50 protein-coding genes and 3 pseudogenes are annotated in these 41,761 nt (G+C 66.7%); 49 read left to right on the top strand and 4 right to left on the bottom strand.

The window, feature by feature from the left end; genetic code table 11:
* The 11 genes and pseudogenes from fusA to B2869_RS04415 form a co-directional block, all read left to right on the top strand.
* Positions 1 to 692: pseudogene (gene fusA / locus B2869_RS04365) on the top strand (elongation factor G); the annotation flags it as partial.
* A 150-nt stretch (positions 693 to 842) separates the two neighbouring features.
* Positions 843 to 1,735: pseudogene (locus B2869_RS04370) on the top strand (GTP-binding protein).
* A 253-nt stretch (positions 1,736 to 1,988) separates the two neighbouring features.
* Positions 1,989 to 2,576 (top strand): YveK family protein, encoded by a 588-nt coding sequence (locus tag B2869_RS04375; protein ID WP_292763208.1) that lies wholly within the window; start codon positions 1,989 to 1,991, stop codon positions 2,574 to 2,576.
* Positions 2,573 to 4,381 carry a nucleoside-diphosphate sugar epimerase/dehydratase gene (locus tag B2869_RS04380; protein WP_292763210.1) on the top strand — a complete coding sequence of 603 codons (1,809 nt, stop codon included), beginning with the start codon at positions 2,573 to 2,575 and terminating at the stop codon, positions 4,379 to 4,381. The genes B2869_RS04375 and B2869_RS04380 overlap by 4 nt, the downstream gene beginning before the upstream one ends.
* Positions 4,378 to 5,514: a DegT/DnrJ/EryC1/StrS family aminotransferase gene (locus B2869_RS04385; RefSeq protein ID WP_292763212.1), complete on the top strand. Its 1,137-nt coding sequence runs from the start codon at positions 4,378 to 4,380 to the stop codon at positions 5,512 to 5,514. Before B2869_RS04380 ends, B2869_RS04385 begins: the two co-directional genes overlap by 4 nt.
* Positions 5,511 to 6,134 carry a sugar transferase gene (locus B2869_RS04390; protein WP_292763214.1) on the top strand — a complete coding sequence of 208 codons (624 nt, stop codon included), beginning with the start codon at positions 5,511 to 5,513 and terminating at the stop codon, positions 6,132 to 6,134. Before B2869_RS04385 ends, B2869_RS04390 begins: the two co-directional genes overlap by 4 nt.
* Positions 6,127 to 6,789, top strand: coding sequence for an acetyltransferase (locus B2869_RS04395; protein WP_292763216.1), 663 nt, complete (start codon positions 6,127 to 6,129; stop codon positions 6,787 to 6,789). Before B2869_RS04390 ends, B2869_RS04395 begins: the two co-directional genes overlap by 8 nt.
* Entirely contained in the window at positions 6,786 to 7,718 is a 933-nt protein-coding gene (locus B2869_RS04400) for an NAD-dependent epimerase/dehydratase family protein (protein WP_292763218.1), read from the top strand. The genes B2869_RS04395 and B2869_RS04400 overlap by 4 nt, the downstream gene beginning before the upstream one ends.
* Positions 7,694 to 8,851 carry a glycosyltransferase family 4 protein gene (locus B2869_RS04405; RefSeq protein WP_292763220.1) on the top strand — a complete coding sequence of 386 codons (1,158 nt, stop codon included), beginning with the start codon at positions 7,694 to 7,696 and terminating at the stop codon, positions 8,849 to 8,851. The genes B2869_RS04400 and B2869_RS04405 overlap by 25 nt, the downstream gene beginning before the upstream one ends.
* Positions 8,848 to 10,176, top strand: coding sequence for an O-antigen polymerase (locus tag B2869_RS04410; protein ID WP_292763222.1), 1,329 nt, complete (start codon positions 8,848 to 8,850; stop codon positions 10,174 to 10,176). The genes B2869_RS04405 and B2869_RS04410 overlap by 4 nt, the downstream gene beginning before the upstream one ends.
* Complete coding sequence (locus B2869_RS04415; protein WP_292763224.1) at positions 10,173 to 11,195, top strand: hypothetical protein; 1,023 nt, start codon at positions 10,173 to 10,175, stop codon at positions 11,193 to 11,195. Before B2869_RS04410 ends, B2869_RS04415 begins: the two co-directional genes overlap by 4 nt.
* Here the strand turns inward: B2869_RS04415 and B2869_RS04420 are convergent.
* The gene (locus B2869_RS04420; protein WP_292763226.1) at positions 11,174 to 12,328 is read right to left on the bottom strand and encodes a hypothetical protein; all 1,155 of its coding nucleotides are present in this window, start codon (positions 12,326 to 12,328) and stop codon (positions 11,174 to 11,176) included. The two genes, B2869_RS04415 and B2869_RS04420, sit on opposite strands and share 22 nt — an antisense overlap.
* The gene (locus B2869_RS04425) at positions 12,325 to 13,578 is read right to left on the bottom strand and encodes a nucleotide sugar dehydrogenase (protein ID WP_292763228.1); all 1,254 of its coding nucleotides are present in this window, start codon (positions 13,576 to 13,578) and stop codon (positions 12,325 to 12,327) included. Before B2869_RS04425 ends, B2869_RS04420 begins: the two co-directional genes overlap by 4 nt.
* Positions 13,579 to 13,752: 174 nt before the next feature.
* On the opposite strand from B2869_RS04425, the gene B2869_RS04430 reads away from it, so the two are divergent.
* From B2869_RS04430 to rplQ, 33 genes are all read left to right on the top strand, one after another.
* Positions 13,753 to 15,480, top strand: coding sequence for a DUF4012 domain-containing protein (locus tag B2869_RS04430; RefSeq protein ID WP_292763230.1), 1,728 nt, complete (start codon positions 13,753 to 13,755; stop codon positions 15,478 to 15,480).
* Positions 15,477 to 16,802, top strand: coding sequence for a hypothetical protein (locus B2869_RS04435; RefSeq protein ID WP_292763232.1), 1,326 nt, complete (start codon positions 15,477 to 15,479; stop codon positions 16,800 to 16,802). The genes B2869_RS04430 and B2869_RS04435 overlap by 4 nt, the downstream gene beginning before the upstream one ends.
* A gap of 33 nt (positions 16,803 to 16,835) precedes the next feature.
* On the top strand, positions 16,836 to 17,048 hold the full coding sequence (locus tag B2869_RS04440) for a hypothetical protein (RefSeq protein WP_045264638.1): 213 nt from the start codon (positions 16,836 to 16,838) through the stop codon (positions 17,046 to 17,048).
* Between the two features lie 841 nt (positions 17,049 to 17,889).
* Positions 17,890 to 18,198 carry a 30S ribosomal protein S10 gene (rpsJ, locus tag B2869_RS04445; protein WP_017201594.1) on the top strand — a complete coding sequence of 103 codons (309 nt, stop codon included), beginning with the start codon at positions 17,890 to 17,892 and terminating at the stop codon, positions 18,196 to 18,198.
* Between the two features lie 8 nt (positions 18,199 to 18,206).
* Complete coding sequence (rplC, locus tag B2869_RS04450) at positions 18,207 to 18,866, top strand: 50S ribosomal protein L3 (RefSeq protein ID WP_021201123.1); 660 nt, start codon at positions 18,207 to 18,209, stop codon at positions 18,864 to 18,866.
* Positions 18,867 to 18,868: 2 nt separating this feature from the next.
* Complete coding sequence (gene rplD / locus B2869_RS04455) at positions 18,869 to 19,531, top strand: 50S ribosomal protein L4 (protein ID WP_021201122.1); 663 nt, start codon at positions 18,869 to 18,871, stop codon at positions 19,529 to 19,531.
* Entirely contained in the window at positions 19,528 to 19,851 is a 324-nt protein-coding gene (gene rplW, locus B2869_RS04460) for a 50S ribosomal protein L23 (RefSeq protein WP_017829206.1), read from the top strand. The genes rplD and rplW overlap by 4 nt, the downstream gene beginning before the upstream one ends.
* Before the next feature lie 20 nt (positions 19,852 to 19,871).
* The gene (gene rplB / locus B2869_RS04465; RefSeq protein WP_017201590.1) at positions 19,872 to 20,711 is read left to right on the top strand and encodes a 50S ribosomal protein L2; all 840 of its coding nucleotides are present in this window, start codon (positions 19,872 to 19,874) and stop codon (positions 20,709 to 20,711) included.
* A 12-nt stretch (positions 20,712 to 20,723) separates the two neighbouring features.
* On the top strand, positions 20,724 to 21,005 hold the full coding sequence (rpsS, locus tag B2869_RS04470) for a 30S ribosomal protein S19 (RefSeq protein WP_017829205.1): 282 nt from the start codon (positions 20,724 to 20,726) through the stop codon (positions 21,003 to 21,005).
* On the top strand, positions 21,005 to 21,403 hold the full coding sequence (rplV, locus tag B2869_RS04475) for a 50S ribosomal protein L22 (RefSeq protein ID WP_021201121.1): 399 nt from the start codon (positions 21,005 to 21,007) through the stop codon (positions 21,401 to 21,403). The genes rpsS and rplV overlap by 1 nt, the downstream gene beginning before the upstream one ends.
* On the top strand, positions 21,403 to 22,158 hold the full coding sequence (gene rpsC / locus B2869_RS04480; protein ID WP_017201587.1) for a 30S ribosomal protein S3: 756 nt from the start codon (positions 21,403 to 21,405) through the stop codon (positions 22,156 to 22,158). Before rplV ends, rpsC begins: the two co-directional genes overlap by 1 nt.
* Positions 22,158 to 22,577 carry a 50S ribosomal protein L16 gene (rplP, locus tag B2869_RS04485; RefSeq protein ID WP_017829203.1) on the top strand — a complete coding sequence of 140 codons (420 nt, stop codon included), beginning with the start codon at positions 22,158 to 22,160 and terminating at the stop codon, positions 22,575 to 22,577. Before rpsC ends, rplP begins: the two co-directional genes overlap by 1 nt.
* Complete coding sequence (gene rpmC, locus B2869_RS04490; protein WP_017829202.1) at positions 22,577 to 22,894, top strand: 50S ribosomal protein L29; 318 nt, start codon at positions 22,577 to 22,579, stop codon at positions 22,892 to 22,894. Before rplP ends, rpmC begins: the two co-directional genes overlap by 1 nt.
* On the top strand, positions 22,894 to 23,226 hold the full coding sequence (gene rpsQ, locus B2869_RS04495) for a 30S ribosomal protein S17 (RefSeq protein WP_021201120.1): 333 nt from the start codon (positions 22,894 to 22,896) through the stop codon (positions 23,224 to 23,226). Before rpmC ends, rpsQ begins: the two co-directional genes overlap by 1 nt.
* Positions 23,223 to 23,591, top strand: a complete 369-nt coding sequence (gene rplN, locus B2869_RS04500) for a 50S ribosomal protein L14 (RefSeq protein WP_017201583.1) — start codon at positions 23,223 to 23,225, stop codon at positions 23,589 to 23,591. The genes rpsQ and rplN overlap by 4 nt, the downstream gene beginning before the upstream one ends.
* 2 nt (positions 23,592 to 23,593) lie before the next feature.
* The gene (rplX, locus tag B2869_RS04505; protein ID WP_021201119.1) at positions 23,594 to 23,953 is read left to right on the top strand and encodes a 50S ribosomal protein L24; all 360 of its coding nucleotides are present in this window, start codon (positions 23,594 to 23,596) and stop codon (positions 23,951 to 23,953) included.
* Positions 23,953 to 24,543, top strand: a complete 591-nt coding sequence (gene rplE, locus B2869_RS04510) for a 50S ribosomal protein L5 (RefSeq protein WP_021201118.1) — start codon at positions 23,953 to 23,955, stop codon at positions 24,541 to 24,543. Before rplX ends, rplE begins: the two co-directional genes overlap by 1 nt.
* A gap of 132 nt (positions 24,544 to 24,675) precedes the next feature.
* Positions 24,676 to 25,074, top strand: coding sequence for a 30S ribosomal protein S8 (gene rpsH / locus B2869_RS04515; RefSeq protein ID WP_021201117.1), 399 nt, complete (start codon positions 24,676 to 24,678; stop codon positions 25,072 to 25,074).
* A gap of 6 nt (positions 25,075 to 25,080) precedes the next feature.
* The gene (rplF, locus tag B2869_RS04520) at positions 25,081 to 25,617 is read left to right on the top strand and encodes a 50S ribosomal protein L6 (RefSeq protein ID WP_017829197.1); all 537 of its coding nucleotides are present in this window, start codon (positions 25,081 to 25,083) and stop codon (positions 25,615 to 25,617) included.
* A 2-nt stretch (positions 25,618 to 25,619) separates the two neighbouring features.
* Positions 25,620 to 25,979 (top strand): 50S ribosomal protein L18, encoded by a 360-nt coding sequence (rplR, locus tag B2869_RS04525; protein WP_017201578.1) that lies wholly within the window; start codon positions 25,620 to 25,622, stop codon positions 25,977 to 25,979.
* Between the two features lie 20 nt (positions 25,980 to 25,999).
* Positions 26,000 to 26,677, top strand: a complete 678-nt coding sequence (gene rpsE, locus B2869_RS04530) for a 30S ribosomal protein S5 (protein ID WP_017829196.1) — start codon at positions 26,000 to 26,002, stop codon at positions 26,675 to 26,677.
* A complete protein-coding gene (rpmD, locus tag B2869_RS04535; protein WP_017201575.1) occupies positions 26,677 to 26,862 on the top strand; it encodes a 50S ribosomal protein L30 in 186 nt (61 codons plus the stop codon). The genes rpsE and rpmD overlap by 1 nt, the downstream gene beginning before the upstream one ends.
* Positions 26,862 to 27,497: a 50S ribosomal protein L15 gene (gene rplO, locus B2869_RS04540; RefSeq protein ID WP_021201116.1), complete on the top strand. Its 636-nt coding sequence runs from the start codon at positions 26,862 to 26,864 to the stop codon at positions 27,495 to 27,497. Before rpmD ends, rplO begins: the two co-directional genes overlap by 1 nt.
* Positions 27,498 to 27,680: 183 nt before the next feature.
* Positions 27,681 to 29,003 carry a preprotein translocase subunit SecY gene (secY, locus tag B2869_RS04545; protein WP_292763250.1) on the top strand — a complete coding sequence of 441 codons (1,323 nt, stop codon included), beginning with the start codon at positions 27,681 to 27,683 and terminating at the stop codon, positions 29,001 to 29,003.
* Positions 29,000 to 29,605 (top strand): adenylate kinase, encoded by a 606-nt coding sequence (locus tag B2869_RS04550; RefSeq protein ID WP_029267378.1) that lies wholly within the window; start codon positions 29,000 to 29,002, stop codon positions 29,603 to 29,605. Before secY ends, B2869_RS04550 begins: the two co-directional genes overlap by 4 nt.
* Position 29,606: 1 nt before the next feature.
* Entirely contained in the window at positions 29,607 to 30,458 is an 852-nt protein-coding gene (map, locus tag B2869_RS04555) for a type I methionyl aminopeptidase (RefSeq protein WP_292763252.1), read from the top strand.
* Positions 30,458 to 31,126 carry a DsbA family protein gene (locus B2869_RS04560; RefSeq protein WP_021201112.1) on the top strand — a complete coding sequence of 223 codons (669 nt, stop codon included), beginning with the start codon at positions 30,458 to 30,460 and terminating at the stop codon, positions 31,124 to 31,126. The genes map and B2869_RS04560 overlap by 1 nt, the downstream gene beginning before the upstream one ends.
* Positions 31,127 to 31,290: 164 nt before the next feature.
* Positions 31,291 to 31,512: a translation initiation factor IF-1 gene (gene infA / locus B2869_RS04565; protein WP_017201569.1), complete on the top strand. Its 222-nt coding sequence runs from the start codon at positions 31,291 to 31,293 to the stop codon at positions 31,510 to 31,512.
* 64 nt (positions 31,513 to 31,576) lie between these two features.
* On the top strand, positions 31,577 to 31,693 hold the full coding sequence (rpmJ, locus tag B2869_RS04570; RefSeq protein ID WP_005050492.1) for a 50S ribosomal protein L36: 117 nt from the start codon (positions 31,577 to 31,579) through the stop codon (positions 31,691 to 31,693).
* 178 nt (positions 31,694 to 31,871) lie between these two features.
* Positions 31,872 to 32,246 (top strand): 30S ribosomal protein S13, encoded by a 375-nt coding sequence (gene rpsM / locus B2869_RS04575; RefSeq protein WP_017201568.1) that lies wholly within the window; start codon positions 31,872 to 31,874, stop codon positions 32,244 to 32,246.
* A gap of 31 nt (positions 32,247 to 32,277) precedes the next feature.
* On the top strand, positions 32,278 to 32,676 hold the full coding sequence (gene rpsK / locus B2869_RS04580; RefSeq protein ID WP_017829189.1) for a 30S ribosomal protein S11: 399 nt from the start codon (positions 32,278 to 32,280) through the stop codon (positions 32,674 to 32,676).
* A gap of 134 nt (positions 32,677 to 32,810) precedes the next feature.
* The gene (locus B2869_RS04585; protein ID WP_021201111.1) at positions 32,811 to 33,800 is read left to right on the top strand and encodes a DNA-directed RNA polymerase subunit alpha; all 990 of its coding nucleotides are present in this window, start codon (positions 32,811 to 32,813) and stop codon (positions 33,798 to 33,800) included.
* A 33-nt stretch (positions 33,801 to 33,833) separates the two neighbouring features.
* Positions 33,834 to 34,391 (top strand): 50S ribosomal protein L17, encoded by a 558-nt coding sequence (gene rplQ / locus B2869_RS04590; RefSeq protein WP_292763257.1) that lies wholly within the window; start codon positions 33,834 to 33,836, stop codon positions 34,389 to 34,391.
* 71 nt (positions 34,392 to 34,462) lie between these two features.
* On the opposite strand, the gene B2869_RS04595 is transcribed toward rplQ, so the two are convergent.
* Positions 34,463 to 36,037: an AMP-binding protein gene (locus B2869_RS04595; RefSeq protein WP_292763259.1), complete on the bottom strand. Its 1,575-nt coding sequence runs from the start codon at positions 36,035 to 36,037 to the stop codon at positions 34,463 to 34,465.
* Between the two features lie 91 nt (positions 36,038 to 36,128).
* Complete coding sequence (locus B2869_RS04600; RefSeq protein ID WP_292763261.1) at positions 36,129 to 37,349, bottom strand: PAS domain-containing protein; 1,221 nt, start codon at positions 37,347 to 37,349, stop codon at positions 36,129 to 36,131.
* Positions 37,350 to 37,512: 163 nt separating this feature from the next.
* Between B2869_RS04600 and B2869_RS04605 the strand changes: the two genes are divergently transcribed.
* The 5 genes and pseudogenes from B2869_RS04605 to B2869_RS04625 all read left to right on the top strand — a co-directional run.
* The gene (locus tag B2869_RS04605) at positions 37,513 to 38,532 is read left to right on the top strand and encodes a Bug family tripartite tricarboxylate transporter substrate binding protein (protein ID WP_292763263.1); all 1,020 of its coding nucleotides are present in this window, start codon (positions 37,513 to 37,515) and stop codon (positions 38,530 to 38,532) included.
* A 1-nt stretch (position 38,533) separates the two neighbouring features.
* Positions 38,534 to 39,103, top strand: a complete 570-nt coding sequence (locus B2869_RS04610; protein WP_021201106.1) for a tripartite tricarboxylate transporter TctB family protein — start codon at positions 38,534 to 38,536, stop codon at positions 39,101 to 39,103.
* On the top strand, positions 39,103 to 40,650 hold the full coding sequence (locus B2869_RS04615) for a tripartite tricarboxylate transporter permease (RefSeq protein WP_292763266.1): 1,548 nt from the start codon (positions 39,103 to 39,105) through the stop codon (positions 40,648 to 40,650). The genes B2869_RS04610 and B2869_RS04615 overlap by 1 nt, the downstream gene beginning before the upstream one ends.
* Before the next feature lie 49 nt (positions 40,651 to 40,699).
* On the top strand, positions 40,700 to 41,497 hold the full coding sequence (locus tag B2869_RS04620; protein ID WP_017829181.1) for a sulfite exporter TauE/SafE family protein: 798 nt from the start codon (positions 40,700 to 40,702) through the stop codon (positions 41,495 to 41,497).
* 70 nt (positions 41,498 to 41,567) lie between these two features.
* Positions 41,568 to 41,761, top strand: a pseudogene (locus tag B2869_RS04625) (class F sortase); the annotation flags it as partial.

Below are 41,761 nucleotides of genomic sequence, written 5' to 3' on the forward strand. Positions count from 1 at the left end.
GCGAGTTCAACGTCGAGGCCAACGTCGGCAAGCCGCAGGTGGCGTACCGCGAGACGATCCGCAAGACCGTCGAGAAGCACGACTACACGCACAAGAAGCAGACCGGTGGTTCTGGACAGTTCGCAAAGATCCAGTTCACCATCGAGCCGCTCGACCTCGACTCCGAGAAGACCTACGAGTTCGTGAACGCCGTCACCGGTGGTCGCATCCCTCGTGAGTACATCGGCTCGATCGACGCCGGTTTCCAGGACGCGATGAACGTCGGCGTGCTCGCGGGCTACCCGATGGTCGGCGTCAAGGCGACCATCGTCGATGGTGCAGCGCACGACGTCGACTCCTCGGAGATGGCGTTCAAGATCGCGGGCTCCATGGGCTTCAAGGAGGCCGCTCGTCGTGCCAACCCCGTGCTGCTCGAGCCGCTGATGGCCGTCGAGGTCCGTACTCCCGAGGAGTACATGGGCGACGTCATCGGCGACCTGAACTCGCGTCGTGGCCAGATCCAGTCGATGGAAGACGCTGCAGGCGTCAAGGTCGTCCGCGCTCAGGTCCCGCTGTCCGAGATGTTCGGCTACATCGGCGACCTGCGTTCGAAGACCTCGGGCCGCGCCGTCTACTCGATGGAGTTCCACAGCTACGCTGAGGTTCCCCGCGCAGTGGCCGACGAGATCGTCCAGAAGACCAAGGGCGAGTAATCGTTCTTCTGGGAGCCGGGCCCCGGTCCGGCTCCCAGGACACCTACAACTTCACATTCCCTCTCTACTAAACTGAGAACCTAACCCGTAGAGAACCGGTCGCAAACCAGTGCCCGGTCACCTCTACAACGACGTCCTGAGGAGGACCCAGTGGCTAAGGCCAAGTTCGAGCGGACCAAGCCGCACGTCAACATCGGAACGATCGGTCACGTCGACCACGGCAAGACCACGCTCTCCGCAGCGATCTCGAAGGTGCTTGCTGACAAGTACCCGTCCGACACCAACGTGCAGCGTGACTTCGCTTCCATCGACTCGGCGCCGGAAGAGCGCCAGCGTGGTATCACCATCAACATCTCGCACATCGAGTACGAGACCCCGAAGCGCCACTACGCGCACGTTGACGCTCCCGGCCACGCCGACTACGTCAAGAACATGATCACCGGTGCGGCTCAGATGGACGGCGCGATCCTCGTGGTCGCCGCCACCGACGGCCCCATGNNGAGGACGTCTTCACGATCACCGGTCGTGGCACCGTCATCACCGGTCGTATCGAGCGCGGCATCGTCAAGACCGGCGAGACCGTCGACATCATCGGCATCCGCGAGGACAAGCAGAGCAGCACCGTCACCGGTGTTGAGATGTTCCGCAAGATCCTCGACGAAGGTCGCGCTGGCGAGAACGTCGGCCTGCTGCTCCGCGGCACCAAGAAGGAAGACGTCGAGCGTGGCATGTGTGTCATCAAGCCCGGCTCGACCACCCCTCACACCGATTTCGAGGGTTCCGTCTACGTGCTGACCAAGGAGGAGGGTGGCCGTCACAAGCCGTTCTTCTCGAACTACTCGCCCCAGTTCTACTTCCGTACCACGGACGTGACCGGCGTCGTCCAGCTGCCCGAGGGCACCGAGATGGTCATGCCCGGCGACACCACCGACATGACGGTCGAGCTGATCCAGCCGATCGCCATGGAGGAGGGCCTCGGCTTCGCCATCCGTGAGGGTGGACGCACCGTCGGCGCCGGTACGGTCACGAAGATCATCAAGTAAGCATCTGCTTCCTCGCAAAGGGGTCGGGCCTTCGGGTCCGGCCCCTTTGTCGTTGACGTCGGCAGCAGTGCGGACGACCTCGGTCCGTCGCGCGCTGGGGCACGGTATTTCATCCAATAGAATGACTAGACCGCGAGGAAGCGGCGGCGTCGCATCTCAGGTCAGAGGGCGTGGTTACACCGCCCAAGTCCGATGTATTGGGATGCTGGATTACAGAGTCGTTCCGTGCCCATGTGGTTCGAAGAGGAGAAGCATGTCGCCGGGGGAGTGGTTTGGCGCGATCAGACGCGCATGGTCGGGGATGCTGGCGGTCTTCGTGCTGAGCATGCTTGCTGCGGGGGCGGTACTTCTGTTCACGCCTCCGACGTATGAGGCGGAAGCCGAGATCGTCTTCAGTGCGGGGGACTCCACCGAGAACTTCGTCCCTCGGACCGTGGCGACGAACGCTGCCGCTCGTGCCCGCTCGGAGAGTGTCCTCGCGCCCATCGCGAGGGACTTCGGGATGTCTCGTGGTGAACTCGCCGACCGCGTCTCCGCGACGTGGCGTCCGGAGACCTCGATCACGGCTGTGACCGTCTCACACACGAACCCTCGAACAGCAGCGGACCTGGCGACCGCGATCGCCGAGACGGCGGGGGCCCAGACGGGATCCGATGCCAGAGCGAAGACGTTCGAGGCCGTGACGCCGGTATCGCCCGTCCAGCCGCTGCCGGGGACCGTTCTTCCGGTGGGAGCGCTGATCGGGTTGGCCTTGGCCGTGGCGTATGCCGGCCTCCGCTTCGTGACGAGGAGTCGTGCGACGACGGGGGCTGCGGAACAGATACGCGGAGGGAACGAATGAGTATCGGGGACAATACAGGCCATCGGACGGTCAGTCGACTCGTCCCGGACGCAGTGGCGTGGGGTCTCGCCGCGTTGCTCGTGGTGCTGTTGCGCTACGACTTCCTGGTGCCGCTCTCGGTGTGGCCGTTCGCGCTGATCGTGATCGCCGGCCTCATCGCTGCGCAGTTCGCGGCCGGGTTCGTCCTTCACCTGTACCGCGGGCGATACCTGTACGGCTCCATCGAGGAGGTTCGTGCCCTGGGACTCGCGGCGCTCCTCGTCGGTGTTCTCATGGGCGCCGTGCTGCTCGTGTGGATGCGCCAGCCCGCGGAGGCCCTCCGCACCGCTCTGTCGGTGACGGCTATCGCCCTGGTGCTGATGCTGGTCTTCCGGTATGTGCCTCTCGTGTTCAGCAGGCGTGGGGAAGAGGTGGCGGGAGGATCGCGAAAGGTTCTGGTGTTCGGTGCGGGGTGGGTCGGTCAGCAGCTGATCAGCCGCATGCTCAATGAGACGAAGGAACCGGTCTTCAGCCCCGTGGGACTGATCGACGACGACGTGAAGAAGCGCAACCTGCGGGTCAAGGGGGTCCCCGTGCTCGGGACGCTCGAGCAACTCAAGGCAGCCGTCGAGTTGAGTGGGGCGACGGAGCTCATCATCGCGGTCGGCCGGGCGGACGCCGCATTGCTGCGCCGTGTCACGGACGCGGGAAATGCCGCCGGACTCAACGTGCTGGTGCTCCCGGAGCTCGACAAGGTCCTGCAGGGAGCGAGCCGCATCCGCGATCTGCGCGACGTCAGCATCGAGGATCTCATCGGCCGTCAACCCGTCGACACCGACGTCAAGTCGATCGCGGGATATGTGACGGGGAAGCGTGTTCTCGTGACGGGCGCAGGAGGGTCGATCGGCGGCGAGCTCTGCCGCCAGCTCGCCCAGTTCGGCCCCGAGGTGCTCGTCATGCTCGACCGTGACGAAAGCGGTCTGCAGGGAAGTCAGCTCAGCATCTCGGGTCATGGCCTGCTCGACACCGATGACGTCGTTCTGGCCGACATCCGCGATGTCGAATCGCTGCGGGAGATCTTCCGTCGGCACCGCCCTGAGGTCGTCTTCCACGCCGCGGCGCTGAAGCATCTGCCGATGCTCGAGCAATATCCCGAAGAGGCATGGAAGACGAATGTGCTCGGGACCCGGAACGTGCTCGAGGCCGCCCTCGACGTCGATGTCGACACGTTCGTGAACATCTCCACCGACAAGGCGGCGAACCCCTCGAGCGTGCTCGGTCACTCCAAGCGCGTGGCGGAGAAGCTCACGGTGTGGGCCGCGAAGAGCTCGCGCCGTCGGTACCTGTCCGTGCGTTTCGGCAACGTCATCGGAAGCAGGGGCTCCATGCTCCCGATGTTCCGCACGCTCATCGAGGCGGGTGGCCCCGTGACGGTGACCCATCCGGAGGTCACCCGGTACTTCATGACGATCTCCGAAGCGTGTCAGCTGGTGATCCAGGCCGGTGGTATCGGGAGGCCCGGCGAGGTGCTCATCCTCGACATGGGCGAGCCCGTGAAGATCCTCGACATCGCCAAGCGCATGATCGCCATGTCCGGCGAGTTCGTCGAGATCGTCTACACCGGTCTGCGTCCCGGCGAGAAGCTGCACGAGGAGCTTGTCGGCGCGGACGAGGTCGTCGAGCGTCCTTTCCATCCGCAGATCCAGCACACGTCGATCGGGAGCATCAGCCCCGAAGGCCTCGATCTCGCAGGGTGGAAGCGGCGGCTGCTCGCCGCCGACGCCCCGGCGACCGCCTCCGATCACGAAGGAGACCTCGCGCGATGAACGACCGTATCTACATGTCGTCCCCCGACGTCGGTGAACGGGAGGAGAAGGCGATCGTCGCGGCCCTGCGCTCGGGATGGGTCGCCCCCCTCGGACCGGACGTCGATGCTTTCGAGCGCGAGATGTGCGACCGGATCGGTGTACGGCACGCCGTCGCGTTGAGCTCGGGAACGGCCGGGCTCCACCTCGGGCTTCTCGCTCTCGGAGTCGGTGCCGGCGACATCGTCCTGACATCGAGCTTCACCTTCGCCGCCACGGCGAACGCGATCGCCTACACCGGGGCGACGCCGTACTTCATCGATGCCGATCCGGTCACGGGGAACATGGACGTCGGCCTGCTGCGTGGTGTGATCGAGGAACTCGACGCGAAGGGCACGCCGGCCACGGCGATCGTCCCCGTCGATCTGCTCGGCAAAGTGGCCGACCTCGAGGCGATCGAGCGCATCGCCGACAAGCACGGCATCCCCGTGCTCGCCGACGCCGCCGAGTCACTCGGCGCCGGTCGCAACGGCCGACCCGCGGGAAGCTTCGGACGCGCATCGATCTTCTCCTTCAACGGCAACAAGATCATGACCACCTCCGGCGGCGGCATGCTGGTGACCGATGACGCCGAACTCGCGGATCGCGTCCGCTATCTCGCGACGCAGGCCCGGCAGCCGGTCGCGCACTACGAGCACACCGACATCGGATACAACTACCGGTTGAGCAATCTTCTCGCCGCACTCGGTCGCGCGCAGCTCTCCCGCCTCGACGACATGATCCGACGCCGCCACCGCTGGCGCGACGAGTATCGCGCTCTGTTCGCGGATGTCGACGGGGTGTCCGTCTTCGGCGGAGAAGACGATGCGGAGGACAACGCATGGCTCACTGCCGTGCTGATCGATGAGGGCGTCACAGGGTGGGGTGCGTCCGCACTCTCCGCACACCTGGGGTCGCACGACATCGAGTCCCGCCCCCTGTGGAAGCCGATGCATCTGCAGCCGGTGTTCGCCGATGCCCCCGCCGCCGTCACCGGAGTCTCCGAAGGCTTCTTCCGCTCAGGCATCACGCTGCCGTCGGGGTCGGCGCTGTCGGACGAGCAGATGGACCGCGTGCAGACCTTGATCCGCGGATTCCTGGCGGAGCGCGCATGAGCAGAGTCATCTTCGACGCGATGAAGCGGACGATGGACCTCGTCCTCGCAGCGGTCGTGCTGATCGTCACGCTCCCGCTGCAGATCGTCGTGGCCGGGCTGGTGCTGGTCAATCTCGGTCGCCCGGTGATCTTCCGGCAGCCTCGGCCGGGGCGTGACGGAAGGGTGTTCACGCTCTACAAGTTCCGCACGATGCGCCCCGTCGATCCCGCCGACGGAGGCGCTGACGACGAGGCGCGGTTGAACGGCTTCGGGCGCCTGCTCCGTGGCACCAGCCTCGATGAGCTTCCCACCTTCTGGAACGTGCTCTTCGGCGACATGAGCCTGGTGGGGCCTCGTCCGCTTCTCGTCTCCTACCTCGATCGGTACACGGCCGTGCAGGCCCGTCGGCACGAAGTCCGACCCGGCGTGACCGGCTTGGCGCAGGTGAGCGGGCGGAACTCCGTCGATTGGGGCGAGCGACTGCAGCTCGATGTGAAGTACGTCGACGCACGATCGATGAAGCTCGACCTCTGGATCCTCTGGCGCACCGTCGCGGTCGTGGTCCGACGCGACGGCGTGAGCGCCGACGGGCACGCGACGATGCCGGAGTTCCGCGGCCTCAGGGATGCCGATGCGTGAGCTGATCATCCTCGGTGCGGGAGGGTTCGCGCGCGAGACTCTGGACGTCGTGGAGGCGGTCAACGCCGTGTCGCCGACATTCGAGGTGCTCGGCTTCGCTGACGACGCCCCCAGCGCCCTCGCGCTGGAGCGCGTCGCCGACCGTGGTCATCGTCACCTGGGGGGCATCGATGCGGTGCTCGCCGCACACCCGAGCTCGTCCTTCATCATCGCCGTCGGGTCGCCCGAGCATCGTGCAGCGATCGCGGCCCGCGTGGGAAGCGATCGGGCGGCGACACTGGTGCACCCGAGCGCTTCGGTCGGCTCCCGCACGTCGATCGACAACGGCTCGGTCATCTGCGCCGGGGCGCTGGTCTCCACGAACGTCAGGCTCGGACGACACACGCACCTGAATCCCGGGGCCATCGTCGGCCACGACAGTGTCCTGGGGGACGCGGTGTCGCTGAACCCGGGTGCAGTGGTCTCGGGCGACGTGCGCATCGACGAGCGCGTGCTCATCGGCGCGAAGTCCGTGGTGCTGCAGGGGCTGCACATCGGCGCGGATGTGACCGTCGGTGCGGCGGCCTGCGTGACCAAGGACGCCCCTCCTCGGGTGACACTGGTGGGAGTGCCTGCTCGTGTCCGTACAACAACAGGAAAGAGCCATACCTCGTGAAGGTAGTCATCACCGGCGGCGCCGGGTTCATCGGATCCAACCTCGTGCGGCGGTTCAACGACGAGGCGCCGGAAGTCGAAGTGCATGTGCTCGATGACTTCAGCACGGGGCGCGATGCGAACCTGGAAGGTACGAAGGCCACACTTCACCGTGGTTCCGTCGCAGACGCCGAGGCGGTGGCCGCAGCCACGGTCGGCGCGGATGCCATCGTCCATCTCGGCGCTCTGGGCAGTGTGCCGCGGTCCATCGACAACCCCATGGCTTCGCACGTCGCCAATCTGACGGGGACGCTGACCGCGCTCGAAGCGGCCAGACGCGAGAACGCATACGTGGTGATGGCATCGTCGAGCTCGGTGTACGGGGCGAACCCGGCTCTGCCGAAGTCGGAGTTCGACTGGACGAGGCCGATGAGCCCGTATGCGGCGACCAAGCTCGGGGGAGAGGCGTACGTCCTGGCATACCAGTACTCGTACGGGCTGCCCACTCTGGCCTTCCGGTTCTTCAACGTCTACGGGCCCTACCAGCCGGCCGATCACGTGTATGCCGCCGTCATCCCCAGGTTCCTCGATGCGGCGCTCTCCGGACGGCCCCTCACCATCCACGGCGACGGTCTGCAGTCGCGAGACTTCACGAGCGTGGACACGGTGACGCACGCGTTGATGGTCGCCGTGCGCGACCGTGTGACCTCGGGGCATCCTGTGAACCTCGCGTTCGGTACCAACACCACGCTGCGCGAACTGGTGACGGTGATCGAGGAGCAGACCGGCGAGAAGGTGAGCATCGAGCACGTGGACCCGCGTCCCGGCGATGTGCGCGCCTCCCAGTCCGACGGCATCCGGCTGCGGGAGCTGTTCCCCGACGTCCAGCCGGTGCCGCTCGCGGACGGGATCGCGAAGACCGTCGCGTGGTTCCGGAGCAAGGACTCGTGAGTCCGGCCGACCCGGCGCGCATCCTGATCGGAGTCACGGCCGACGTCTCCGTCGGCCTGCTCTCCGGGCTGCCGCAGAGGCTGGCCGCCGACGGGTGGGAGGTGCACGTCGCGAGTTCGCCAGGCGAGAGACTCGAGACGCTCGGGGCGGAGCAGGGGGTCACGGTGCACTCGCTTCCCATGGCGCGGGAGATCGACATCGTCCGGGACGTACGCGGCCTGCGCGAGTGGATTCGTCTCATCCGCCGGCTGCGCCCGGATGTCGTCTTCGCCGGCACCCCGAAAGCCGGCCTGCTCGGCATCACCGCCGCGCGGCTGCTCGGCGTGCGCACACGCGTCTATCACCTCAGGGGACTGCGTCTGGAGACGGCCGCGGGAACGACCCGCCGCGTGCTGACGATCATGGAACGCCTCACGATCCGGCTGGCGACCACGACGCTGGCGGTGAGCCCGAGTCTTCGGAAGAGGGTCTTGTCGCTCGGGCTCGCTTCCGATCCCCGCGTCACCGTGCTGGGCCATGGCAGCTCCAACGGCGTCGACGTGGATCGCTTCCGGCCCGGCAACGCGGGGGCACGGGTCGAGGGCCTGATTCCCGACGTGCCCGTGATCGGCTTCGTCGGCAGGCTCAATCACGACAAAGGGCTGGATGTCCTCGCGGCGGCATGCCGCGTTCTGGACGACGAGCGGGTCGAGTATCAGCTGCTGATCGTCGGTGGTATCGACGGCGCGGAACTGGGCGCGTTCTCGTCGCTCCGGCGAGCCCCGGTCGTGCTCGGCGCGGTGGCGGACACGTCGATGTACTATCCCCTGATGCGAGCCCTCTGCCTTCCCACGCTTCGCGAGGGCTTTCCCAACGTCGTGTTGGAGGCGGGAGCGACCGGCATCGCCGTCGTCACGACGGACGCGACGGGCGCGGTCGATTCCGTCATTCCCGAGCGCACCGGGCTCATGGTGCCCGCTGGAGACGCGCGTCAGCTCGCCGGCGCGCTGCAGCGGGTGATCGAGGACCCGCGCCTCGCGGAGGGCCTCGGTGCGGCGGCGCGGGACTTCGTGGTGGAGAACTTCCGGCGTGACCTGGTCCACGCGTCGGTGTCCGACTTCCTCCGCCGGGAGATGGTGCGGGGCCGACGATGACCGACGTCTCCAACGGGATCGGCGCCTTCGTCCTCGTCGCCGTGCTCCTCGGACTGACCACGTTGACCTGGTTCATCGCCCGTCGCGCGTTCCTTCCCGTGGCCGTGCACAACGGCGTGTGGGCGGTCACGCTGGTTCTCGTCGGTTCGGGACTCATCGCCTACCACGGTGCATCGATCGCTGCCTGGGGTGTGCTGCTGGTCGGGCTCCTGTTCTTCTCCGTCGGGGCATGGGGCGGAGTGGCACTCGCCGCCCGCAAGGCCCGCAGCGCGGATCTGGCGCCGCGGGATCACGCGCTCGTGAGCCGTCGCGTGCTGCTCATCCTGGCCGGTGCGTACGCGCTGGGGTTCGGCGTCTACGTCTGGACGATCCTCCAGCGCTTCGGTTGGGAGACCTTCTGGTTCCATCCGGAAACGATCCGAGGGGCCGCCGAGTCGTATCTCGCCGGGGTCCCCCTCTGGGCGCGACTGCTCATGTACGTCGGCCCTCTGCTGCTCGCGATCCTCATCGTGCCGGGCTCGGTCCGCAACGGCCTGGCATGGTGGTGGCGCGCGCCGGCCGCGGTGCTGCTCGCCGTGTCGATGCTCGCCCTGTTGCAGCGGACAAACCTCTTCGCCGGCGTGCTGCTCGCGATCGGCGCGCTCCTCCTGCTCTACGGCAGAGCGCGGGGCGTCGACACCACGCGTGCGTGGTACCGCCGGCCGTGGGTGCCGGTGGCGGCGATCGGCGCGATCGGTGTGGGCGCCCTTCTCGCGTTCCAGGTGCTCGCCGGTGCGCTGGGCAAGACGGGCGATGTCGGCAGCAACGTCTCGCCCGCCCTGAGCGCGACGGGGCTGTCCAGCCCGTTCATCTATCTGACCGCCGGGGTGCCGGCGTTCCTGTCTCTGGTCGATTCCACCAACGGCGCCTGGCCTGCGGTGGGTGGGCCGCGCATCGTCTACGGCGACTACGACCCGCAGACCTTCGGCACCGCGTTCTTCGAGCCGGTGCTGAGCCTGATCCCGGGACTGCGCACCTGGAATCCCGTGGCACCGTTCGTCGACGTGGGGACTCTGACGAACGTGTACACGTGGCTGGAGCCCTTCTACCGGGACTGGCGGGTTGTCGGCGTCGCCCTCGGCGCGGCCGCGATCGGCGTGCTCGTCGCGTATCTCTATGCCACCCGGCGGGCCTCGCCGGCGCGCTGGTGGCTCTCGGCCCTGCTCGTGTCCACGCTGTTCCTGGTCACCTTCACGCAGAAGACCAACAACACGCTGTATCTGGTGACGGCGGCGATCATCGTGGTGCTCGGCTTCATCGGCTCCCGACGGCGGTCGACGTCATGAACGCGCTGCACACGTACACGAGCTACGGGCGCAGCGCGGGAAGCGCGAGAGTCCGGGTCTTCGACTGGCTCGATCGTGTGGACGTGCCCGCGGTCGCCCACACGTACCTCGACGGTGCGACCAACTCCGCGAGATCCCTTCTGAAGTCCCCTCCACGCCTGCTCGCGGCCGAGGGGAGACTGCGTCGCATGCCGTCGGGCGACGCGAGCGTCCTGATCTCACGCCAGGCGAGTCCGCTGAGCCGCGGCGGTGTCGAGAGGCGGTTGCTGCGCAACGCGCGGATCGGGGTGTACGACGTCGACGACGCGCTCCATCTCGACCGCCGCGGCCCGTTTCCCAAGGCTGCGATCTGGCGGGCGGCTGTGACCGCGGCCGATGTGGTCATCGCGGGAAACGCCGCGCTCGCCGAAGCAGCGGGCCGCTTCAACCACAATGTGACGGTGATCCCGAGCTGCGTCGACCCGGCGGACTACACGCGCAAGATGCGCTTCGAGATCGGCGAGACGCCTCGCGCGGTCTGGATCGGCTCGCCTGCGACGGAACGTTATCTGCGAGACATCGAATCCGCGCTCGTGCGTGCGCATGAGGAGACGGGAATGCGGCTCACCGTCATCAGCGCGGGGGACGCGGAGCTCGGCCCGCTGGATGCGATCGTGGATCGGGTGGCCTGGTCGCCGCAGACCTTCGGCGCCGCACTCGCCGATGCCGACCTCGGTCTGATGCCCACGCCGGACTCGGCGTGGGCGCGCGGCAAGTGTGGATACAAGCTGCTGCAGTACGGCGCAGCCGGGCTTCCCATGATGGGTGATCCGGTCGGCGTCAATGCCGAGATCCTGCGCAGGGGAGACGGTGTCGCGCCGCAGGGTGCGGCGGAGTGGGCGGATGCTCTGGTGGGCTTCTTCTCGGAAAGCGCGAATCGCCGCCGCGAACGAGGAGAGGCGGGAAACCGCACCGTGCGCGATCACTACAGCTTCGCGGCGTGGGAGACCGCCTGGCGTCAGGCCGTGACCGGCGCCTGACCGGACCGTCGCGCGACGAAGAGCCAGTAGAGCGACGACATCAGCGTAGAGAGGGCGTAGGCCCAGATCGCGCCGTCCAGCCCGGCGAACACCGCGCCCAGCAGCGGGCCGACGACGCCGAGGGCCGTCTGCACGAGACGAGCGCTGAGCAGATCGCGTCGTGATGCGCGCAGTCGGGACACGATGTAGAAGGTGTGCCCGACCATGTTCGCCATGACGAAGATCGCCGTCGGAGCCGCGAACGGCACGAGGTCGCGGAGAGTGCCGAGCGGCCATGAGGTCTCGCCCAGGAGCAGCAGCACCCCGGCGGCGAGACCGCCGAGGACGACACCACCTGCCAGGACGATGCCGATGGTCGCCGCAGACATCCGCAGTCTGGCGATGCGCGGGCGGATCGGGTTCAACAGCAGCCGTACAGGGGCGGCGACGTTCGACACGGCACGATAGACGCCGAACGGACCCACTCCCAGGATCGGCGCCAGCGCATACGGCGTGCCGATGGAGGAGGCATCCATGATCAGCGAGTCGCGCACGAGCGGGGCGATGGCGGCCCGCCGCTGACGGATCCATCGCACGAGCACCCCCGGGCGGCCCGGTGTCGGCCATCGCGAGAACACGGCGGCGACGACGCTCGACGCCGCCCAGGTGCCGAGGACCCACCCGAGCTCTCCGCTGTGGAGCAGGAGGGTGACGGCACACAGCGCGACCGCCACCACGGCCCCCAGGGCGTCGCCCAGGACGGACCCGCGCGTGTCACCGTTCTCGACCGCGTAGAACCGTGCGGTCGAGCGGTAGGCGCTCCCGCCGATGGCGAGCGCCACGAGCCACCAGTAGGGCGTCAACGGAGAGGCTGTCACCCCGACGACGAGCCCACCGGCAGCTGCGAACACGAGAGCGAACTCCGTCGATGCCCCGCTGAAGTCCGACCAGGGTGTGGGCTTGTCGCTGCGAGAACGGGTCGCCGCTTCGCAGATGAGCGAGAGGGCGAGCGACAGGGCGAAGGCGCCGGCCAGGTAGACGATCGAGAAGAGACCGAAATCGGTGGGAGCGAGCGTGATGAGTCCGAGGACCTGAACGGAGAGCGTCGCGACGGCGGCAGCCGAGGACGTGAGGATCAGGCGCAGCGAGCTCACAAACGAACGACCCTGGGTCCTGTGAGCCGGCCCTTGGTGTCGAGCACCGGTGTCGCGGAATCGCTGAGCAGTCCCAAGTCGAAGTCCGAGTGATCCGTGACCAGGATGACCAGGTCGGCGGCGTCGATCTCCGCAGCTGAAAGTTCCACGCGCTCGACCACGGCCGGCCAGCGGTGCGACTCGACGTGCTTGTCCGCACCGCGGATGGATGCTCCGAAGGAGGTGAGCAGCTCGATCAGGCGCAGGGAGGGCGACTCCCGGATGTCGGCGGTGTCGCGCTTGTACGCGAGTCCGACGAGCAGGATCGTGGATCCGTTCAATGACCGTCGGTCTTCGTTGAGCAGTTCCATGGAGCGCTGCGCGACGTAGTCCGGCATGTGGTCGTTGACATCGTTGGCGAGCTCGACGAAGCGGAAGCTGCGTCCGAGCTTGCGCCGCACCTGCCAGGAGAGGTAGCTCGGATCCACAGGAAGGCAGTGGCCGCCGACACCGGGACCCGGCGTGAACTTCATGTATCCGAACGGCTTGGTCGCTGCGGCGTCGATCGATTCCCAGATGTCGACGCCGAGCTCGTGCGCGAAGACGGCCAGCTCGTTCACGAGGGCGATGTTGACGTGGCGGAAGGTGTTCTCGAGAAGCTTGGTCAGCTCGGCTTCCTTGGGCGTGGTCACGCTGACCGTCCGCTCCACCAGGAGATCGTAGAAGGCCTTCACCTTGCCGAGCGATTGCTCGTCGATGCCCGAGACGACCTTCGGCGTGTTGACGAAGCCCCACGTGGGGTTGCCGGGGTCGATCCGCTCCGGGCTGTATCCGACGGCGAAGTCTCTTCCGGCCTGGAGCCCGGAGCCGGCCTCGAGGAGAGGGACGAGAATCTCCTCGGTCGTGCCGGGGTAGGTCGTCGATTCGAGCACGACTGTGGCGCCGCGGGTCAGACGAGTCGCCAGCGAGGCGCCGGCGGACTCGATGTAGGAGATGTCGGGGAGACCCTCGCGGAGGGGGGTCGGAACCGTGATCACCGCGACGTCGAACCCCGCGGTGTCGTCGTAGTCGGATGATGCGAGATACCGTCCGGTGGCGATCGCCTCGTTCAACTGTGCGGACGAGATGTCATCGACATAGGACTCGCCGCTGTGCAGAGCGGCGATGCGGACGGTGTCGACGTCGAGACCGACGACCGTCATGCCCACCTCGACGGCGCGCATGGCGACCGGGAGTCCGACATATCCCTGACCGACGACAACAGCTTTCACGTGCACTCCTCCATGGTGTGGTCGAACCCCGCCATGGGCGTGCGACGCGGTCTGCGACGCTGCTCAGGTCCACCTCGGTAGTATATTGCGGTGACCCGAGACTCCAGACGCGCGCGTCGAGCCCAGAATGAGCAACAGCGTCGAAAGAGCCGACGGACTCGGATCATCCTGTGGGTGGTGGGAGTCGTGCTCGCACTTCTCATCGCCGTCGCCGTCATCGCAGCGATCCTCATTCCGAAAGCGCTCGACGCGAAGGACAAGCTCGAAGCCTCGGTGCCGCTCGCACAGAGCATCCCGGGGCTGATCGCCACCGGCGACACCGCCGGTGCGCAGGCAGCCGCTGAGGAGTTGACGAAGACCGCCGCGTCCGCGCACGAGCAGACCAGCGGGTTCCTCTGGGAGTCACTGGAGTGGGTGCCGGTGGTCGGACCGAACCTCCACGGTGTCCGCATGGCCACCGCCGCCGTCGACGAGCTGGCCGAGAAGGCGCTGCTCCCCGCCTCGGCCATCGACATCGCTTCGCTTCGCCCCTCCGGCGGGGGACTCGACCTTCAGACGATCCACGGCATCGGAGACATCGCCCGATCAGCCGACGAAGCCGTGCGTGACGCGTCGTCGATGCTGGCAAGCGTCGATCACGGCGCGCTCCTCGGTCCCGTGGCCTCCGGCGTCGAGCGTATCGAGAAGGTCCTGAAGCCCGCCGCGAGCACGCTCGACGGCGTCATGCCGCTGATCGAAGCCCTCCCCGAGATGCTGGGAGAGGGGGGACCTCGCGACGTGCTGGTGATCTTCCAGAACAACGGCGAGGTGATGTCCGGGGGCGGCACGATCGGATCCATGGCCCAGGTGCACATCGACAACGGCGCGATCTCGATCGTGAATCAGTCGTCGGCTTCCGGGCGCGATTTCCCGAACTTCCGTCCGCCCGTCGGGGGAGTGACGCAGGAGGAGACCGACCTGTACGGCTCGCTGTTCGGCAGTTACGTCCAGGCGCTCACGCGTTCCCCGCGATTCGACCGGACGTTCGAGATCGCCCGCGACATGTGGCGTGAGGCCAAGGGCGTCGAGGTCGATGCGGTGGTCTCCCTCGACACCGTCGCCCTCAGCTACCTCCTGGTCGCGACCGGCCCCGTGGCGATCCCCGGCGGACCGGAGATCTCGAACTCCAATGCGGTGGCGATGCTCCTGGGTGATCTCTACAAGACGTACGAGCCTGCGGAGGTCGACATGATCAACCAGGTCTTCGCCGGTCTGACGCTGCAGAAGCTGATGGGTGGAGAGGTGGACTTCGCGAAGCTGTCCTCCGTCCTCGGCCTCGCGGCCAAGGAAGGGCGAATCGCTATCTGGAGTGCTCGTGAGTCGGAGCAGCAGCTCATCGCCGGCACGCAGCTCGACCGCCGGGGGCCGACAGCGGCGGAAGGCATGGAGGCCTTCGGCGTCTACTTCATCGACTGGACCCCGGGGAAGATGCAGAGGTACATGACCCAGGCGATCGACGTCAGTCAGCCGATCTGTGCCGCCGACGGACGCCGTCACGTCTTCGTGACCGTGACATTGGCCAACACCGTCGATCCCGCCGCGGTGCGAGGGCTTCCCGAATACGTGACGGGCGTCGGGATCGAGACGCCGAAGGGGTCGATGCAGGTGGAGACGCTCGCGTTCGCTCCGCCGGGATACTCGCCGGTCGGGCAGAGGGCCGACGCCGAGCTGGCGCAGTCTGAGGTGCGCAAGGACCAGGAGTTCACGGTGGGAACGATGCGGTTGACCCTGGCGCCTCAGGAGACCCGGACGCTCACCTACGAGTTCGTCGCGGATTCCGATGCCACGACCAAGATCGAGCTCGACAGCACCCCGGTCGTCACCCCGACGGTCCTCACGCAGGACGCCGTCACCTGCCAGTGACCGGCGCAACGGGCGGACGCCCGCTTCTGCAGCGTCTGGATGCGGCGGCCGATGTGCTCGCCGGGGCGATCCTGGCCTACCTGATCGTCGTGCCAGTGGGGCATAACGGGCTCCTCGTCGCTCTGCTCCTGCTGCTCGGGATCTGGAGCGTATGGAGAGTCGCCCGTCATCCTCGTCGGCTTCCTCCCCTGCTTCTCGCCGCCGCCTGTTGCGCCGCCGTCGCGATCCTCATCGGCGTGATCGGAGGGGCAGGCAACCCCGGTTTCGTTCACTCGCTGATCAGCTGGGTGGCTGCCCCCGTTCTCTTCTGGGCGTGGGCCAGCCAGATGGACGAGCGCGTGCTCGGTCTCTTCCTGCGTTTCGCGGTGTGGGCGACGCTCTTCCTGGCGAGCATCGTGCTGGCGCTGTGGGCGATGGGCGCGGTGGGGGTCGAACCCGCGGTCTGGATCAAGGTCCTCGTCGATGCCGACGTCTCCGGCTCGTGGCCGAACGTGATCGTAGGTGTCTACGGGGCGTCATCGCTGATCGCCGTCGCCCCGCTCTGGATCGTGGGGATGTTCTTCCACGGTCATGCCCTCCCTTCTCGAAAGCTCATGGCCGCTGCGGCTGTCCTCGCGACGGTGGCCGCGGTCGTCAGCACACGGAGGGCAGCGCTCGCCCTGGGGCTGCTGGTGCCGATTCTGATGTTCCTCGCGTATCTCGCGGTGGTCGGTCGCACCTGGTTCACACGGCGCCACATCCGCGCGCTGATCATCGTTGCGGGGGGAGCGGTGCTGGCCGCCGGCGCCGTACTGATCACGCCGACCGGGCAGCGCATGAGCGCAGGTGTTCTCGCGCTGCTGACGGGCAGGGGCGGCACTGCTGACGAGGACCTGCGGATCGAACAGGTAGGCAGGCTGTGGTCGGCTTTCCTGGAGTCGCCCGTGTTCGGCCACGGTATCGGCGCAGTGATCCCGGGCTACGCACGCAGCGCTGAACGACCGTGGAACTTCGAGATGCAGTACAACATGCTCTTGTTCCAGGTGGGTGTGGTGGGCGTGCTGTTCCTCGCGGCGAGTGCTGTGCTCGTCGTCTGCGCAGCGGTGCGGGTCGTCACACGTCGACCGGAAGCGAGGCCCGCGGTGTTCACCACGGCGGCAGGAGCGTTCGCCGTGCTCGCCGCCAACGCTCTCAACCCGCTTCTTCAGGCGCCAGGGCACTTCTGGGCGGTGTTCCTCTTCGTCGGCGCGGTGGTGGCGTTCGGGACGACGCCCGTACGTGTGACAGGACCGGTGGCGGAGTCCGTCGCCTCTGGTGATGGCGCGACGGTTCGGGCAGACTAGGCACACATCGCACATCGCCTCCGAAGGGGAATCATGGGTATCGAGGACGCCGTCAACAAGGGCAAGGATCTGTACGAGCAGAACAAGGACAAGATCGCCGAGGCCGTGAAGAGCGAACAGGCCGAGGACATCAGCGACAAGGTGCTCGACGGCGTCGCGGACTTCGCCAAGAAGATCGCTCCCGGTGCCGCGGACAAGATCGACGAGATCCGCGACAGCGCCGACAAGGCCGTCGGCAACGAGTAGGCACGAGTTCTGAGCGGCGAGCCACCACGGGTGGTTCGCCGCTCTTCGTGTGTACGAGGCGGCCGCTTCCGTACCGGAATGTCGTCGGATGTGGCGGATTCACTCGTGCATCGAGTAGGATCATCTCGACCGCCTGGGGATCTTGCGGTCGGGGAAGCCGAAGGGGTTCGGTTTCCCGAAGCACGCGGGCTTCCGCGTTCAAACTGGGGATAAGCGATCTTGGGGATCATCGTGCGACGCGCGCACTCACTGCGCCTGAGCGTCTCCCTGCCTGCGCGGCGGCTCTTCCGCCGCGCCCTCGGTCGAGGAGTTCGGCGTCCCTTCACGCCGGGCTACTCGCGTTCGGTGTGCCCCCTCGCACTGAACGCCCTCCCCAAGCGGGGCGAGGCATGGGGATGCCTCGCCCCGCTATCTCCCGCGATCTGACGCGCGCGCGCATCGCGAGAAGTCGAGTCCGACCAGCGCGACACGCCCGGGTTTGCGCAAGTGAAATCAGCCGTGGCAGAATAGACAGGTTCGATATTCCGTCGCCGCTGTGCGTGCGCCGGATCACTGCCAGGGCAGTGCATAGACGGCGCCTCCTCCGGGACGGTGCAGGGTTCTAGGCCGCGGGTAGCAGAACACACCCCGACACCCTTCTTCACGAAGGGTTCCGCCGTGCGCGGTGGAAGGTCGGCATCCGGTCGCCTCACGGCTTCCGGCTGACAGAAGAACAGTGGTGCAGCAGATCGACTCGTGAGGGTCGTTCTCGTGCCGAGGCGCGAACAGCGCCGACGTGCGTCCAATGCCCCAGGGCCACCCGGTCCCGGTCGGTAAGACGCTTAAAGAGAGAGAGCAGACAATGGCGGGACAGAAGATCCGCATTCGCCTGAAGTCGTATGACCACGAGGTCATCGACACGTCCGCACGCAAGATCGTCGACACCGTGACCCGTGCGGGCGCAACCGTCGTCGGCCCCGTGCCCCTTCCGACCGAGAAGAACGTCGTGTGCGTCATCCGGTCGCCGCACAAGTACAAGGACAGCCGCGAGCACTTCGAGATGCGCACCCACAAGCGTCTGATCGACATCGTCGACCCGACGCCCAAGGCCGTCGACTCGCTGATGCGTCTCGACCTGCCGGCCGATGTCAACATCGAGATCAAGCTCTGAGGTTCGACATGGCTGACATCAACTCCAAGGTTTCCAAGGGAATGCTGGGCACGAAGCTCGGCATGACCCAGGTGTGGAACGAGAGCGGCAAGCTCGTTCCCGTCACCGTCATCGAGCTGGCGCCCAACGTGGTCACCCAGGTCCGCACGCCCGAGAAGGACGGCTACAACGCCGTGCAGATCGCGTACGGCCAGATCGACCCCCGCAAGGTGAACAAGCCGCTCTCCGCTCACTTCGAGGCAGCCGGCGTCACGCCGCGTCGTCACGTCACCGAGATCCGCACCGCGGACGCCGGCGACTACAACCTGGGCCAGGAGCTCACGGTCGACGGCACCTTCGAAGCGGGCCAGCTCGTCGACGTCGTCGGCACGAGCAAGGGCAAGGGCTTCGCCGGTGTCATGAAGCGTCACAACTTCAAGGGCGTTTCGGCTTCGCACGGTTCGCACCGCAACCACCGCAAGCCCGGCTCGATCGGCGCATCGTCGACCCCGAGCCGCGTCTTCAAGGGCATGCGCATGGCCGGCCGTATGGGTGGCGAGCGCGTGACCGTCCTCAACCTCACGGTGCACTCCATCGACATCGAGAAGGGACTCATGCTCGTCAAGGGCGCAGTCCCCGGTGCTCGTGGCCGCATCGTCTATGTCCGCAACGCAGTGAAGGGTGCCTGATCATGGCTGACTCCACTCTCGCGCTCGACGTCCTCAAGGCAGACGGCAAGAAGGCAGGCTCGATCGAGCTTCCCGCCGCGCTGTTCGACGCCAAGACGAACATCCCGCTCATCCACCAGGTCGTCGTCGCGCAGCTCGCGGCGGCTCGCCAGGGCACGCACTCGACCAAGCGTCGTGGCGAGGTCTCGGGTGCCGGTCGCAAGCCCTTCAAGCAGAAGGGCACGGGTAACGCCCGTCAGGGTTCCATCCGCGCGCCGCACATGACCGGTGGTGGCATCGTGCACGGCCCCAAGCCGCGCGACTACTCGCAGCGCACCCCCAAGAAGATGATCGCCGCCGCCCTCCTGGGCGCGCTCAGCGACCGCTTCCGCGGTGACCGCATCCACGCCATCGAGTCCTTCGGGATCGACGGAACGCCTTCGACCAAGACCGCGGTGAACTTCCTCACCAACGTCGTCTCGTCGAAGAACGTGCTCGTCGTGATCGAGCGCAACGACGACGTGACGCTGAAGAGCATCCGCAACCTGTCGAACCTGCACGTGCTGACGTTCGACCAGCTCAACGCATACGACGTGCTCGTCTCCGACGACATCGTCTTCACCCAGGCCGCGCTCGAGGGCTTCATCGCCTCCAAGTCCGGCGCCAACCAGGAGGTCTCCGCATGAGCGAGCAGGCATCTGTTCTCCAGACGGCCCTGAACAAGGACCCGCGCGACATCATCCTGAAGCCGGTCGTGTCCGAGAAGAGCTACGGTCTCATCGATGAAGGCAAGTACACCTTCCTCGTCGACCCGCGCGCTTCGAAGACCGAGATCAAGCTCGCCATCGAGAAGATCTTCGGCGTCAAGGTCGCAGGGGTCAACACCCTCAACCGCGTCGGCAAGGCACGCCGCACCCGCTTCGGCACCGGCAAGCGCAAGGACACCAAGCGCGCCATCGTCACCCTGAAGTCGGGCACCATCGACATCTTCACGGCAATCGGCTGATCCGGGGGATAAGGACAATAATGGCTATTCGCAAGTACAAGCCCACGACCCCGGGCCGTCGCGGCTCGTCGGTGGCTGACTTCGCCGAGATCACTCGATCGACGCCGGAGAAGTCGCTGCTGCGCCCGCTCTCGAAGACCGGTGGTCGCAACAACCAGGGCCGCATCACGACCCGTCACATCGGTGGTGGCCACAAGCGCCAGTACCGTGTCATCGACTTCCGTCGTAACGACAAGGACGGCGTCAACGCCAAGGTCGCTCACATCGAGTACGACCCCAACCGCACCGCGCGCATCGCGCTGCTGCACTACTTCGACGGTGAGAAGCGCTACATCCTCGCTCCGGCGAAGCTGAAGCAGGGCGACATCGTCGAGTCGGGGGCCGGGGCTGACATCAAGCCCGGCAACAACCTCCCGCTGAAGAACATCCCCACGGGTACCGTCATCCACGCGATCGAGCTCCGCCCCGGCGGCGGCGCGAAGATGGCACGTTCGGCCGGTGCATCCGTCCGTCTCGTCGCCAAGGACGGCCCCTACGCCCAGCTGCGTCTGCCCTCGGGCGAGATCCGCAACGTCGATGCGCGCTGCCGCGCGACCATCGGCGAGGTCGGCAACGCCGAGCAGTCGAACATCAACTGGGGTAAGGCCGGCCGCATGCGCTGGAAGGGCGTCCGCCCGACCGTGCGTGGTGTCGCGATGAACCCGGTCGACCACCCGCACGGTGGTGGTGAGGGTAAGACCTCCGGTGGTCGTCACCCCGTCTCCCCGTGGGGCCAGGCTGAGGGTCGTACCCGTCACGCCAACAAGGAAAGCGACAAGTACATCGTGCGTCGTCGTAACGCCGGCAAGAAGCGTAAGTAGGAGTAAGAGAAGATGCCTCGCAGTCTTAAGAAGGGCCCCTTCGTCGACGATCACCTGCTTCGCAAGGTGGTCGTGCAGAACGAAGCCGGCACCAAGAACGTCATCAAGACCTGGTCCCGTCGGTCCATGATCATCCCGGCCATGCTGGGTCACACGATCGCGGTCCACGACGGACGCAAGCACATCCCTGTGTTCGTGTCCGAGACCATGGTCGGTCACAAGTTGGGCGAGTTCGCGCCCACCCGCACCTTCCGCGGCCACGAGAAGGACGACAAGAAGGGGCGGCGCCGCTAATGGTCGAATCGATCGCACGCGTGCGACACATCCGCGTGACCCCTCAGAAGGCTCGTCGTGTCGTCGCGCTCATCAAGGGCAAGCAGGCACAGGAAGCTCTCGCGATCCTCAAGTTCGCACAGCAGAGCGCCAGCGAACCGATCTACAAGCTTGTCGCGTCGGCCATGGCCAACGCGCAGGTGAAGGCGGATCGCGACGGCGAGTTCCTCGACGAGCAGGACCTGTACGTGGCCAACGCGTACGTCGACGAGGGCACCACGCTCAAGCGTTTCCAGCCCCGTGCTCAGGGTCGCGCTTTCCAGATCAAGAAGCGCACGAGCCACATCACGGTCGTGCTCTCGACGCCTGAGGCAGCTCCGGCCGCCACGGGCGACAGCAACAAGAAGGCGAGCAAGTAATGGGACAGAAGGTAAACCCGTACGGCTTCCGTCTCGGCATCACGACGGACCACGTCTCGCGTTGGTTCTCTGACTCGACGAAGCCGGGTCAGCGCTACGCCGACTACGTCGCCGAAGACATCAAGATCCGTAACCTGCTCAAGACGCAGCTCGACCGCGCCGGTGTCTCGAACATCGAGATCGAGCGCACCCGTGACCGCGTCCGCGTCGACATCCACACCGCCCGTCCGGGCATCGTGATCGGTCGTCGTGGGGCCGAGGCCGAGCGCATCCGTGGCGACCTCGAGAAGCTCTCGGGCAAGCAGATCCAGCTGAACATCCTCGAGGTCAAGAACCCCGAGGCCGACGCTCAGCTGGTCGCACAGGGCATCGCCGAGCAGCTCTCTGCTCGTGTGGCGTTCCGTCGTGCGATGCGCAAGGGTCTGCAGGGCGCGCAGCGCGCCGGCGCCAAGGGCATCCGCATCCAGGTCTCCGGCCGCCTCGGCGGCGCCGAGATGAGCCGTTCGGAGTTCTACCGCGAGGGTCGTGTGCCGCTGCACACGCTGCGCGCGAACATCGACTACGGCTTCTACGAGGCGAAGACCACCTTCGGCCGCATCGGCGTGAAGGTCTGGATCTACAAGGGCGACCTGACCGCGAAGGAGCTCGCTCGCGAGCAGGCCAACGCACCCAAGGCTCGTCGTGACGACCGTGGTGGCGACCGCCGCCGTGCCCCGCGCAACGAGGCACCTGTCGCAGAAGGAGCGTCGGCATAATGCTCATCCCCCGTAAGGTCAAGTTCCGCAAGCAGCACCACCCGGGTCGCTCGGGTCAGGCCACCGGCGGCACGAAGGTCTCCTTCGGCGAGTACGGTATCCAGGCCCTCACGCCCGCTTACGTGACGAACCGTCAGATCGAGTCCGCTCGTATCGCGATGACCCGTCACATCAAGCGTGGTGGAAAGGTGTGGATCAACATCTACCCCGACCGTCCGCTCACGAAGAAGCCTGCCGAAACCCGCATGGGTTCCGGTAAGGGTTCCCCCGAGTGGTGGGTCGCCAACGTCAAGCCGGGCCGTGTCCTCTTCGAGGTCGCGGGTGTCGACGAGGAGCTCGCACGCGAAGCTCTGACCCGTGCAATTCACAAGCTGCCGCTCAAGGCACGCATCATCAAGCGCGAGGAGGGCGACGCGTAATGGCGATCGGCACCAAGGAGCTCGCCCCGGCAGAGCTCGACACATTCGAAGACCAGCGCCTCGTCGAGGAGCTGCGCAAGGCCAAGGAGGAGCTGTTCAACCTCCGTTTCCAGTCGGCCACCGGCCAGCTGGAGAGCCACGGCCGCATCCGCGCCGTCAAGCGCGACATCGCGCGCCTCTACACCGTGATCCGCGAACGCGAGCTGGGCATCCGTGCGACGCCTGCTCCGGTCGAGGCTCCGGCCAAGAAGGCGACCAAGTCGAAGGCGAAGAAGGCGGACTCCGCCGACGACGCCGTGAAGGAAGAGGCTGAGTGATGGCCACCAAGAAGGAAGCGACTGTGGAGACGCAGGCCGCAGGACACGAGTCGTCCGAGCACGACGTCCGCGACTCCGCTGCCCGCGGTTACCGCAAGGCACGTCGCGGCTACGTCGTCAGCGACAAGATGGACAAGACCATCGTGGTCGAGGTCGAGGACCGCGTGAAGCACCCGCTTTACGGCAAGGTCATCCGCCGCACCTCGAAGGTCAAGGCGCACGATGAGGCGAACTCCGCCGGCATCGGCGACCTGGTCCTGATCAACGAGACCCGCCCGCTGAGCGCCACGAAGCGCTGGCGCCTGGTGGAGATTCTGGAGAAGGCCAAGTGATCCAGCAGGAATCCCGACTCAAGGTCGCCGACAACACCGGCGCCAAGGAGCTGCTCACCATCCGTGTTCTCGGTGGCTCGAAGCGCCGTTACGCGGGACTCGGCGACACCATCGTCGCGACCGTCAAGGACGCGATCCCCGGTGGCAACGTCAAGAAGGGCGATGTCGTCAAGGCGGTCATCGTCCGCACCAAGAAGGAGGTCCGTCGTCCGGACGGCTCCTACATCAAGTTCGACGAGAACGCCGCAGTGATCCTGAAGAACGACGGGGAGCCCCGCGGCACCCGTATCTTCGGGCCGGTCGGTCGTGAGCTTCGCGACAAGAAGTTCATGAAGATCGTCTCGCTGGCGCCGGAGGTCATCTAATCATGGCGAAGATCAAGAAGGGTGACCTGGTTCAGGTCATCACCGGTGCCACGCAGGAGCGTGGCGGCGACCGCGGCAAGCAGGGCAAGGTCCTCGACGTCCTTTCCGACAAGAACCGCGTCATCGTCGAAGGCGTGAACTACGTCACCAAGCACACCCGCGTCGGCCAGACGCAGCGTGGCACCAAGACCGGAGGCATCGAGACCGTCGAAGCCTCCATCCACATCTCGAACGTCGCACTCGTCGACCCTTCGACCAAGAAGCCGACCAAGGTCGGCCACCGGGTCGAGGAGCAGACCAAGGACGGCGTCAAGCGCACCGTCCGCGTGCGCTACGCGAAGAAGAGCGGTAAGGACCTCTGATGAGCACCGACACTGCCGCGCCGGCTGGCAAGATCCAGCCGCGCCTGAAGCAGAAGTACAACACCGAGATCAAGAAGGCGATGCAGGACGAGTTCGGTTACGCGAACGTCATGCAGATCCCCGGACTGGTCAAGGTCGTCGTGAACACCGGTGTCGGCGAGGCAGCTCGCGACAGCAAGGTGATCGATGGAGCGGTCGACGATCTCACCAAGATCACCGGCCAGAAGCCGATCGTCACGAAGGCTCGCAAGTCCATCGCGCAGTTCAAGCTGCGCGAGGGGCAGGCCATCGGCGCGCACGTCACCCTCCGCGGTGACCGCGCGTGGGAGTTCGTGGATCGCCTCGTCTCGCTCGCACTGCCCCGTATCCGCGACTTCCGCGGTCTCTCGGGCAAGCAGTTCGACGGCAACGGCAACTACACCTTCGGTCTCCAGGAGCAGAGCGTGTTCCACGAGATCGATCAGGACAAGATCGACCGGGTTCGCGGTTTCGACATCACCGTCGTCACCACCGCGAAGACGGATGAAGAGGGCCGGGCACTGCTCCGTCACCTCGGCTTCCCGTTCCGCTCGGAAGACGCACAGGCGTAACACCCTCGACGGGCTCAGTGGTCTCATGTCACTGAGCCCGTCGATGTGCACGTACAATTGAAAATTGCGTGTCATCGCAGGCCGTCTGTCGTGTAACGGCAGCCGGAACCTCATGAACAAAGGAAATCAACAATGACAATGACAGACCCGGTCGCAGATCTGCTGACCCGTCTGCGCAACGCGAACTCGGCGCACCACGATTCCGTGACCCTGCCGTCGAGCAAGCTCAAGACGCACATCGCTCAGATCCTCCAGCAGGAGGGCTACATCGCCGGCTGGGAGACCTCTGACGCCCGCGTCGGACAGAACCTCACGCTGACGCTGAAGTACGGTCCCAACCGTGAGCGCTCCATCGCTGGCATCAAGCGCGTCTCGAAGCCCGGTCTCCGCGTCTACGCGAAGTCGACCGAGCTTCCCACGGTCCTCGGCGGCCTTGGCGTGGCGATCCTGTCCACCTCCTCCGGTCTTCTCACCGACCGTCAGGCAGAGCAGAAGGGCGTGGGCGGAGAAGTTCTCGCCTACGTGTGGTAATTCGAAATGTCGCGTATTGGACGACTTCCCATCGACGTTCCCGCGGGCGTGACCGTTTCGGTCGACGGCCGCGAGGTCGCGGTGAAGGGCCCCAAGGGTGAACTCACCCTCACGGTGGCCAGCCCCATCGAGGTCGCGGTCGAGGAGAACCAGGTTCTGGTCTCCCGTCCCGACGACGAGCGCGAGTCGCGGTCGCTTCACGGCCTGACCCGCACGCTCATCAACAACAACATCATCGGCGTGACCCAGGGCTACACCAAGGGTCTCGAGGTCGTCGGCACCGGTTACCGCGTGCAGCAGAAGGGCAGCTCGGTCGAGTTCGCCCTCGGCTTCTCGCACCCGGTCCTGATCGACCCGCCCGCCGGCATCACGCTCACGGTCGAGGGCACCACCAAGCTCACCGTCAGCGGGATCGACAAGCAGGCTGTCGGCGAGGCAGCTGCCAACATCCGCAAGATCCGCAAGCCCGAGCCGTACAAGGGCAAGGGTGTGCGCTACGCCGGCGAGAACGTGCGTCGCAAGGCCGGAAAGAGTGGTAAGTAACCATGGCTCTCAAGTCAAAGTCTGACGCCCGCGCGCGTCGTCACGCCCGCCTTCGCAAGAAGGTCGTCGGCACCGAGGCGCGTCCGCGTCTCGTCGTCAACCGCTCGGCCCGCCACGTCTTCGTGCAGCTGGTCGACGACAGCAAGGGTCACACCGTGGCGTCGGCTTCGACGCTCGAGACCGACCTGCGCTCGCTCGAGGGTGACAAGACCGCCAAGGCCCGCAAGGTCGGCGAGCTTCTCGCCGAGCGTGCGAAGGCTGCCGGCGTTTCCGAGGCAGTGTTCGACCGTGGCGGCAACCGCTACGCCGGTCGTGTCGCCGCCATCGCCGACGGCGCCCGCGAGGGGGGTCTGGCACTGTGAGTGACAACAAGGAGAACGAAGTGACCGAAGCGGCTGCTGCCACTTCCGAGACGGCTGCCGGCACCACGCAGGCTGAGCCGGCTCGCGATTCGCGTGATGGCCGCCGCGGCGGTCGTGACCGCAACCAGGGTGGCGGCCGTGACCGCAACTCCCGTGACCGTGGCGACAACCAGTTCCTGGAGCGCGTCGTCACCATCAACCGCGTCTCGAAGGTCGTGAAGGGTGGTCGTCGCTTCAGCTTCACCGCCCTCGTGGTCGTCGGTGACGGCAACGGTCTGGTCGGCGTCGGCTACGGCAAGGCCCGCGAGGTCCCTCTGGCGATCTCGAAGGGTGTCGAAGAGGCCAAGCGCAACTTCTTCCGCGTTCCGCGCGTCGGCAGCACCATCCCGCACCCCGTGCAGGGTGAGGCGGCCGCTGGTGTGGTCCTGCTCCGTCCGGCCGCTGCCGGTACCGGTGTCATCGCCGGTGGTCCGGTCCGCGCCGTGCTCGAGTGCGCCGGTATCCACGACGTGCTGTCGAAGTCGCTCGGCTCGTCGAACACGATCAACATCGTGCACGCGACGGTCACCGCCCTGAAGCAGCTCGAGGAGCCTCGTGCGGTCGCCGCGCGTCGTGGCCTCGAGTTCGACCAGGTCGCCCCTGCGCGCCTCGTGCGCGCCGAGGCCGAGGCCATCGCCGCACAGAAGGTAGGTGCCTGATGGCCGCGCGACTGAAGGTCACGCAGATCAAGTCCAAGGTGAGCGAGAAGCAGAACCAGCGTGACACGCTGCGCAGCCTCGGTCTGAAGCGGATCGGTGACACCACCGTCCGCCCCGACGACGCGCAGACGCGCGGTTACGTCAAGACCGTCGCCCACCTCGTCAAGGTTGAGGAGATCGACTAATGGCTGAGAAGAACGAGGCCGTCGAGGCTGAGAAGGCCACGAAGAAGGCTGCAGCTCCCAAGGCTGCCGCCGAGAAGAAGCCGGCCGCGAAGAAGGCTCCGGCCAAGACCGCTGCCGCCGACGCCAAGGCTGAGGGCGCTGCCAAGAAGCCGGCCGCCAAGAAGGCCGCGCCGAAGAAGGATGCTCCGGCGTCCCGCCCCGGCGTGCTGAAGGTGCACCACCTGCGTCCCGTCCCCGGATCCAACACCGCCAAGACTCGCGTCGGCCGTGGTGAGGGCTCCAAGGGTAAGACCGCTGGTCGTGGAACCAAGGGCACCAAGGCGCGCAACACCGTTCGCGTCGGCTTCGAGGGTGGGCAGATGCCGCTGCACATGCGCACCCCGAAGCTGCGCGGGTTCAAGAACCCGTTCCGCGTGGAGTACCAGGTCGTGAACCTGGAGAAGCTCGCGGAGCTGTACCCGAAGGGTGGCGATGTCACCATCGGCGACCTGGTCGCCAAGGGTGCCGTTCGCAAGAACGAGAAGGTCAAGGTTCTCGGAAACGGCGACATCGCCGTGAAGCTCACCGTTTCGGTCGACAAGGTCTCGGGTTCTGCCGAGCAGAAGATCGTCGCGGCTGGCGGATCCGTCAAGTAACCGCTTAGCAAGAGGGGTCGGAGATTCTCCGGCCCCTCTTGTGGTTTCACACTCCGAGACCTCGCTCTGGGGCCGCATCCGGCGGGCCTGGTATCGGTGGCGAATTCCGGGAAGCCCGGTTTGCGTTACCCTGGTCTTTCAGCCGTCCTTCGGGAATCGGCAACCTTTTCAGGAGGAACGTCCTTGTTTAGCGCCATCGCGCGGATCTTCCGCACCCCCGACCTGCGTCGGAAGATCGGTTTCACACTCGCCATCGTTGCGATCTACCGGCTCGGCTCCAACGTCCCGGCGCCGTTCGTGAACTTCCCGAACGTCGAAGAGTGTCTTGCCGCCAACGCGGGCACCGATGGGCTGCTCGGACTGGTCAACCTCTTCTCCGGCGGCGCGCTGCTGCAGCTGTCGATCTTCGCGCTCGGCGTCATGCCGTACATCACCGCGACGATCATCACGCAGCTCCTGCGCGTGGTCATCCCGCACTTCGAGGCGCTCCACAAGGAAGGACAGGCCGGCCAGGCCCGTCTGACCCAGTACACGCGTTACCTCACGATCGCCCTCGCGCTGCTCCAGTCGACGACTCTCGTCACGGTGGCCCGCAGCGGCCAGCTCTTCGGCACGACCGATCTCGCGGCCTGCCAGCAGCTGCTGACGAACGACGTGTGGTGGGCGCAGTTGCTCATCATCATGGCGATGACGGCCGGTACCGGCCTGATCATGTGGTTCGCCGAGCTCGTCACCGAGCGCGGTATCGGCAACGGCATGTCGCTGCTCATCTTCACCTCGATCGCCGCCACGTTCCCCGGTGCCATGGGTCTCATCTGGCAGACCAAGGGCTTCGAGGTCTTCCTGCTGGTGCTGCTGGTCGGGATCATCGTGATGGGGCTCGTCGTGTTCGTCGAGCAATCCCAGCGACGCATCCCGGTGCAGTACGCCAAGCGCATGGTGGGTCGACGCACCTACGGCGGCACGAACACCTACATCCCGATCAAGGTGAACATGGCGGGCGTGATCCCCGTGATCTTCGCCTCGTCGCTCCTGTACATCCCGGCACTCATCGCGCAGTTCAACACCCCGCAGGACGGATCGACTCCGGCCGCCTGGGTGACCTGGATCACGACGAACTTCACGTCGGGCAACAGCCCGGTGTACATGGCCGCGTACTTCCTGCTGATCATCGGGTTCACGTACTTCTACGTGGCGATCACGTTCAACCCGGTCGAGGTCGCGGACAACATGAAGAAGTACGGCGGGTTCATCCCCGGCATCCGCGCGGGCCGCCCGACGGCCGAGTACCTCGACTACGTGCTCACCCGCATCACGCTCCCCGGCTCCCTGTACCTCGGTCTGATCGCGCTCATCCCGCTCATCGCTCTGGCCACCGTCGGCGCCAACCAGAACTTCCCGTTCGGCGGCGCCTCGATCCTCATCATCGTCGGTGTGGGTCTCGAGACGGTCAAGCAGATCGACGCGCAGCTGCAGCAGCGACACTATGAAGGGCTCCTCCGATGACAGCATCCGCACGTCTTCTCATCGTCGGCCCGCAGGGCTCCGGCAAGGGCACGCAGGGCGTGCGCATCGCCGAGTCCTACGGCATCCCGGTCGTCTCGACCGGCGACATCTTCCGGGCGAACATCAAGGAGGGGACGCCCCTCGGGCAGCAGGTCACGGCGATCCTCGACAAGGGCGACCTCGTTCCGGACGAGCTGACGAGCGAGATCGTGCGCGACCGCCTGTCACAGGACGATGCCGCTCACGGCTTCCTGCTCGACGGCTACCCGCGCAACACCGCGCAGGTCGCCCACCTCGAGTCGTTCCTCGCCGAACGGGGACAGGCGCTCGACGCCGTCATCCTCCTCGACGTGCCGCGCGAGGAGAGTCTGGAGCGTCTGACACTCCGTGCGACCGAGCAGGGGCGCTCCGACGACACCCCGGAGGCCATCGGCCACCGCCTCGACATCTACGAGCGCGAGACCGCCCCGATCCTCGAGGTCTACGGGGCCAAGGGCATCGTCGACCGTATCGACGGCGTCGGCTCCCTCGACGAGATCACCGAGCGTATCGCCGAGGCCCTGGCCGCGCGCGGTCTGCGTCTCGCGGCCTCCGCCTCCTGAGATGTTCCGCCGGTCGATCTACAAGACCCCGGCTCAGCTGCGGGCGATGGTGGAGCCCGGGCTGATCACGGCAGCGGCACTGGACGCCGTCCGCCCCCTGATCAAGGCCGGCGTCACCACCCTCGAACTCGACACCGTGGCGAACCGCACGATCCTCGCCCGCGGCGCCGAGTCGAATTTCCAGCTGGTGCGCGGCTACCACCACACGACCTGCATCTCGGTGAACGAGCAGGTCGTCCACGGGATCCCGGGGGAGCGGGTGCTCCAGCCGGGTGACATCGTGTCGGTCGACTGCGGTGCGCAGTTCCGCGGGTGGAACGGCGACAGCGCGATCACGGTCGTCGTGCCCGACCCGGAGCGCCCGGAGCTCGTCGCCCAGCGCGAAGAGCTCTCCCGCGTGACCGAGGGGTCGATGTGGGCGGGAATCGCCGCCATGGCGTCCGTGTCGTCGATCGACGAGATCGGTGCGGCCATCCAGGACTACATCGAGGCTCAGGGGCCCTCAGCGGTCTCCGGCGAGCCCTACGGCATCCTGCGCGAGTACGTGGGTCACGGCATCGGTCGCAAGATGCACGAGGCCCCCAGTGTCTTCAACTACCGCACGCCCGACCGGGGTGAAGACGTGAAGCCCGGTCTGGTGCTCGCGATCGAGCCGATGGTCACCGCCGGCGGGGAGGCGACCTTCATCGAGGAGGACGACTGGACCGTCACGACGGTCGACGGTACGGACGGCTCCCATTGGGAACATAGCGTCGCCCTGCATGATGGGGGTATCTGGGTGCTGACTGCGCCCGATGGTGGAAGAGCCGGACTCGCCCCGTTCGGGGTCGAGCCTCGAGAGATCGGAAAGTAATGGCAGCGGCGAAGAGCAACACCAACTGGTTCGCGATCGGCGTCTCCATCGCCGTGGTCGTGGTGCTGGTGGCGATCGGTGGCCTCGTGGTGTTCCTCAACAACCAGGCGACCTCGCCCGGCGCGGCGCCGAAGGCCAACGACACCTTCAACTCCGAGACCGGTGCGGTGTCGTTCGGCGACGGTGAAGACACCATCGCGGTGTTCGTCGACTTCCAGTGCCCGGTCTGCAAGACCTTCGAGGACCAGTTCGGTGCTCAGCTCGAAGCCGCGGCTGCCGACGGCCGCATCACGCTCGAGTACCACCCGATCGCGATCCTCGACCGCTTCTCGCAGGGCACCGAGTACTCCTCGCGGTCGGCAGGTGCCGCGTTCTGCGTCGCCGAGTCGAACCCCGACCTGTACCTCGACTTCGCCAAGACGCTCTTCGAGAACCAGCCCGAGGAGAACTCGACAGGTCTGACGAACGACCAGCTGGCCGGCTTCGCGACACAGGTCGGTGCGGACGACGCGGTCTCGTGCATCACCGACGAGACGTACCGCAAGTTCGGTGCGGCGCAGGCGAAGTCCCACGAGATCGCCGGCACGCCGACGGTGGACATCAACGGCACGCGCCTCAACCTGCAGGACCAGGCCGACCTGAAGAAGTTCACCGACCTGATCAGCTGAACCGGCGGCTTCCCGGCCCTGGCCGTCAAGTTGCCGGATGGCTCCGGAGCGTCTAACATAGATCTTTGGTGCTTTGTGCCTTGATTCGGCGTGTCCGGCGGCGCAGCACCACAAACCAATCACCCACCGCAGATCGACCGATCTGCAGAAGCGTCAGCGAGGCTATGGCTAAGAAAGACGGTGTCATCGAGATCGAGGGCGTGATCTCCGAGGCTCTGCCCAACGCGATGTTCCGCGTTGAGCTCAGCAACGGACACAAGGTCCTTGCAACGATCTCCGGCAAGATGCGGCAGAACTACATCCGTATCATCCCCGAGGACCGTGTGGTCGTGGAGCTCAGCCCCTACGACCTGACCCGCGGCCGTATCGTCTACCGCTACCGCTGATCGGTCGAGAAGTAACGGCCTGCCCCTGCCCGGGGCGGTACGAAGACAGCGAACAGGAAACATCATGAAGGTCAACCCCAGCGTCAAGCCCATCTGCGATCACTGCAAGGTGATCCGCCGTCACGGCCGCGTCATGGTGATCTGCAAGAGCAACCCGCGTCACAAGCAGCGCCAGGGCTGAGTCCCTGGCGGGCCCGCCGGTCTGATCGACGGGCCCGCGCTGCGCGGCATCGCTCACGCACATCTCACAACTGAAAACACAACGGCAGGATCAGAACTCGCGGAAGCGGGGGACACCTCGGGGCGGAGGCCCGGGCACCGATCCTGTTCCACACCTCCACAACACCCAGGAGAACCGCATGGCACGTCTTGCCGGCGTTGACATCCCGCGCGACAAGCGCGTGGTGATCGCCCTTACCTACATCTACGGCGTCGGCCGTACCCGCTCGGTCGAGATCCTCAAGGCGACGGACATCGACGAGAGCATCCGCGTGAAGGACCTCAGCGACGACCAGCTGATCGCCCTCCGCGACCACATCGAAGGCAACTACAAGGTGGAGGGTGACCTGCGCCGCGAGGTTGCAGCAGACATCCGCCGCAAGGTCGAGATCGGCTCCTACGAGGGCATCCGCCACCGTCGTGGTCTCCCGGTCCGTGGTCAGCGCACCAAGACCAACGCCCGTACCCGCAAGGGCCCGAAGCGCACCGTCGCAGGCAAGAAGAAGGCCCGCTAAGCGCGGCCCCAGGGACTAGGAGAACACTTTCATGGCTGCACCCAAGGCCGCCGCGCGCAAGCCGCGCCGCAAGGAAAAGAAGAACATCGCGCTGGGCCAGGCCCACATCAAGTCGACGTTCAACAACACGATCGTCTCGATCACCGACCCGTCCGGCGCCGTCATCGCCTGGGCATCGTCGGGTGGCGTGGGCTTCAAGGGCTCCCGCAAGTCGACCCCGTACGCCGCAGGCATGGCCGCCGAGTCGGCTGCCCGCCAGGCTGCGGAGCACGGCGTCAAGAAGGTCGACGTCCTCGTGAAGGGTCCGGGCTCCGGCCGCGAGACCGCGATCCGCTCGCTGCAGGCCGCCGGCCTCGAGGTGGGTTCGATCCAGGACGTCACCCCGCAGGCGCACAACGGCTGCCGTCCGCCGAAGCGTCGCCGCGTCTGATTCGCGTGTCGAGCCGCTCGGTCCCTTCGTGGTCTGAGCGGCTCGACGCCCGCGTGCGGGCATCGACTTCCACAACTCAAAACCTCACCCCACCACATGTCATATAGCGGGCATGTGATCGAAAGGAACACAGAGTGCTTATTGCACAGCGTCCCACACTGACCGAGGAAAAGATCGTCGAGAACCGTAGCCGGTTCATCATCGAGCCTCTGGAGCCCGGCTTCGGTTACACGATCGGCAACGCGCTGCGTCGCAGCCTGCTGTCGTCGATCCCCGGTGCTGCTGTCACCAGCGTTCGCATCGACGGCGTGCTGCACGAGTTCAGCACCATCCCCGGCGTGAAGGAGGATGTCACCGAGATCATCCTCAACATCAAGCAGCTCGTCGTCTCGTCGGAGCGCGATGAGCCCATCACCGCGTACCTGCGCAAGACCGGTGCGGGCGAAGTCACCGCCGCTGACATCTCGGCTCCGGCCGGTGTCGAGGTGCAGAACCCCGAGCTCGTCATCGCGACGCTGAACGACACCGCGAAGTTCGAGCTCGAGCTCACCATCGAGCGTGGCCGTGGCTACGTCTCGGCGACGCAGAACCGCAACGAGTACGCCGAGGCCGGTCAGATCCCGATCGACTCGATCTACTCGCCGGTCCTCAAGGTCAGCTACCGCGTCGACGCGACCCGTGCCGGGGAGCGCACCGACTTCGACAAGCTCGTCCTCGACGTCGAGACCAAGTCGGCCATCAGCCCCCGCGACGCCGTCGCTTCGGCTGCGAAGACGCTCACCGAGCTGTTCGGTCTCGCCCGCGAGCTGAACGTCGAGGCCGAGGGCATCGAGATCGGCCCGGCGCCGGTGGAGGCAGTGAACTCCAGCGAGCTGTCGATGCCGATCGAGGACCTCGACCTGTCGGTCCGCTCGTACAACTGCCTGAAGCGTGAGGGCATCAACACCGTTTCTGAGCTCGTCGCCCTGTCGGAGACGCAGCTCATGAACATCCGCAATTTCGGCCAGAAGTCGGTCGACGAGGTGCGCGACAAGCTCATCTCGCTCGGTCTGTCGCTCAAGGATTCGGTGCCCGGTTTCGACGGCGCCCACTTCTACGGCGGCAGCGAAGACGAGTCCTTCTGATACCCGACCTTTCTGACCAGGAGTTAGACGATTATGCCCAAGCCCACTAAGGGTCCCCGCCTCGGAGGCGGCCCCGCACACGAGCGCCTGATGCTTGCCAACCTCGCGGCGGCGCTCTACACCCACAAGTCGATCAAGACGACCGAGACCAAGGCCAAGCGCCTTCGTCCGCTCGCCGAGCGTCTGATCACCTTCGCCAAGCGTGGCGACCTGCACGCGCGTCGTCGCGTGCTGTCGGTCATCGGTGACAAGGAAGTCGTGCACGTCCTGTTCTCCGAGATCGCGCCGCTTGTCGCTGACCGTGAGGGCGGCTACACCCGCATCACGAAGGTCGGCAACCGCAAGGGCGACAACGCGCCTATGGCCGTGATCGAGCTCGTCCTCGAGCCCGTCACCCCGAAGGCGAAGTCGACCAAGAAGGCTGCTGCTCCGAAGGCCGAGAAGGCCGAGAAGCCGGGTGAGGTCGTCGAGGAGGCTCCCGCTGAGGAGGCTCCCGCCGACGAGACCGTCGAGGCCGGCGCCGAGTCGCAGGCCGAGGGCGAAGCAGCCGAGGCTGCCGCCGAGGACGCTGTCGAGAAGAAGTCCGAGTAAGCACTTCGCTCACGAAGAAGCCCGCCACCCCGAAAGGGATGGCGGGCTTCTTCGTGTACCCGGTGACGTCGTCAGCGGGTACGCAGATCCTTGCGCAGGATCTTCCCCGAGCTCGACTTGGGGATCACATCGATGAACTCCACCTGGCGTACCTTCTCGTGCGGCGCGACATGCGAGGCGACGTGGGCCATGACCGCCTCGGCATCGAGTTCGGCTTCCGGCTGGCGTACGACGAAGGCCTTGGGCACCTCCTGGCCGTCCTCATCGAGTGCGCCGATCACGGCGGCATCCGCGATGGAGGGATGCTCGAGCAGCACGGCTTCCAGCACGGCCGGAGCCACCTGGTAGCCCTTGTACTTGATGAGCTCCTTGAGTCGGTCGACGATACGGTAGATGCCCTCATCGGTGACGGTGGCGACATCACCGGTGTGCAGCCAGCCGTCGGCATCGAGCATCTCTGCCGTGGCGTCCGGGCGGTTGAGGTAGCCGACCATGACCTGCGGTCCCCGCACCCACAGTTCGCCGGGCTCGCTCGCGCCCTCTGCCGGCACTGTGACGTCTTCGCCCGAATCGGGATCGACGAGCCGTGCTTCGGTGTTCGGCACGAGGGGCCCGATGGTCGAGCGGTCGATGTCGGTGCGTGCCTCGGAGATGAGGTTGACCGCGGGGCTGGTCTCGGTCATGCCGTACCCCTGGGTCACGATGCACCCCAAGCGGTTGGCCACCGCCGAGGCCAGGGCGCCGTCGAGAGGAGCGGCGCCGGAGAAGATCACCTTCACGGCGGAGAGGTCGTACTGGTCGACGATCGGATGCTTCGCGAGCGCGACCGCGATCGGGGGAGCGACGAACACCCAGGTGGTGCGGTGCTCGGCGATGATGCGCAGGAACTCGGGGAGGTCGAACTTCGGCATCGTGACGAGCCCGGCCCGTTGACGCAGCGCGAAGTTCAGCAGTACCGTCATGCCGTAGATGTGGAAGAAGGGCAGGACGGCGAGCACCCGGTCACTGGCATCGACGCCGAGGACCGGACGGCACTGCGACACGTTGGCCACCAGGTTGCGGTGCGTGAGCATGACGCCCTTCGGGCGGCCGGTCGTTCCCGAGGAGTAGGGGAGGACGGCGAGATGGGTCGCCGGGTCGAATGTCACGTGCGGTGCGGGGTGCCCTTCGCCGAGGAGCGCGGGGAGGGACGGGTGGCCCTCGGCGCCGTCGAGAACGATCACGTGGTCGGCGTCGAACCCGAGCTTGTCCGCGGCGGCCTGTGCGCCGGGAAGCAGAGGGGAGACCGTCACGAGCCAGGTCGCTCCGGCGTCGGTGAGCTGGTTCGCGATCTCGTCGGCGGTGTAGAGGGAGTTGATGGTGGTGGCCGTCGCCCCCGCGCGGAGGATGCCGTGGAAAACGGTGGCGAAGGCCGGGATGTTCGGACAGAGGACGCCGACAGTGGTGCCCACCCCGACTCCGCGTGCCGCGAGGGCGCCGGCGAAAAGGTCGATCTGTCCGACGAGCTGCCGGTAGGTGGTGGTCGCCCCGCTCATCCCGTCGACGAGGGCGATGGTGTCGAGTTCGGCTTCGGAGAGATCGCCGAACAGGAACTCGTGGATGGAGACCTCGGGGATCTCCACATCGGGATAGGTACTGCGAACCATGAGATCTCCTTCGATCCGGGCAGGCTGACGACGACGTCGAATGCGATCCAGTGTCGCACACAATGGCACTGCGTCCCAGGGGTGACGGGCCTCAGACGGCGTCGTTCGACCGGTAGCGGGTACTCGGGCGGCCCTTGGTCGAGTAGTCGAGCGTGCGGGTCGCTCGGCCGGAGCCGGCGAGATGCTCGAGGTAGCGGCGGGCGCTGACGCGCGAGATCTCGAGGTCGTCGCCGATCTCGGTCGCCGAAGCGTCGGGGCGCGCGGCGAGAGCTGAGCAGACACGATCGAGCGTCTCGGCGCTCAGTCCCTTGGGGAGCCCGAGTCGCTGTCGGAACGCGATGATCGCATCCGCGGCCTCGACCCGTCGCACCACGTCGTGCAACTCGGTGTGATCGCGCAACAACAGCGTCGCTCCGATGCCTTCGCCGTCTGCCTCGCTTCCGGTGCTGCGGGCGACGAGCACGTGCGCCCCGACGATCACCGGCCGGCCGGCGGACTCGCCCTGCCGGAGCACCGTGGCGAGCTCTGTGCCCAGGACCTCGGCGGCGGGTTCGCCGTCGAGATCGGCGGCATCCCTGTCGAGGAATCGGGCGGCGGCGTCGTTGACGAGCGTGATCCGCCCGGTGCCGTCGACCGTGATGACCCCTTCGCTCAGACCGTGCAGCGTGGTCTCCTGGTTCTTCACGAGAGCGGCGATCTGGTGGGGTTCGAGACGGTAGATGCGCCGCCGGATGATGGAGGTCACCCACGCCGAGCCGAACACCCCGAGAACAGCAGCCGCCAGCATCGCCGAGATCAGCCAGACGAGATTGGCCGAGAACTCCTCGTTGAGCTCCGACTCGAGAATCCCGACGGATGCGGTGCCGATAACGTCGCCCTCATCGTCACGGATGGGCACCTTGACCCGCCACGACGTGCCGAGCGTGCCGGTCTGCGTGCCGACGTAGATCTCGCCGGCGAGAGGGATCGACGGGTCGGTGGAGACCTTCTCGCCGATGCGCTCCGGATTCGGGTGCGAGTAGCGGATGCCGTCTTCGTTGGCGACGACGACGTAGGCGAGATCGGAGGCCTCGCGGATGACCTCGGCGATCGGCTGGATGGCTGCGGAGGGCTCGGCATCGTCGAACGCCGCGTGCACCGTCGGGAGCGCGGCGATCGACTGGGCCACGGCCTGCATCCGGTCCTTGTACGCCTCGCGGAGAGCCTGCTCCTGGAACGCGCCGGCCACGATGCCGGTCGCCAGGGTCACCAGGAACACGATCAGCGCCTGCAGCACGAGCAACTGCACGCGGAGCGTCATCTTCGAGGCCACCTGCTCATTCTGGCCCTTCGGCGAGTGCGGTGCGAGCGGGCGGGAGAGACGCTCGTGACCAATAGTTCCGAAACTCCGACCAATGGTTTCCGAAGCTGGAGCAGGCGCAGCTCCCGCTCCAGGGTGGAGCCACAGCACCACGAACGCTCAAGGAGGAGCGCACATGAAGAACGCACGCATCGCAACCCTGGCCGGGCTGGCCGCGGTCGCAGCCCTCACACTCACCTCGTGCGCGGGAGGCAGCGCAGCGACCGACGACGGTGGAGGGGAAGCAGAGACCGCCACCGTCACCGACGTCTCGATCGTGGTCCCGGCGGATCCCGGTGGGGGATGGGATCAGACGGGCCGGGCGCTGTCGCAGGTGCTCACGCAGGACGACCTCGTGGCCTCCGCCCCGGTGACCAACGTGGGCGGTGCCGGTGGCACGGTCGGCCTCGCCCAGCTCGCCAACGAGAAGGACCCGAACACGCTGATGGTGATGGGCCTGGTCATGGTCGGAGCGGTCGAGACCAACGCCTCGGCCGTGCGGATCGAGGACACCACACCGATCGCCCGGCTCACCGACGAACCGCTCGTCGTGGTGGTGCCGGCCGACTCGAAGTACGACACGCTCGAAGACCTCGTCGAAGACGTCGTCGACAACGGCCAGGCGGTCACGATCACCGGCGGCTCGGCGGGCGGCGCCGACCACATCCTCGCCGGTCTCATGCTCGAGGAAGCAGGACTCGACGGGGCCGAGATCGCCGAGAAGCTGAACTACACGCCGAACTCCGGCGGCGGCGAGGCCGTTCCGCTGCTGATCGGCGGCAAGGTCGCCGCGGGCATCTCGGGCGTCGGCGAGTTCGCGCAGCACATCGAGAGCGGCGCGCTCAAGGCTCTGGCTGTCTCGAGCGATCAGCCGGTGTCGCAGCTCCCGGATGTCCCGACCATCACCGAGGAGGGGTACGACGTGGTCCTGACCAACTGGCGCGGCGTGATCGCCCCCGGTGGCATCTCCGACGGCGAGAAGGACGAGCTGGTGCGCGTGATCACCGAGCTGCACGAATCCGAGGCGTGGACGGAGCAGCTGGAGACCAAGGGATGGACCGACGCGTTCCTGGTCGGCGCGGAGTTCGATGACTTCCTCACCGGGAACATCGAAGAGGTCACGGCGACGCTGAAGAACATCGGTCTGGTGCAGTGACATGACGGTCCCCGCCTCATCGGGGACCGAGGAGCAGGGGGTGCGGGTCGACCACGATGGTCGACCCGCACGCCGCTCTCCCTCCGTCCCCCTCGGCGAGCTCGTGTTCGCCGGAATCATGGTCGCGCTCGGCGTCTTCGCCGTCGTCGGCATCTTCCTGATCCACGTCCCCGTCGGGATGAAGGCCGGTCCGACGGTCTTCCCGATCTTCGTCTCGGTCATCCTGCTCGCCTCGGCCGTCGCCGTTCTCATCGGCGTGCTGCGCGGGGAGCGCGGCGGTGCGGAGGAGGCGGAGGACATCGATGAGAGCCTGCCGACCGACTGGGTCACCCTCGCCAAGCTGGCCGGTCTCGTCGTCGCGCACCTGCTCCTGATCGAGCCGCTGGGGTGGGCGCCGGCGGCCGCTCTGCTGTTCGGCGGGGTCGCGTGGTCGCTCGCCGCCAAGCGGTGGTGGATGGCGTTCCTGATCGGCATCGTGGTCGCGCTCGTGATCCAGGTCGTCTTCGGCGGTCTGCTCGGCCTGTCGCTGCCCTGGGGCCCTGCTCTCGGCTGGCTCGGAAGGATGTTCTGATGGACAGTTGGACCCTGCTCCTGGAGGGCTTCGCGACCGCGCTGCAGCCGCAGTACCTCGCCTTCGCCTTCCTCGGCGTCTTCGTCGGCACCGCGGTCGGTGTGCTCCCGGGCATCGGCCCCGCGATGACGGTGGCGCTGCTGCTTCCCCTCACCTACACGCTCGACCCCGCAGCGGCGTTGATCACGTTCGCGGGCATCTACTACGGCGGCATGTACGGCGGCTCGACGACGAGCATCCTCCTGAACACACCGGGGGAGTCGGCCTCGATAGTCACAGCGATCGAGGGCAACAAGATGGCCAGGATGGGGCGGGGCGCTGCCGCGCTCGCCACCGCCGCCATCGGGTCCTTCATCGCCGGCACCCTGGCGACGCTGGGCCTCACGCTGCTCGCACCGCTGCTCGCGCAGTTCGCCGTGAACCTCGGGCCCGCCGACTACGTGGCCCTCATCGTCATCGCGTTCATCACGGTCGGCGCGCTGATCGGCAGCTCGATCTGGCGCGGCATGCTCTCGCTCGGCGTCGGCCTGTTCCTCGGGCTGGTCGGCACCGATTGGCTCTCCGGCCAGCAGCGCTACACGCTGGGGCTCCCGGCGCTGTCCGACGGCGTCGACATCGTGCTGGTCGCCGTCGGCCTGTTCGCGGTCGGGGAGACGTTCTACATCGCCGCCCGGTTGCGGCACGGCGGGGTCGACGTGATCCCCGTGACTCGCGGGTGGCGCTCGTGGATGACGAGGTCCGACTGGCGGAGGTCCTGGAAGCCGTGGCTGCGCGGCACGGCGATCGGCTTCCCGATCGGCACGATCCCCGCCGGCGGCGCGGACGTCGCCACGTTCCTGTCGTATGCGACCGAGCGCAAGCTGTCGAAGCACCGCGACGAGTTCGGACGCGGTGCGATCGAGGGCGTCGCCGGTCCGGAGTCGGCGAACAACGCCGCGGCCGCCGGAGTGCTGGTGCCCCTGCTCACGCTGGGCCTGCCGACGACGGCGACTGCGGCGATCATCCTCACGGCGTTCCAGTCGTACGGCATTCAACCGGGACCGCTGCTGTTCGAGAGCCAGTCGAACCTGGTGTGGGCGCTCATCGCGAGCCTCTACATCGGCAACGTGATCCTGATCGTGCTCAACCTGCCGCTCGTGGGCATGTGGGTGAAGCTGCTGCAGATCCCGCGGCCGTATCTGTACGCGGGCATCCTTCTGTTCGCAGTGTTCGGGGCATACGCACTGCACAGTTCGCCGTCGGACATCGTGATCCTGCTGATCGTCGGCATCCTCGGCTACTTCATGCGCCGGTACGGCTATCCGGTCGCGCCGCTCGTGGTCGGCATGATCCTGGGGCCGATGGCCGAGGAGCAGCTGCGCAAGGCGCTGCAGCTGAGCCAGGGGGATCTGAGCACGCTCGTCATGCAGCCGTTCGCGGCGATCGCCTACGGGGTGCTCGCCCTGCTGATCGTCGGCGGACTCTGGTTGCGGCGTCGCCAGCGCCGGTACGAGCAGGCGCTGACCGCGTCGATCGCGGTGCCGATCAGGGCGGACTCCGAGGTCTGATCCGCGACGCGGGTTCGAGAGGGGAGGAGGCCGCGAGTAGGCTGATCCGGTGAGTGACGTACAGGCCCCCGCACGAGGGCCTCGCGCCTATGCGGCGTTCATCGGCATCGGCCTTCTCGCCGGCCTCCTCTCCGGACTCTTCGGCGTGGGCGGTGGCACGGTCATCGTTCCGCTTCTCGTGCTCCTGCTGCACTTCGATCAGCGCCTCGCGGCAGGGACATCCCTCGCGGCGATCGTGCCGACGGCGAGCGTCGGCGTCATCTCCTACGCCACGACCGGGTCTGTCGCCTGGATCCCCGCGATCATCCTCGCCGCCGGCGCCGTGGTGGGTGCGCAGATCGGCACACGGCTGCTGCCGCGCATCTCGCAGACCGCCCTGCGCTGGGGCTTCGTCGGCTTCCTGCTGGTCGTGATCGTGAGCCTCTTCCTGGTCATCCCCTCGCGCGATGCCGCGTTCGAACTGTCCTGGCTGACAGGTATCGCCCTCGTCGGCGTGGGCATCGGCACCGGCATCCTCGCCGGGCTCATCGGCGTCGGCGGCGGCGTGATCGTCGTGCCCGTGCTGATGCTGGCGTTCGGCACCAGCGACCTGGTCGCCAAGGGCACGTCGCTGCTCATGATGATCCCGACGGCGATCTCGGGCACCGTGGGAAACCTCCGCAACCGCAACGTCGATCTGCTCGCCGCGCTGCTCATCGGCGTCTCCGCCTGCACGACGACGGCGCTCGGGGCATGGTTGGCGACGATCGTCGATCCGACTCTCGGCAACATGCTGTTCGCGGCATATCTGGTCGTGATCGCGGTGCAGATGGCGATCAAGGCGGTCAGAGGGCGCAAGCGGGCCTGAGCGTATCCGGATGAAGGGATCTTCATCCACGGCTCATCTGCCCATCATGATCGACGGGCATCATGGGGTCATGTCCACTCCACGACGCCTTCTCGTCACCGGCGCCCTGATCGCGATCCCGGTCGCCTTCGCGGTCGGAAGCGTCGTGCTGGCGCAGATGCCGCCCTCGCCGCGGATCCCTACCGAACCCGTGTCGGTGCAGCTCGCGCCGCCGGTGCCGAGCGAGGCGCCTGCGCCCGCGCCTGCGCCGGCACCTGAGCCTGC

Source organism: Microbacterium sp. UBA3486 (assembly GCF_002377845.1).
Lineage (GTDB): Bacteria > Actinomycetota > Actinomycetes > Actinomycetales > Microbacteriaceae > Microbacterium > Microbacterium maritypicum_A.

Bases quoted from the DNA above. Each gene is read 5' to 3' on its own strand.
- B2869_RS04375 (WP_292763208.1), top strand. From the start codon at position 1,989: ATGTCGCCGGGGGAGTGGTTTGGCGCGATCAGACGCGCATGGTCGGGG.
- B2869_RS04380 (WP_292763210.1), top strand. From the start codon at position 2,573: ATGAGTATCGGGGACAATACAGGCCATCGGACGGTCAGTCGACTCGTC.
- B2869_RS04385 (WP_292763212.1), top strand. From the start codon at position 4,378: ATGAACGACCGTATCTACATGTCGTCCCCCGACGTCGGTGAACGGGAG.
- B2869_RS04390 (WP_292763214.1), top strand. From the start codon at position 5,511: ATGAGCAGAGTCATCTTCGACGCGATGAAGCGGACGATGGACCTCGTC.
- B2869_RS04395 (WP_292763216.1), top strand. From the start codon at position 6,127: ATGCGTGAGCTGATCATCCTCGGTGCGGGAGGGTTCGCGCGCGAGACT.
- B2869_RS04410 (WP_292763222.1), top strand. From the start codon at position 8,848: ATGACCGACGTCTCCAACGGGATCGGCGCCTTCGTCCTCGTCGCCGTG.
- B2869_RS04415 (WP_292763224.1), top strand. From the start codon at position 10,173: ATGAACGCGCTGCACACGTACACGAGCTACGGGCGCAGCGCGGGAAGC.
- B2869_RS04440 (WP_045264638.1), top strand. From the start codon at position 16,836: ATGGGTATCGAGGACGCCGTCAACAAGGGCAAGGATCTGTACGAGCAG.
- rpsJ (WP_017201594.1), top strand. From the start codon at position 17,890: ATGGCGGGACAGAAGATCCGCATTCGCCTGAAGTCGTATGACCACGAG.
- rplC (WP_021201123.1), top strand. From the start codon at position 18,207: ATGGCTGACATCAACTCCAAGGTTTCCAAGGGAATGCTGGGCACGAAG.
- rplD (WP_021201122.1), top strand. From the start codon at position 18,869: ATGGCTGACTCCACTCTCGCGCTCGACGTCCTCAAGGCAGACGGCAAG.
- rplW (WP_017829206.1), top strand. From the start codon at position 19,528: ATGAGCGAGCAGGCATCTGTTCTCCAGACGGCCCTGAACAAGGACCCG.
- rplB (WP_017201590.1), top strand. From the start codon at position 19,872: ATGGCTATTCGCAAGTACAAGCCCACGACCCCGGGCCGTCGCGGCTCG.
- rpsS (WP_017829205.1), top strand. From the start codon at position 20,724: ATGCCTCGCAGTCTTAAGAAGGGCCCCTTCGTCGACGATCACCTGCTT.
- rplV (WP_021201121.1), top strand. From the start codon at position 21,005: ATGGTCGAATCGATCGCACGCGTGCGACACATCCGCGTGACCCCTCAG.
- rpsC (WP_017201587.1), top strand. From the start codon at position 21,403: ATGGGACAGAAGGTAAACCCGTACGGCTTCCGTCTCGGCATCACGACG.
- rplP (WP_017829203.1), top strand. From the start codon at position 22,158: ATGCTCATCCCCCGTAAGGTCAAGTTCCGCAAGCAGCACCACCCGGGT.
- rpmC (WP_017829202.1), top strand. From the start codon at position 22,577: ATGGCGATCGGCACCAAGGAGCTCGCCCCGGCAGAGCTCGACACATTC.
- rpsQ (WP_021201120.1), top strand. From the start codon at position 22,894: ATGGCCACCAAGAAGGAAGCGACTGTGGAGACGCAGGCCGCAGGACAC.
- rplX (WP_021201119.1), top strand. From the start codon at position 23,594: ATGGCGAAGATCAAGAAGGGTGACCTGGTTCAGGTCATCACCGGTGCC.
- rplE (WP_021201118.1), top strand. From the start codon at position 23,953: ATGAGCACCGACACTGCCGCGCCGGCTGGCAAGATCCAGCCGCGCCTG.
- rpsH (WP_021201117.1), top strand. From the start codon at position 24,676: ATGACAATGACAGACCCGGTCGCAGATCTGCTGACCCGTCTGCGCAAC.
- rplF (WP_017829197.1), top strand. From the start codon at position 25,081: ATGTCGCGTATTGGACGACTTCCCATCGACGTTCCCGCGGGCGTGACC.
- rplR (WP_017201578.1), top strand. From the start codon at position 25,620: ATGGCTCTCAAGTCAAAGTCTGACGCCCGCGCGCGTCGTCACGCCCGC.
- rpmD (WP_017201575.1), top strand. From the start codon at position 26,677: ATGGCCGCGCGACTGAAGGTCACGCAGATCAAGTCCAAGGTGAGCGAG.
- rplO (WP_021201116.1), top strand. From the start codon at position 26,862: ATGGCTGAGAAGAACGAGGCCGTCGAGGCTGAGAAGGCCACGAAGAAG.
- B2869_RS04550 (WP_029267378.1), top strand. From the start codon at position 29,000: ATGACAGCATCCGCACGTCTTCTCATCGTCGGCCCGCAGGGCTCCGGC.
- map (WP_292763252.1), top strand. From the start codon at position 29,607: ATGTTCCGCCGGTCGATCTACAAGACCCCGGCTCAGCTGCGGGCGATG.
- B2869_RS04560 (WP_021201112.1), top strand. From the start codon at position 30,458: ATGGCAGCGGCGAAGAGCAACACCAACTGGTTCGCGATCGGCGTCTCC.
- infA (WP_017201569.1), top strand. From the start codon at position 31,291: ATGGCTAAGAAAGACGGTGTCATCGAGATCGAGGGCGTGATCTCCGAG.
- rpmJ (WP_005050492.1), top strand. From the start codon at position 31,577: ATGAAGGTCAACCCCAGCGTCAAGCCCATCTGCGATCACTGCAAGGTG.
- rpsM (WP_017201568.1), top strand. From the start codon at position 31,872: ATGGCACGTCTTGCCGGCGTTGACATCCCGCGCGACAAGCGCGTGGTG.
- rpsK (WP_017829189.1), top strand. From the start codon at position 32,278: ATGGCTGCACCCAAGGCCGCCGCGCGCAAGCCGCGCCGCAAGGAAAAG.
- rplQ (WP_292763257.1), top strand. From the start codon at position 33,834: ATGCCCAAGCCCACTAAGGGTCCCCGCCTCGGAGGCGGCCCCGCACAC.
- B2869_RS04595 (WP_292763259.1), bottom strand. From the start codon at position 36,037: ATGGTTCGCAGTACCTATCCCGATGTGGAGATCCCCGAGGTCTCCATC.
- B2869_RS04605 (WP_292763263.1), top strand. From the start codon at position 37,513: ATGAAGAACGCACGCATCGCAACCCTGGCCGGGCTGGCCGCGGTCGCA.
- B2869_RS04610 (WP_021201106.1), top strand. From the start codon at position 38,534: ATGACGGTCCCCGCCTCATCGGGGACCGAGGAGCAGGGGGTGCGGGTC.
- B2869_RS04615 (WP_292763266.1), top strand. From the start codon at position 39,103: ATGGACAGTTGGACCCTGCTCCTGGAGGGCTTCGCGACCGCGCTGCAG.